This is a genomic window from Bacillus sp. N6 (assembly GCF_052805735.1).
On sequence record NZ_CM127843.1, the window covers coordinates 3,958,651 to 4,015,135 of the forward strand.

The 56,485-nt window shown below is 35.1% G+C and carries 69 protein-coding genes and 2 riboswitches (2 of these 71 running past the window's edge); of the genes, 22 read left to right on the forward strand and 47 right to left on the reverse strand.

All coding sequences use genetic code 11. From position 1 onward, the window contains the following. Positions 1-931: the 3' portion of an alpha-glycosidase gene (locus ACUXVC_RS20205; protein WP_000471774.1), read on the forward strand. The gene continues 830 nt to the left of window position 1, outside the view; 931 of the gene's 1,761 nt are visible here — the last part of the coding sequence; the start codon falls outside the window, past its left edge; its stop codon occupies positions 929-931. A gap of 40 nt (positions 932-971) precedes the next feature. Here ACUXVC_RS20205 and malL read toward each other — a convergent pair whose 3' ends face one another. Beyond that, positions 972-2,648, reverse strand: coding sequence for an oligo-1,6-glucosidase (malL, locus tag ACUXVC_RS20210; protein ID WP_071729761.1), 1,677 nt, complete (start codon positions 2,646-2,648; stop codon positions 972-974). A 255-nt stretch (positions 2,649-2,903) separates the two neighbouring features. Between malL and ACUXVC_RS20215 the strand changes: the two genes are divergently transcribed. Next, positions 2,904-4,004 (forward strand): ABC transporter ATP-binding protein, encoded by a 1,101-nt coding sequence (locus ACUXVC_RS20215; RefSeq protein ID WP_000818934.1) that lies wholly within the window; start codon positions 2,904-2,906, stop codon positions 4,002-4,004. 64 nt (positions 4,005-4,068) lie between these two features. Here the strand turns inward: ACUXVC_RS20215 and ACUXVC_RS20220 are convergent, their stop codons facing one another. The 3 genes from ACUXVC_RS20220 to ACUXVC_RS20230 form a co-directional block, all read right to left on the reverse strand. Beyond that, on the reverse strand, positions 4,069-4,578 hold the full coding sequence (locus tag ACUXVC_RS20220; protein WP_000218413.1) for an SDR family NAD(P)-dependent oxidoreductase: 510 nt from the start codon (positions 4,576-4,578) through the stop codon (positions 4,069-4,071). A 71-nt stretch (positions 4,579-4,649) separates the two neighbouring features. Continuing rightward, on the reverse strand, positions 4,650-4,739 hold the full coding sequence (locus tag ACUXVC_RS20225) for a hypothetical protein (protein ID WP_000145638.1): 90 nt from the start codon (positions 4,737-4,739) through the stop codon (positions 4,650-4,652). A 215-nt stretch (positions 4,740-4,954) separates the two neighbouring features. Continuing rightward, on the reverse strand, positions 4,955-5,410 hold the full coding sequence (locus ACUXVC_RS20230; protein WP_000769080.1) for an RDD family protein: 456 nt from the start codon (positions 5,408-5,410) through the stop codon (positions 4,955-4,957). A gap of 131 nt (positions 5,411-5,541) precedes the next feature. On the opposite strand from ACUXVC_RS20230, the gene ACUXVC_RS20235 reads away from it, so the two are divergent. Further along, positions 5,542-5,973, forward strand: coding sequence for a DUF3997 domain-containing protein (locus tag ACUXVC_RS20235; RefSeq protein ID WP_000758789.1), 432 nt, complete (start codon positions 5,542-5,544; stop codon positions 5,971-5,973). Between the two features lie 44 nt (positions 5,974-6,017). On the opposite strand, the gene ACUXVC_RS20240 is transcribed toward ACUXVC_RS20235, so the two are convergent. Next, on the reverse strand, positions 6,018-6,782 hold the full coding sequence (locus ACUXVC_RS20240) for a hypothetical protein (RefSeq protein ID WP_446025830.1): 765 nt from the start codon (positions 6,780-6,782) through the stop codon (positions 6,018-6,020). Between the two features lie 37 nt (positions 6,783-6,819). Continuing rightward, on the reverse strand, positions 6,820-7,548 hold the full coding sequence (locus ACUXVC_RS20245) for a DUF4184 family protein (RefSeq protein ID WP_340782777.1): 729 nt from the start codon (positions 7,546-7,548) through the stop codon (positions 6,820-6,822). A 216-nt stretch (positions 7,549-7,764) separates the two neighbouring features. On the opposite strand from ACUXVC_RS20245, the gene ACUXVC_RS20250 reads away from it, so the two are divergent. After that, positions 7,765-8,517, forward strand: a complete 753-nt coding sequence (locus ACUXVC_RS20250; protein ID WP_053563718.1) for an AAA family ATPase — start codon at positions 7,765-7,767, stop codon at positions 8,515-8,517. Between the two features lie 29 nt (positions 8,518-8,546). Here the strand turns inward: ACUXVC_RS20250 and ACUXVC_RS20255 are convergent, their stop codons facing one another. The 3 genes from ACUXVC_RS20255 to ACUXVC_RS20265 form a co-directional block, all read right to left on the reverse strand. Continuing rightward, complete coding sequence (locus tag ACUXVC_RS20255; RefSeq protein ID WP_000552075.1) at positions 8,547-9,722, reverse strand: acetyl-CoA C-acetyltransferase; 1,176 nt, start codon at positions 9,720-9,722, stop codon at positions 8,547-8,549. A 139-nt stretch (positions 9,723-9,861) separates the two neighbouring features. Further along, on the reverse strand, positions 9,862-10,311 hold the full coding sequence (locus ACUXVC_RS20260; protein ID WP_000540529.1) for an NUDIX hydrolase: 450 nt from the start codon (positions 10,309-10,311) through the stop codon (positions 9,862-9,864). 108 nt (positions 10,312-10,419) lie between these two features. Next, positions 10,420-10,713, reverse strand: a complete 294-nt coding sequence (locus ACUXVC_RS20265; RefSeq protein ID WP_000288330.1) for a DUF3928 family protein — start codon at positions 10,711-10,713, stop codon at positions 10,420-10,422. A 175-nt stretch (positions 10,714-10,888) separates the two neighbouring features. Here ACUXVC_RS20265 and ACUXVC_RS20270 point away from each other — a divergent pair, with 175 nt between their 5' ends. Continuing rightward, complete coding sequence (locus tag ACUXVC_RS20270) at positions 10,889-11,506, forward strand: ImmA/IrrE family metallo-endopeptidase (RefSeq protein ID WP_000371605.1); 618 nt, start codon at positions 10,889-10,891, stop codon at positions 11,504-11,506. Between the two features lie 15 nt (positions 11,507-11,521). Here the strand turns inward: ACUXVC_RS20270 and ACUXVC_RS20275 are convergent, their stop codons facing one another. From ACUXVC_RS20275 to ACUXVC_RS20290, 4 genes are read right to left on the reverse strand one after another with little or no spacing between them, the layout of a single operon-like run. Beyond that, positions 11,522-11,746: a DNA-binding protein gene (locus ACUXVC_RS20275; protein WP_423747909.1), complete on the reverse strand. Its 225-nt coding sequence runs from the start codon at positions 11,744-11,746 to the stop codon at positions 11,522-11,524. 44 nt (positions 11,747-11,790) lie between these two features. Beyond that, the gene (locus ACUXVC_RS20280) at positions 11,791-12,576 is read right to left on the reverse strand and encodes a DUF1129 domain-containing protein (RefSeq protein ID WP_446025831.1); all 786 of its coding nucleotides are present in this window, start codon (positions 12,574-12,576) and stop codon (positions 11,791-11,793) included. A 13-nt stretch (positions 12,577-12,589) separates the two neighbouring features. Next, positions 12,590-13,357, reverse strand: coding sequence for a DUF1129 domain-containing protein (locus tag ACUXVC_RS20285; RefSeq protein WP_095690258.1), 768 nt, complete (start codon positions 13,355-13,357; stop codon positions 12,590-12,592). Then, entirely contained in the window at positions 13,357-13,689 is a 333-nt protein-coding gene (locus ACUXVC_RS20290) for a PadR family transcriptional regulator (protein WP_000107977.1), read from the reverse strand. Before ACUXVC_RS20290 ends, ACUXVC_RS20285 begins: the two co-directional genes overlap by 1 nt. 165 nt (positions 13,690-13,854) lie before the next feature. Here ACUXVC_RS20290 and ACUXVC_RS20295 point away from each other — a divergent pair, with 165 nt between their 5' ends. Next, complete coding sequence (locus tag ACUXVC_RS20295; protein WP_095690257.1) at positions 13,855-14,631, forward strand: 3-hydroxybutyrate dehydrogenase; 777 nt, start codon at positions 13,855-13,857, stop codon at positions 14,629-14,631. A gap of 30 nt (positions 14,632-14,661) precedes the next feature. On the opposite strand, the gene ACUXVC_RS20300 is transcribed toward ACUXVC_RS20295, so the two are convergent. The 4 genes from ACUXVC_RS20300 to ACUXVC_RS20315 all read right to left on the reverse strand — a co-directional run bounded on the left by ACUXVC_RS20300 (position 14,662) and on the right by ACUXVC_RS20315 (position 18,297). Beyond that, complete coding sequence (locus ACUXVC_RS20300; protein ID WP_000393338.1) at positions 14,662-14,823, reverse strand: YvrJ family protein; 162 nt, start codon at positions 14,821-14,823, stop codon at positions 14,662-14,664. A gap of 67 nt (positions 14,824-14,890) precedes the next feature. Beyond that, positions 14,891-15,952: an S-methyl-5-thioribose-1-phosphate isomerase gene (gene mtnA, locus ACUXVC_RS20305; RefSeq protein WP_340782767.1), complete on the reverse strand. Its 1,062-nt coding sequence runs from the start codon at positions 15,950-15,952 to the stop codon at positions 14,891-14,893. Further along, positions 15,949-17,130, reverse strand: a complete 1,182-nt coding sequence (gene mtnK / locus ACUXVC_RS20310; RefSeq protein ID WP_053563714.1) for an S-methyl-5-thioribose kinase — start codon at positions 17,128-17,130, stop codon at positions 15,949-15,951. The genes mtnA and mtnK overlap by 4 nt, the downstream gene beginning before the upstream one ends. Before the next feature lie 90 nt (positions 17,131-17,220). After that, positions 17,221-17,362: riboswitch (SAM riboswitch) on the reverse strand. Positions 17,363-17,433: 71 nt separating this feature from the next. Further along, the gene (locus ACUXVC_RS20315; RefSeq protein WP_016512349.1) at positions 17,434-18,297 is read right to left on the reverse strand and encodes a carbon-nitrogen family hydrolase; all 864 of its coding nucleotides are present in this window, start codon (positions 18,295-18,297) and stop codon (positions 17,434-17,436) included. Between the two features lie 14 nt (positions 18,298-18,311). On the opposite strand from ACUXVC_RS20315, the gene ACUXVC_RS20320 reads away from it, so the two are divergent. The 6 genes from ACUXVC_RS20320 (at position 18,312) to ACUXVC_RS20345 (ending at position 23,304) form a co-directional block, all read left to right on the forward strand. Then, positions 18,312-19,490: a pyridoxal phosphate-dependent aminotransferase gene (locus ACUXVC_RS20320; protein ID WP_095690255.1), complete on the forward strand. Its 1,179-nt coding sequence runs from the start codon at positions 18,312-18,314 to the stop codon at positions 19,488-19,490. Between the two features lie 64 nt (positions 19,491-19,554). Further along, positions 19,555-19,660: riboswitch (SAM riboswitch) on the forward strand. Between the two features lie 65 nt (positions 19,661-19,725). Continuing rightward, positions 19,726-20,970: a 2,3-diketo-5-methylthiopentyl-1-phosphate enolase gene (mtnW, locus tag ACUXVC_RS20325; protein ID WP_071729747.1), complete on the forward strand. Its 1,245-nt coding sequence runs from the start codon at positions 19,726-19,728 to the stop codon at positions 20,968-20,970. After that, positions 20,967-21,626, forward strand: coding sequence for a 2-hydroxy-3-keto-5-methylthiopentenyl-1-phosphate phosphatase (gene mtnX / locus ACUXVC_RS20330; RefSeq protein WP_000027487.1), 660 nt, complete (start codon positions 20,967-20,969; stop codon positions 21,624-21,626). The genes mtnW and mtnX overlap by 4 nt, the downstream gene beginning before the upstream one ends. Next, positions 21,623-22,261: a methylthioribulose 1-phosphate dehydratase gene (locus ACUXVC_RS20335; protein ID WP_000811341.1), complete on the forward strand. Its 639-nt coding sequence runs from the start codon at positions 21,623-21,625 to the stop codon at positions 22,259-22,261. Before mtnX ends, ACUXVC_RS20335 begins: the two co-directional genes overlap by 4 nt. Continuing rightward, positions 22,239-22,751: a 1,2-dihydroxy-3-keto-5-methylthiopentene dioxygenase gene (locus ACUXVC_RS20340; protein ID WP_000057317.1), complete on the forward strand. Its 513-nt coding sequence runs from the start codon at positions 22,239-22,241 to the stop codon at positions 22,749-22,751. Before ACUXVC_RS20335 ends, ACUXVC_RS20340 begins: the two co-directional genes overlap by 23 nt. A gap of 277 nt (positions 22,752-23,028) precedes the next feature. Then, positions 23,029-23,304 (forward strand): hypothetical protein, encoded by a 276-nt coding sequence (locus ACUXVC_RS20345; protein ID WP_000054659.1) that lies wholly within the window; start codon positions 23,029-23,031, stop codon positions 23,302-23,304. A gap of 35 nt (positions 23,305-23,339) precedes the next feature. Here ACUXVC_RS20345 and ACUXVC_RS20350 read toward each other — a convergent pair whose 3' ends face one another. The 4 genes from ACUXVC_RS20350 to ACUXVC_RS20365 all read right to left on the reverse strand — a co-directional run bounded on the left by ACUXVC_RS20350 (position 23,340) and on the right by ACUXVC_RS20365 (position 27,080). Next, positions 23,340-23,672, reverse strand: a complete 333-nt coding sequence (locus ACUXVC_RS20350; RefSeq protein ID WP_147801996.1) for a DUF3909 family protein — start codon at positions 23,670-23,672, stop codon at positions 23,340-23,342. Between the two features lie 5 nt (positions 23,673-23,677). After that, the gene (locus ACUXVC_RS20355; protein ID WP_446025832.1) at positions 23,678-24,556 is read right to left on the reverse strand and encodes an NAD(P)-dependent oxidoreductase; all 879 of its coding nucleotides are present in this window, start codon (positions 24,554-24,556) and stop codon (positions 23,678-23,680) included. A gap of 4 nt (positions 24,557-24,560) precedes the next feature. Beyond that, positions 24,561-25,697, reverse strand: a complete 1,137-nt coding sequence (locus ACUXVC_RS20360; protein ID WP_141240990.1) for a serine hydrolase — start codon at positions 25,695-25,697, stop codon at positions 24,561-24,563. Between the two features lie 90 nt (positions 25,698-25,787). Beyond that, the gene (locus ACUXVC_RS20365) at positions 25,788-27,080 is read right to left on the reverse strand and encodes a GGDEF domain-containing protein (protein ID WP_016512346.1); all 1,293 of its coding nucleotides are present in this window, start codon (positions 27,078-27,080) and stop codon (positions 25,788-25,790) included. Positions 27,081-27,407: 327 nt separating this feature from the next. On the opposite strand from ACUXVC_RS20365, the gene ACUXVC_RS20370 reads away from it, so the two are divergent. The 3 genes from ACUXVC_RS20370 to ACUXVC_RS20380 all read left to right on the forward strand — a co-directional run bounded on the left by ACUXVC_RS20370 (position 27,408) and on the right by ACUXVC_RS20380 (position 29,040). Continuing rightward, entirely contained in the window at positions 27,408-28,025 is a 618-nt protein-coding gene (locus tag ACUXVC_RS20370) for a nitroreductase family protein (protein WP_000180387.1), read from the forward strand. Positions 28,026-28,259: 234 nt separating this feature from the next. Beyond that, complete coding sequence (locus tag ACUXVC_RS20375; protein ID WP_000100485.1) at positions 28,260-28,478, forward strand: hypothetical protein; 219 nt, start codon at positions 28,260-28,262, stop codon at positions 28,476-28,478. Positions 28,479-28,674: 196 nt separating this feature from the next. Beyond that, entirely contained in the window at positions 28,675-29,040 is a 366-nt protein-coding gene (locus ACUXVC_RS20380) for a DUF3915 domain-containing protein (protein WP_023522951.1), read from the forward strand. Positions 29,041-29,137: 97 nt separating this feature from the next. Here the strand turns inward: ACUXVC_RS20380 and ptsP are convergent, their stop codons facing one another. From ptsP to glcT, 4 genes are all read right to left on the reverse strand, one after another. Beyond that, positions 29,138-30,850 (reverse strand): phosphoenolpyruvate--protein phosphotransferase, encoded by a 1,713-nt coding sequence (gene ptsP, locus ACUXVC_RS20385; protein ID WP_000174216.1) that lies wholly within the window; start codon positions 30,848-30,850, stop codon positions 29,138-29,140. After that, positions 30,850-31,113: a phosphocarrier protein HPr gene (gene ptsH, locus ACUXVC_RS20390; RefSeq protein WP_000411080.1), complete on the reverse strand. Its 264-nt coding sequence runs from the start codon at positions 31,111-31,113 to the stop codon at positions 30,850-30,852. Before ptsH ends, ptsP begins: the two co-directional genes overlap by 1 nt. 135 nt (positions 31,114-31,248) lie before the next feature. Further along, positions 31,249-33,312, reverse strand: a complete 2,064-nt coding sequence (gene ptsG, locus ACUXVC_RS20395) for a PTS glucose transporter subunit IIABC (RefSeq protein WP_446025833.1) — start codon at positions 33,310-33,312, stop codon at positions 31,249-31,251. Positions 33,313-33,651: 339 nt separating this feature from the next. After that, complete coding sequence (glcT, locus tag ACUXVC_RS20400) at positions 33,652-34,500, reverse strand: glucose PTS transporter transcription antiterminator GlcT (RefSeq protein ID WP_001067322.1); 849 nt, start codon at positions 34,498-34,500, stop codon at positions 33,652-33,654. A gap of 165 nt (positions 34,501-34,665) precedes the next feature. Here glcT and ACUXVC_RS20405 point away from each other — a divergent pair, with 165 nt between their 5' ends. Further along, a complete protein-coding gene (locus ACUXVC_RS20405; RefSeq protein WP_000594249.1) occupies positions 34,666-35,472 on the forward strand; it encodes a Cof-type HAD-IIB family hydrolase in 807 nt (268 codons plus the stop codon). 73 nt (positions 35,473-35,545) lie between these two features. On the opposite strand, the gene ACUXVC_RS20410 is transcribed toward ACUXVC_RS20405, so the two are convergent. The 6 genes from ACUXVC_RS20410 to scpA all read right to left on the reverse strand — a co-directional run bounded on the left by ACUXVC_RS20410 (position 35,546) and on the right by scpA (position 40,810). Further along, the gene (locus ACUXVC_RS20410) at positions 35,546-36,277 is read right to left on the reverse strand and encodes a GntR family transcriptional regulator (protein ID WP_014894892.1); all 732 of its coding nucleotides are present in this window, start codon (positions 36,275-36,277) and stop codon (positions 35,546-35,548) included. Further along, positions 36,207-36,995 (reverse strand): glucosamine-6-phosphate deaminase, encoded by a 789-nt coding sequence (gene nagB, locus ACUXVC_RS20415; RefSeq protein WP_001024208.1) that lies wholly within the window; start codon positions 36,993-36,995, stop codon positions 36,207-36,209. The genes ACUXVC_RS20410 and nagB overlap by 71 nt, the downstream gene beginning before the upstream one ends. 4 nt (positions 36,996-36,999) lie before the next feature. Beyond that, positions 37,000-38,142, reverse strand: a complete 1,143-nt coding sequence (gene nagA, locus ACUXVC_RS20420; protein ID WP_001987227.1) for an N-acetylglucosamine-6-phosphate deacetylase — start codon at positions 38,140-38,142, stop codon at positions 37,000-37,002. 211 nt (positions 38,143-38,353) lie between these two features. Then, entirely contained in the window at positions 38,354-39,256 is a 903-nt protein-coding gene (locus ACUXVC_RS20425; RefSeq protein WP_168410241.1) for a ComEC/Rec2 family competence protein, read from the reverse strand. 79 nt (positions 39,257-39,335) lie between these two features. Next, on the reverse strand, positions 39,336-39,908 hold the full coding sequence (gene scpB / locus ACUXVC_RS20430; RefSeq protein ID WP_000375171.1) for a segregation/condensation protein ScpB: 573 nt from the start codon (positions 39,906-39,908) through the stop codon (positions 39,336-39,338). 158 nt (positions 39,909-40,066) lie between these two features. Continuing rightward, on the reverse strand, positions 40,067-40,810 hold the full coding sequence (gene scpA / locus ACUXVC_RS20435) for a segregation/condensation protein A (protein WP_001199751.1): 744 nt from the start codon (positions 40,808-40,810) through the stop codon (positions 40,067-40,069). A 169-nt stretch (positions 40,811-40,979) separates the two neighbouring features. Here scpA and ACUXVC_RS20440 point away from each other — a divergent pair, with 169 nt between their 5' ends. Together ACUXVC_RS20440 and ACUXVC_RS20445 are read left to right on the forward strand one after the other, a co-directional pair. Beyond that, on the forward strand, positions 40,980-41,075 hold the full coding sequence (locus tag ACUXVC_RS20440; RefSeq protein WP_000510194.1) for a YjcZ family sporulation protein: 96 nt from the start codon (positions 40,980-40,982) through the stop codon (positions 41,073-41,075). Between the two features lie 99 nt (positions 41,076-41,174). Then, on the forward strand, positions 41,175-41,693 hold the full coding sequence (locus ACUXVC_RS20445) for a DUF309 domain-containing protein (protein WP_000283610.1): 519 nt from the start codon (positions 41,175-41,177) through the stop codon (positions 41,691-41,693). A gap of 20 nt (positions 41,694-41,713) precedes the next feature. Here the strand turns inward: ACUXVC_RS20445 and ribT are convergent, their stop codons facing one another. Together ribT and ACUXVC_RS20455 are read right to left on the reverse strand one after the other, a co-directional pair. After that, complete coding sequence (gene ribT, locus ACUXVC_RS20450) at positions 41,714-42,082, reverse strand: GNAT family N-acetyltransferase RibT (protein WP_025118450.1); 369 nt, start codon at positions 42,080-42,082, stop codon at positions 41,714-41,716. A 458-nt stretch (positions 42,083-42,540) separates the two neighbouring features. Continuing rightward, positions 42,541-42,978: a peptidylprolyl isomerase gene (locus ACUXVC_RS20455; RefSeq protein ID WP_000853790.1), complete on the reverse strand. Its 438-nt coding sequence runs from the start codon at positions 42,976-42,978 to the stop codon at positions 42,541-42,543. A gap of 187 nt (positions 42,979-43,165) precedes the next feature. Between ACUXVC_RS20455 and ACUXVC_RS20460 the strand changes: the two genes are divergently transcribed. After that, positions 43,166-44,032 carry a DUF1002 domain-containing protein gene (locus ACUXVC_RS20460; protein ID WP_000850506.1) on the forward strand — a complete coding sequence of 289 codons (867 nt, stop codon included), beginning with the start codon at positions 43,166-43,168 and terminating at the stop codon, positions 44,030-44,032. A 31-nt stretch (positions 44,033-44,063) separates the two neighbouring features. Here ACUXVC_RS20460 and ACUXVC_RS20465 read toward each other — a convergent pair whose 3' ends face one another. From ACUXVC_RS20465 to dacF, 14 genes are all read right to left on the reverse strand, one after another. Further along, positions 44,064-44,867, reverse strand: coding sequence for a Cof-type HAD-IIB family hydrolase (locus ACUXVC_RS20465; RefSeq protein WP_003271593.1), 804 nt, complete (start codon positions 44,865-44,867; stop codon positions 44,064-44,066). A gap of 97 nt (positions 44,868-44,964) precedes the next feature. Beyond that, positions 44,965-46,437 carry a spore germination protein SpoVAF gene (gene spoVAF, locus ACUXVC_RS20470; protein ID WP_000165595.1) on the reverse strand — a complete coding sequence of 491 codons (1,473 nt, stop codon included), beginning with the start codon at positions 46,435-46,437 and terminating at the stop codon, positions 44,965-44,967. Then, a complete protein-coding gene (locus ACUXVC_RS20475; protein WP_001254416.1) occupies positions 46,424-46,993 on the reverse strand; it encodes a stage V sporulation protein AE in 570 nt (189 codons plus the stop codon). Before ACUXVC_RS20475 ends, spoVAF begins: the two co-directional genes overlap by 14 nt. Before the next feature lie 5 nt (positions 46,994-46,998). Continuing rightward, positions 46,999-47,349 carry a stage V sporulation protein AE gene (gene spoVAE, locus ACUXVC_RS20480; protein WP_000345907.1) on the reverse strand — a complete coding sequence of 117 codons (351 nt, stop codon included), beginning with the start codon at positions 47,347-47,349 and terminating at the stop codon, positions 46,999-47,001. A 3-nt stretch (positions 47,350-47,352) separates the two neighbouring features. Continuing rightward, the gene (gene spoVAD / locus ACUXVC_RS20485) at positions 47,353-48,369 is read right to left on the reverse strand and encodes a stage V sporulation protein AD (RefSeq protein ID WP_001241140.1); all 1,017 of its coding nucleotides are present in this window, start codon (positions 48,367-48,369) and stop codon (positions 47,353-47,355) included. A 13-nt stretch (positions 48,370-48,382) separates the two neighbouring features. After that, the gene (gene spoVAC, locus ACUXVC_RS20490; RefSeq protein WP_000203808.1) at positions 48,383-48,841 is read right to left on the reverse strand and encodes a stage V sporulation protein AC; all 459 of its coding nucleotides are present in this window, start codon (positions 48,839-48,841) and stop codon (positions 48,383-48,385) included. 14 nt (positions 48,842-48,855) lie between these two features. Continuing rightward, on the reverse strand, positions 48,856-49,272 hold the full coding sequence (gene spoVAB / locus ACUXVC_RS20495) for a stage V sporulation protein SpoVAB (RefSeq protein ID WP_000572936.1): 417 nt from the start codon (positions 49,270-49,272) through the stop codon (positions 48,856-48,858). Beyond that, positions 49,265-49,885 carry a stage V sporulation protein AA gene (locus ACUXVC_RS20500; RefSeq protein WP_053563708.1) on the reverse strand — a complete coding sequence of 207 codons (621 nt, stop codon included), beginning with the start codon at positions 49,883-49,885 and terminating at the stop codon, positions 49,265-49,267. Before ACUXVC_RS20500 ends, spoVAB begins: the two co-directional genes overlap by 8 nt. Before the next feature lie 115 nt (positions 49,886-50,000). Next, positions 50,001-50,099, reverse strand: coding sequence for a methionine/alanine import family NSS transporter small subunit (locus tag ACUXVC_RS20505; RefSeq protein WP_000016826.1), 99 nt, complete (start codon positions 50,097-50,099; stop codon positions 50,001-50,003). Continuing rightward, positions 50,099-51,625: a sodium-dependent transporter gene (locus ACUXVC_RS20510; RefSeq protein WP_029443184.1), complete on the reverse strand. Its 1,527-nt coding sequence runs from the start codon at positions 51,623-51,625 to the stop codon at positions 50,099-50,101. Before ACUXVC_RS20510 ends, ACUXVC_RS20505 begins: the two co-directional genes overlap by 1 nt. A 135-nt stretch (positions 51,626-51,760) precedes the next feature. Further along, entirely contained in the window at positions 51,761-52,519 is a 759-nt protein-coding gene (sigF, locus tag ACUXVC_RS20515; RefSeq protein WP_000350729.1) for an RNA polymerase sporulation sigma factor SigF, read from the reverse strand. 12 nt (positions 52,520-52,531) lie between these two features. After that, entirely contained in the window at positions 52,532-52,972 is a 441-nt protein-coding gene (spoIIAB, locus tag ACUXVC_RS20520) for an anti-sigma F factor (protein ID WP_001243398.1), read from the reverse strand. After that, positions 52,973-53,323, reverse strand: coding sequence for an anti-sigma F factor antagonist (gene spoIIAA, locus ACUXVC_RS20525; RefSeq protein WP_000059135.1), 351 nt, complete (start codon positions 53,321-53,323; stop codon positions 52,973-52,975). Between the two features lie 169 nt (positions 53,324-53,492). Next, on the reverse strand, positions 53,493-54,683 hold the full coding sequence (gene dacF, locus ACUXVC_RS20530; protein ID WP_000831997.1) for a serine-type D-Ala-D-Ala carboxypeptidase DacF: 1,191 nt from the start codon (positions 54,681-54,683) through the stop codon (positions 53,493-53,495). A gap of 166 nt (positions 54,684-54,849) precedes the next feature. On the opposite strand from dacF, the gene ACUXVC_RS20535 reads away from it, so the two are divergent. The 3 genes in view from ACUXVC_RS20535 to ACUXVC_RS20545 are tightly spaced (each overlapping or abutting the next) and all read left to right on the forward strand, a layout consistent with a single transcriptional unit that may run on beyond the window. Then, complete coding sequence (locus ACUXVC_RS20535) at positions 54,850-55,269, forward strand: GntR family transcriptional regulator (RefSeq protein WP_000548040.1); 420 nt, start codon at positions 54,850-54,852, stop codon at positions 55,267-55,269. Next, positions 55,235-56,116, forward strand: a complete 882-nt coding sequence (locus ACUXVC_RS20540) for an ABC transporter ATP-binding protein (RefSeq protein WP_144465507.1) — start codon at positions 55,235-55,237, stop codon at positions 56,114-56,116. Before ACUXVC_RS20535 ends, ACUXVC_RS20540 begins: the two co-directional genes overlap by 35 nt. Next, positions 56,106-56,485 carry the beginning of an ABC transporter permease subunit gene (locus ACUXVC_RS20545; RefSeq protein ID WP_048655586.1) on the forward strand. It continues 709 nt past the right edge of the window, so 380 of the gene's 1,089 nt are visible here — the first part of the coding sequence; the start codon lies at positions 56,106-56,108; its stop codon lies beyond the right edge, outside the window. The genes ACUXVC_RS20540 and ACUXVC_RS20545 overlap by 11 nt, the downstream gene beginning before the upstream one ends.

Consider the following 56,485-nt stretch of genomic DNA (forward strand, 5'->3'; position numbering starts at 1 on the left):
AATTATAACCGATCCACTTCCCAATTATGATACTTTCGCCTTTACACCGTATATGCCTAAATTAAATACAGCTCATCCAGATGTAAAAGAATACTTACTTGAAGTAGGACGTTATTGGGTACGAGAATTCAATATAGATGGCTGGCGCCTTGATGTCGCAAATGAAGTCGATCACAACTTTTGGAGAGAATTCCGAACTGAAATAAAGACATTAAATCCTGAAGTATATATTTTGGGAGAAATTTGGCACGATGCCCTTCCGTGGCTACAAGGCGATCAATTTGATGCTGTCATGAGCTACCCTGTTACAAACGCTCTACTTTCTTACTTTGCTAACGATTCCATTAAAGCAAGTGAATTTATGAAGCAAATTACAGAATCTCTACATTCCTACTCTATGAATGTAAATGAAGCAGCCTTTCATTTATTAGATAGCCATGATACTCCAAGAATTTTAACAACATGCAATGGAGATAAAAATAAGTTGAAATTGCTCTATGTATTCCATCTTTCTTTCATCGGCTCTCCATGTATTTATTACGGAGATGAAATCGGCATGGATGGTGGTATGGACCCCGATTGCCGTAAATGTATGATTTGGGATACTAAAGAACAAGATCATGCATTATTTACACATATACAAACATTGATTTCATTACGAAAACAACATGCAGCTTTTGGAGGACATGGTACTTTTCAATTCATCGAAGCAAATGATGAACATAATTATATTTCTTATACGAAAACATATGAGGATGAAACTATCTTTTTCGTTTTAAACCCTACTAATAGTGAAGTTACAGTTTCACTCCCTCTTCATGTTACTGGTAAGAAAATAATTAACATTTATACAAATGAAGAATTTTCAGCAGAAGCAAGTGTATTACAAGTTACACTTCCTCCATATGGATTCTCCATATTAAAATGGTAACCCAAAAAATCCTTATGCCAAGGTGGCATAAGGATTTTTCTTATTTCAATTTGAATACCATCGCTTCATACGGACGTAATGTAATGTTATCTATCAATCCGATTTCTACATCGTAATTGTGTATGAATAATTCTGATTCACTATAACTAATATCCTCAGGCATTTCAAATACACTTTCATCCGCAGTAAAGTTTGCAATAACAAGTAGTTTTTCGTCTCCATATGTTCTTACATAAGCAAAAATAGAAGGATTATTCTCTAATATTAAATCATATGATCCATATACAACTATTTCATTATTTTTGCGTAGCTCAATTAATTTCTTATAGTAATAAAAAATTGAACCTTCATCTTGGATTGCTTGTTTCACATTAATCTCTTTATAGTTAGGATTTACAGTAATCCAAGGCTCACCCGTTGTAAATCCAGCGTGATTCTGATCATCCCACTGCATCGGAGTTCTAGCATTATCACGACCCTTTATATAAATAGATTCCATTACTTTTTCTATATCTTCACCATGGTCTATCACTTTTTCTTTATACATATTTAACGTTTCAATATCTCGATATTCATCAATTGATTGGAATCGAACGTTCGTCATTCCGATTTCTTCACCTTGATAAATATATGGCGTTCCCTTCATCATATGAAGAACTGTCGCTAACATTTTCGCAGATTCAATGCGATACATTCCATCGTTACCAAAACGAGATACAACGCGAGGCTGATCATGGTTATTCCAATAAAGGCTATTCCATCCGGTATGCTCTAATGCTTTTTGCCACTTTGTTAAATTCTCTTTTAAAGTAAGAAGTGAGCATGGTTTTACATCCCACTTTCCACCTTCTCCTGAATCTAAATCCATATGTTCAAATTGGAATACCATTTGCAACTCTTTTCGTTCTTCTCCAGTATACAATTTAGCTTCTTCTGTCGTTACACCAGGCATTTCACCAACCGTCATAATATCATAATTCGATAATACTTCCTCATTCATTTCATGCAAATATTTATGAATGTTTGGACCGTTCATAAAATGTTTATGACCTGAAACATAACCATCTTCATCTGTTTCAACTGTTGGTAACCCTTCTTCTTTAGAAATAAAATTGATAACATCCATGCGGAATCCATCAATTCCTTTTTCTAACCAAAACTTCATCATCTCATAAACATCTTGTCTTACCTTTTCATTATCCCAGTTTAAATCCGGTTGTTTTTTAGAAAACAGATGTAAATAATATTCATCCGTCATTTCATCATACTTCCATGCAGATCCACTAAAAGCAGCTCCCCAGTTGTTTGGTTCTTTCCCTTCTTTTCCAGGACGCCATATATAGTAATCTCTATATTTATTATCTTTTGATTTACGTGATTCAATAAACCAATTATGTTCATCAGATGTATGATTAACAACTAAATCCATCATCAATTTCATATTACGTTCATGCATTTCATGTAATAGTTCATCCCAATCTTCCATTGTTCCGAACTCGTTCATAATTTTACAATAATCGCTTATATCATAACCATTATCATCATTTGGAGATTCATAGACTGGTGATAACCAAATCACATCAATCCCTAACTCTTTTAAGTAATCTAGCTTTGAAATAATCCCTTGAAGATCTCCTATACCATCACCATTACTATCCATAAAGCTACGAGGATAAATTTGATATACTACACTTTCTTTCCACCATTGTTTTTCCATTATGCTACCCCATTTCATTCATTTTTCTCTTTTTCAAGGCGCAAACGTTTTCATTAATGAATGATAACAGATTCTATCTCAATTTAAAATAGCGCTTACAATTTTTATTGTTCTTTTTCTAAGAAAACATATGAAAACCACTAATAAATCTCCAATAAATGAAAACGTTTTATTTTTTTATTTATTTTTTGAATCTATTCGTTTATAATGAACTCAAAGAAAACGTTTGCATAATTATTTCTAGGGGGAAATACCATGGCAGAACTTAAATTAGAAAACATTTATAAGATATATGATAATAACGTAACAGCTGTAACTGATTTTAATTTACACATTCAAGATAAAGAATTTATTGTATTTGTCGGTCCTTCTGGATGCGGAAAGTCTACAACGTTACGAATGGTAGCTGGACTCGAAGATATTTCAAAAGGCGAGTTTTCAATTGATGGTAAACTAATGAATGATGTTCCTCCAAAAGATCGAGATATCGCAATGGTATTCCAAAACTACGCTCTTTATCCACATATGAGTGTATATGATAATATGGCATTTGGATTAAAACTTCGAAAAATACCAAAAGATGAAATCGATCGTCGTGTAAAAGATGCAGCAAAAATTTTAGGACTTGAACAATATTTAGATAGAAAACCGAAAGCATTATCAGGTGGACAGCGCCAACGTGTTGCGTTAGGTAGAGCAATCGTTCGAGATGCAAAAGTTTTCTTAATGGACGAGCCATTATCAAACTTAGATGCTAAACTCCGTGTTGCAATGCGCTCAGAAATTTCTAAGCTACATCATCGCCTTGGAACAACAACAATTTATGTAACACATGACCAAACAGAAGCAATGACTATGGCTTCGCGTCTTGTCGTTATGAAGGATGGAAAGATTCAACAAATTGGAACACCAAAAGAAGTATATGAAACACCAGAAAACATTTTCGTGGGTGGATTTATCGGGTCACCAGCGATGAACTTCTTCCGTGGTAAATTGACTGAAACCGATTTCGTTATAGACAATACTATAAAAATCAAAGTATCTGAAGGAAAAATGAAGATGCTACGTGAACAAGGCTATGTAAATAAGGAAATTGTTTTAGGTATTCGCCCGGAGGACATTCATGATGAACTACTATTTTTAGAAGCTTCACAATCTACTACTTTCACAACAAAAATTGAAGTTGCTGAATTGTTAGGTGCTGAATCTATTTTATATATGAAACTTGGAAATCAAGATTTTGCAGCACGTGTTGATGCAAGACATATATTCTCACCTGGAGACCAAATTAAATTGGCATTTGATTTAAATAAAGCGCATTTCTTTGACAGCCAAACAGAACAACGTATTCGCTAAAAAAATTTCCTTCTATATAACATACAAAAAAACCGTCCACATATATTGAGGGCGGTTTTCATTATTATACTAGGGCTTCTACTGTATGAAATGATTGTCCTTTCGTGCCAATAATACCGAAAATCGGTAAATCACTAAGCACCACTTCTTCTTGCTGTTTCATAAAAGATGACGTTAATTGTTTTATCTCTATCCAAACGTCATTAATACAAAGTACATTGGAATCGTTCTCTTGTTGACGAGAAAAAATAGAATCTATTTTATATAAACCAGCATTTTGAAAAAGCATGTCAATGCGACTGAATGCATTCAAAGTAATGCTAATAACGCGTTGCCAATCTCCTTGCTTTTCCATATCATAGAATACAAAAAGGGCTTCTCCGCCTAGATTCGTAATTTCCTCCACTGTTGCTTGTCCACTTTCTTGATCAATGTCCGTCACAATTACTTTTGCGCCTTGTTTAGCCAACAAAAGAGCTGTATTACGTCCAATACCGATGCCACCGCCAGTTACGATAGCAACTTTTCCTGCAAGCTTCATTTTCATTACCCCTTCTATAAGTCTTACCGTCATTCAGTATACTCCTTTATGAGATTATTCTGCAAGCAAGAAAAATTGCTATTCAATTTGTAAACGTTTACTTTTTATCCTTCTTTTTTCTTACTCTTACGCTGATCAAGAACTAGACCGATAAAAATGAGAATGCCCCAAAAAATTATGCTACCTCCTGTCATCTCAACTTCCCCCTTATTATATAAAGTAAAACTTTAATCAGCCCCAAATGGTGAGATAAAGATATTATTTTTAATTATTATACCATTATCTTAATTTTCAATCTATTATAAATAGAAATGACACATTTTAGCTTTTCCTTACTGTAAATATTCACAATATACTTATAAAATAAAAAAAGACCCTTTTATATATAAAAGGGTCTTTTTTTATTTTATTATACAAGACTTATTATTTTCGTCTTTGTAATTAAGTCCTGAAAACCGCAATTGTCTTTGCGGAACAACATCATATATACGTTACATATTAATGGAATTCCTAATAGCAATACGTTCGGTAATAACACTACAAAAAATCTTATAATTAATGTTTGCAACGTTAGCTTTTCACTCTTCAATGAAATTAATTTTATTCTCGTTACCTTTTTGCCAAGTGTAACACCGTTCCAAATAAAGGGTAATACAATAAAATATATCGCCATTAATATGAAAACTACTGCGAAATCATATCTAAAATCACCTAAGCTTATATTAAAGCGCTTAAACATAGCACTATAGTTTCCGGTCATAATAGCTACTACTGCACCATACATAACCGAGATTAAAAACATGTCAATTAGGGAAGCACCTATGCGATTCATTACAAGCGCTGGACGATGCATCTTTAACTTCATTTTATGTCGACTCCTTCATATCCTTCTTTACCCGTCTCATCGTACCACTTCTAAAAAACATTGTAAACTAGCGTTTCTCTTACTTTTCTTGTACAATTTGTTACAATAGCATTATAAAGGAGGTTCCCATATTGAAAAAATGGATAATCCTATTCGTCGCCTTCCTATTAACTGGTTGTGCAGGAAACACAAGTCACTTAACTTATACGGTTAACGATGAATACGAACTCATACGTACTTCTGGAAATGCATTTGAACTTTTCCCCTCGCAAGATGCTGTATATGCCACACAATACATCCCTGCAAAAATTACAGACATTGCTTGGGATGATAAATACATTATTGCAAAACAAACTGAGGAAAAATCAGATCCAAATAACCCTGACGCAGCAATTGCAAATAAAAAAAGTGAACATTATTGGATTATTGACGTAAAGCACAATAAACGTTTCGGTCCCTACAATGAAAAGCAATTTAACGAACAAAAAGATGCGTTTAAAATTAAGGTGCCTTTTCAAAATGTAGATTCATACATAAAAGAAATAAAAAAACAGTCAGCATAATATTTGAGTGCTGACTGTTTTTCTTACATTATTTTAAAAACACCTTACTCCGAAAGTGAGATATTAAACGTTTGTGACTCTTTTACAACATCTTGTGTTTCTGAATCTCCTGCAAGTAAATCATCAGTTGTAAACTGAATATCCTTTACTTTGTCTTTTCCATCGTCAAGTATTAAACCAATAATACCATCTCTTGTTTCACCAGGCTTATAGTCTTCTCTTGACACATTTTTTGTACCAACTAACGTATCTTCATCATATAAAAAGTTTTGAGTCGCTACTTTAAAATGTTGCTTACCATTAATCATAACATCATTCATAGAGAAAAATTGCATATTTTTATTCCCGCTATTCTCCACTTTATATGTAATCTCAACGTAACGAATTGTATTACTAATCTCTGTTCCACTTAGCGATGCATATAATTCTGCATCTTCTTGGCTTACTTTATCCCCTAGTCTACGTTTTACTTCTTCAGGAGTTAGTGCCGTGTATACTTTCAATGTATTTTTTGCTTTTTCACTCATCTGTGATAAAGAGATTACTTTCACATCTTGTACGTGAATTTTCATTGGCGCTACTTCAAATGTTTGATTCACAGAGTGCATCTGCTCTAACTTGAAAGTACCCCATCCTGTTTCTTTCACTTTTTGTCCTACTTTTTTCAGCTCACGCCCACCATATTCTTTCGTTTCAGGAATAGATTCTTTTTTCTTCGGTTCAGCTTTCTTTTCTTCTTGATGGAAGCAACCACTTAACATAAGAAGAAAACTACATAAAACAAAAATACTTTTCAATGCTTTCATCATTTCATTTCTCCTAACACTATCATTCATGAATATAAAATTAGTCCCTTGCTTTGTAAACTATAGAAACAATGAAAAGTCCACAAAATGAACTTGTCAGTCCAGATACTATTATACCTCCAATTTGGAAAATATGAAAATAGGGATCTAGGAACGCATGCACGATAAATATAATAGTTGCCACAACAATTACTGAAATCCAATACTTTCTTTTTTCCGAAGCTAAAATAAGGTCTTTACCCATTTCATTTCTATATTTCCATAAAACGTATACTAATAATAGAAAACCAATACATGTACTTCCATGTTGCATATATTTATAAACAGGGATACCGTACCATTCTCTTTGCAATAATGGTATTTTCATAACAAAATAGCCTGTCTTATGAGTGAATGCATCCCAAACAACATGCGTTAACATACCGAATAATGCTGAATAACAAAATATAAAAAGATCCTTCCATGTATGAATCCTCCACCCCTTATCTACTACATATGTATAATACCCAGCAAATGTTTTAGGTAAATGTGTTATAAAAGGCTTTTTTAAAATGTAATGATATATACATGCTAATAAGAAGACAAGTGGTAAATTTAAATATAAGAACCCAAGCCACGTATGCCCAATAACACCATACGGTCTAAAGTGTAAAAAATATTCAAAGTCAGGCGCCATACTACCTAATATAAGAGCCGTTACTGACATATATTTAGAATGCTTTTTCGCAAAAGGAAGAACTGCTGCTGGATGTGCAAATGTAAACGGCATACTTTAACTCCTTCTCACATTTTCAGTAGAATACCATATATCATAACGAGAGAATGGATCTTCATGCAATATTTATTTTCACATTGGAATATGATAGTTTAAATGATATAATCCACATAAAATATTCAGAAAATAAGGAAGGGATTCAGGTGTCATTAACACTTGTATTTGCTGCTTTTTTAGAATTAAAATCCGTTATGAATTGAGGTTTATATATTGATTGACGTACCCTTTTTACAAAATGTCACATTAAAAAAAGAAAATATCCCTAGTTTTTCCGCATATCCTTACTGCTTACCCGCTATTCGAACATTACAATCACTAGCTTTCCATCCAAATGTAACATTCATTATTGGAGAAAACGGAACAGGTAAATCAACATTACTTGAAGGAATTGCAATTGCGTTAGGTTTTAATGCAGAAGGTGGAACGAAGAACTTCCGTTTTAGCACAAACGATTCCCATTCACCTTTACATGAATACCTTCGAATTTCAAAAAGTTTCAATACACCAAACGACGGTTTCTTTCTTCGCGCTGAATCTTTTTATAACGTTGCTTCTTATATTGATGAAATGGATGCTGATCCAGAAGCACGCGGAAATCCAGTTATTGATTCATATGGTGGTGTCTCACTTCACAAACAATCACACGGTGAATCATTCTTTTCCTTATTTATGAATCGTTTTTCAGGACAAGGTTTATACATTTTAGATGAGCCTGAGGCCGCTCTATCACCAATGAGACAACTTTCCATGCTCATTCGAATGCATGAACTAGCGGAACAAGGTTCACAATTTGTTATTGCGACGCATTCTCCTATTTTAATGGCTTACCCTGAATCTACTATATACTCTTTAACACAAGAGGGGATTCACGAATCCACATTAGAAGAAACCGAGCATTACCAAACAACGAAACTTTTCTTTGAAAATCGTGATCGATTATTTCATCATCTATTTGAGTCATAAAAAAAGAAGCAGCAATAGCTGCTTCTTTTTTATAGTGCTTCTATAAATAAGGCAACCCCGATACCGCCACCGACGCATAAAGAGGCAATTCCTTTTTCTAACCCACGTCTTTTTAATTCGTGAATTAAACTTACCGTAATACGAGCCCCTGTACAACCAATTGGATGCCCAAGTCCTACGCCACTACCGTTTACGTTCACTTTTTCACGGTCTAAACCTAACTCTTTCTCTACAGCTAAATATTGAGCCGCGAAAGCTTCATTAATTTCAAGTAAATCTGCATCTTCTAATGACCAATCCACTTTTTCTAAACCTTTACGAATTGCTGGTGCTGGTCCAATACCCATAATTTTCGGGTCTACTCCAGCTACTGAATATCCAACAATTCTAGCTAACGGTTGTAAGCCTTTTTCTTTTGCTTTTTCTTCGCTCATTAATACTAGAACTGCACTTCCGTCATTCAGGCCAGATGCATTACCTGCAGTTACAGACCCATCTTTACGGAATGCTGGTTTTAACCCTGCTAATTTTTCCGCTGTAATATCTGCACGTGGATGCTCATCCTTCGAAAATACTACTTCTTTTCTACGTTCTTTTATTGTAATAGGAACAATTTGATCGTCAAAGTGTCCAGACTCGATTGCCTTCAGTGCCAATGTATGACTGCGAAGAGCAACTTCATCTTGTTCCTCTCTTGTAATTTCATATTGTTCAACTAAATTTTCCGCTGTTTCACCCATCATAATATGGTGAATCGGATCTTCTAACACTTCCCACACCGTATCACGAATTTCTCCGTGCTGTAGACGTTGTCCCCAGCGGTGCTGTTTCAATGCATAAGGGCTCGAACTCATCGCTTCTACTCCACCTGCAACAACAACATCACTTACACCTAATTGGATTTGCATTGCAGCTGACATAATTGCTTGCATACCTGAAGAACATTGACGTTGGATTGTATATCCCGTAACTGTGTCAGGAAATCCTGCCGCTAATGCAGCTGTTCTCGCCGTATTTGCTTCATCAGTTCTTTGAATACAATGACCTAAAATTACTTCATCAACTTCATGTGGTTCTACCCCGCCTCGTTTTACAGCTTCCTGAAGTACAGGAACAGCTAATTCTACTGGCGTTACATTTTTTAGCGCTCCTCCAAAAGTTCCAATTGGCGAACGAACTGCAGCTGTAATAACAACATTATGCATTTTGTACTTGCCCCTCTCTTATGTACCCTAGTAAGTTTTTAGGTGAAATTCCATAAGATGTATATCTATAACTATCATACTATAAACATACTAAAAAATCAAAATATTTCATATAATAAAAATAGAAGGAATTAACCTTCTATTCTGTCAGTGCATATAAAAACTTTTGCAAAATTTTCTCTGTCGTTTCATTCAATTTTGGCAACTTATCTACTGGAAAATATTGAAGTTTCAACCCTTCATGATCGAGCTTTAATTCCCCGCTCACATGATGTGCCTGATACAGATGAATGACATTGAAAATTTCATCGCCATTCGGATAACGGAAATATACTTCTTTTCCTGATAGAACACCAAGAAATTGCATTATTTTTGCAGTTAATCCCGTTTCCTCAAATAACTCTCTACGTGCCGTTTCTTCTGTCGTTTCACCCAGTTCCATCGCCCCGCCAGGTACACCCCAATCATATGTATCTGAACGATATTGAAGCAATACTTCTTGATTATCATTTAATATAATGATTGCTGATCCTACGAGAATAAGCGGTCTTGTACCAACGACTTTTCGTAACTCTTCAATATACCCCATATGTAAATTCCCCTTTCCCTAACCTCCCTTATCATAACAAAATTTCTCTCTTTTTGTTCATGTAATTTTAAAGAAAAAAAGGAAGCTTTCGCCTCCGTTTTTTCATCTTTATTTCTTAAAACTTTCATATTTTACAGCTTCAAAAGCTTCCTCAATTTCATCATTACGATAATGGACATATGTAAAACGCCCCAATTCTACTAATCTTGCTATTTCCTGTAACGCTTTATGCTGCTCATATGTTTCTTTCAGCTTAATATGTACATAAAACTTCATTAAAGGATGTTCATATAAAGGTTCTCCCACCTCTACATATACATCTTCAACCCCTTGTACAACTCTTACATAACTCGCAAATTGATAAAGTGCTTCTCTGTCTGAAACGATTTTTAATGTATACATATATTCTCCCCCTTTCCTTTACTATATCAAAAAGACGACCATACCATGTTATAGAACTATGAAATTTTTTCGACTTGTCATCTATATATTCAATAAAGAAGGCGTTTATCCATACATGACATCTTTTTCCCACATATATTATAGGAAGAACTTTTTTTCATTTGAGGTGTTCCTTATGGATCCATACGTCAATATATGTATTTGCATTACTCCCGGCGCCGATATTTCTGATGACCGCATCGCAAAAGATTTAGCTGTTGCAGAATCAATTTGGCACCCCATTACATTTCAAATTCAAGAAGTAATTGTATTAAATGAACTTTTCCGTTTTTTTGACCGTGAAATCAGTTATAAAAATTCCATTCAAAGTCAAGAAAAGTTGGCATCCTTTTTCCAAACATGTGTAAATGAAGCTCCTGAATGCGACCTTTATATTTGTTATATTGGCAGTGATTATTTCAAAGAAACAGCAGTAATTGCCTGCGCTTATTCTTTAGCAAAACAACAGCAACTTACTGGCTATATCGTTTTAACAAATTCGGCTGCCCCTATGAAAAATATATATACGCTCGCTCACGAAATCGGTCATATTTTATTTACAAGACGTATTCATGGAAAACTTACTCATGCAGATCCTCATTCTCCAACCGGTTCGGAGCACCACCCTTCTCCAACAAATCTTATGTATCCAATAGTCCCTCGTCCAGAAAACGTTCATATTCATTCCTTATTAACAGCAGAACAAAAAGCGCTCTCTTTACAAAGCTCTTTATTACAAAGAAAAAAACAGTAACCCTCATGTTACTGTTTAAAACAACTTATTCCAATCAACAAACCAAATCCCGGCTGCTAGAAATAAAAATAGACAACTAAATATAAATGTAATCCCTCTAAAAATCCCTATATAATATTTCTTTGGAAATAATTTTTGGTATATCCAGAGCAGCCGCTTTCCTATTAAACCGAAAAACATAATATATCCTGATGTGTAATCTAATATATTAATAAAATAGTCAACATATATCCTTTTTATAAAAGAGTTATTGTTAGGTTAACCTTAAAAAACTACTACTCAATTTACCTATAAATAATACTGTCTCTCTTTTTATTCGTATACTTTCCTTTTTCTAATTTTATATGAATTTTCAAAAGCATATAAATAACAATGAAAAGAATTATTTGTTGTACATACATTCCAATAATACTTGATAAATCTATCATTACGCATACATATTCCAATGCAATTGGAACTAGTAAATACGCCAAAGTAAACCAACCACCAAATTTAATATTTACAATAGCTGCAAATAGAACTACTATTCCAACAAGAATGAAGCTTTCTGTCGCAGTAAATTTAATAAATGTTGTACCATAAAAATTATTTAATAATGCAATACTGAAAATTGATAAAAACCATATCGCACCACTTATATACATAATTAAAAATTCAGTTCTTTTACGCTTAAATGAGGCTGTTCTCATGCCCCATATTAATACACTAATTCCTACAAAAATCATAATTGGATATCCGATTAATTCAATTAAAGAATAAGACAAACGATGGTCGACTTCACTAAAAAATGCACTCTTCATCATCGTGAATGCTAATAAATTTATAATGAAATAAAGCAATAATTTATAATTCCCTTTTTTATCAACTTCCATCTCTTTGGCAAGTTGATTTGCATACTCTTTTGGAGCATGACCGAATATATCATTTACACTCTTCCCTCTCTTTTCTCCTTCTATTAAATGAACTTCCGCATCTTCTATAAAGAAAATAATATCAGCTTCTCTAATGCCCTTTGTTCGTAAATACCCTTGAGTATCATCTAAAAACTTTTGCCCTTCATTCGATAGCACTTTTATCACCCCCTTATTTAACCATTTCTCTTCTATTCGTCTTCATCATAATTTCAAAGAAAATTAAAATAAACAAACTTCCGTATAAACATATAATTTGAAATAACATTGGCATGAGATCTTCAGATGTAAATGTTTTAAACAGTAACATAATAGAAAGTGGAATGATTAAATATAAGTTTTTAAACCATCCTTCAAAATATATATTTATCGCTACTGTGATGATAAAAATCCCACCAGCTACTATATAACTTTGGACTTCGGTGAATGTGAGCATTTTTGTAGGATATATCACATCTAATATCGTAACAGCTCCTAATAAAAACAATGGAGCAATCATAACTAAAGACCACATGGAAAACCATGTTTTTGTAAAGCTTGTGACGAAGGTCATTTTGCGAAGTAGAAAATTAGGACCTATAACAACTAAAATCAATGAAAAACTGTAACCGATACACTGAATAAGTGAAATCTGTAACATTCCATTATTCACTATTAAGATAGAAGCAATAATCCAAAAAGATACGATATTCATTACTGTAAAACCAATTTGCTTCCACGTTTCCTGTCTATCTCTTTCCATCACTTTTACAAGTTCATTTGCATATTCTTTCGGTGAGCTTCCGAAAATATCTTCTACACTCTTCCCCTCACTCTCACCTTCTATTAAATGAAGTTCTGCGTCTTCTAAAAAGTTTTCAATATCACTTTCTTTCACACTCTTTGCCGTCAAAAATAATCTCATATCTAACAAAAACTTTCGTGCTTCACTTGATAACATTATTTTCTCCTTCCCTTCCCTTCAAGTAGACGTTCTACACTACTTTGCATCGCTTCCCAGCGATCCATAAATTCATCAAGTGCTTCCTCGCCTTTTTCTGTTAATGTGTAATATTTTCTCTTTGGACCAGATGGAGATTCCTTCATTACGCTTGTTATTAGTCCTTCTTTTTGCATTCGTATTAATAACGGATAAATACTTCCCTCACTCGCCATTGTAAAACCATACTTTGCTAGCTTCTCACTCATTTCATAACCGTATATTTCGCCTTCAGAAATAATAGCAAGTAAGCATCCTTCTAAGATCCCTTTCAGCATTTGACTTGTCGACATAATTCAAACCCTCCTACTATCTTGTTTTACAAAATAGTATAGCAAAGACTATTTTGCAAAACAAGATAGCTACCGATATTTTTTCCAAATGTTTGCAGGATTTTCATTATAACCTCTCTAAATAGAGCACTATGAAAACTTTATTATGAAGGGATGTTTTTCATCATGGTTACAAATCGAGTTGTCTTTTTAACAGGTGCTGCGAGTGGTATTGGATATGAACTGGGAAGTGCTTTTGCAAAAGAAGGTGCAAAAGTTGTGATTACTGATCGTCTTGAAGAACGTGCGAAAGAAGCTGCTGAGCAATTACAAAGTGAAGGTTTTCAAGCTATCGGTTTAAAATGTGACGTTACATCTGAAGAGGAAATTACAGCATCAATTTCTCAAACAGTTAGTCATTTCGGTTCATTAGATATATTAATTAACAACGCAGGAATGCAACACGTTTCACCCATTGAAGACTTTCCAACGGAAAAGTTTGAGCTACTAATTCAAATTATGCAAATTGCTCCGTTTATCGCAATTAAGCATGCCTTTCCGATTATGAAACAACAAAAATATGGTCGTATTATTAATGTCGCTTCTATTAACGGCCTTGTCGGGTTTGCTGGAAAAGCTGCCTACAATAGTGCAAAACATGGCGTAATTGGATTAACAAAAGTTGCCGCTTTAGAAGGTGCTACGCATGGTATTACTGTTAATGCCCTTTGCCCTGGTTATGTCGATACCCCTCTTGTACGTAATCAACTACAAGACTTAGCTACTACACGAAATGTACCACTTGAAAATGTTTTAGAAGATGTTATTTATCCACTTGTCCCACAAAAGCGCTTATTACAAGTACAAGAAATCGCTGATTATGCTATGTTTTTAGCGAGTGAAAAAGCTAAAGGTATTACTGGTCAAGCTGTCGTTATCGATGGTGGCTATACTGCTCAATAAAAAATAAAGTTTGCTCAAGAAGAGCAAACTTTATTTTTTATTGCGAGGATCTTCGTACTTTAGTAATTGCCGCGGGAGCTTCTCAATTGCAACAATTACCCCCTCTAATTTACTTTCAATACGGTGGAGTAAATATAATGTTACAACAATTGGAAACCCTACATTACCTATCATCTTGATCCACTCTTCCATCCTCTTCTCCTCCTTTCATTATATAAGTAAGAGAAAACAATGCATTTAGGCATAAAAAAACAAGCTATTATGTATTAGCCTGTTTTTCAAATAATGATGCAATTTCTCGTTTATAATCCCCGCTTATAATACCTTTCTCAGTAATAATTCCTGTAATTAATTCGTTCGGTGTTACGTCAAATGCAGGGTTATAAACATTCGTTCCAATTGGTGCTACTTGTTTTCCAAAGATTTTCGTAACTTCTGTTTCATCTCTTTCTTCAATAATTATTTCGGCTCCAGTTTCTTTCCTAACATCAAATGTTGACAGTGGTGCAGCAACATAAAATGGGATATCAAAGTGCTTTGCTAAAATAGCTAAATTCATTGTCCCTATTTTATTTGCCGTATCTCCATTTGCGACAACTCGATCCGCCCCTACAATAATTGCATTTATTTCTTTCGTTTGAATAGCATGAGCTGCAGTATTATCTGTAATAAGGGTCACATCAATATTTGCTTGCTTCAATTCCCAGGTCGTTAAGCGACCACCTTGTAAAACTGGTCTCGTTTCACACGCATATGCATGTAAACGCACACCTTTCTCTTTTCCAATATAAAAGGGAGCTAATGCAGTTCCATATCTGGCAGTTGCGATACTTCCAGCGTTACAGATTGTTAAAATATTATCGCCATCTTTAAAACATGTTAACGCATATTCCCCAATATTTCGGCACACCTCTTCATCTTCCTGCTGAATGCGAAGCGCTTCTTCTTCTAATGTTTTTTGTGCTTCTTTTATTGTAGTAATCTCTCGAATAGATTCTCTCATACGATCAATTGCCCAAAATAAATTTACTGCTGTCGGGCGTGACGTTCCTAAATAATTACAATCTCTATTAAACTTCTTTTGAAATTCTTCAATATGTACAGTTTTATATTTTTTTGATGCAAGCGCCAAGCCAAATGCAGCTACAATTCCAATTGCAGGCGCTCCTCGTACTTCTAACATTACGATGCTTTTCCAAACCTCTTCAATAGTCGTCAATGTTTTGTATTCTGTGCTATGCGGCAATTTCGTTTGATTTAATACCGCAATTGCATCACCTTTCCAGCTTACAGATCTCGGAACAGTAACAATTGTACTCACGCTTTTACGCCCCCTGAAACTGTCTGTTGAAATAATGTTCGAAACAGTTGAATATCAGCACTTTTAGATTCATATTTTATTAGTTCTTTACCTAAGGATAGCGCTTGTTTCTTAGCTTGAATTCTTGTTTCTTTATTTTCTATTTCATCTAAATCTGCTACATGAGCTAAACCAATTGTTCTACGAATCAGTTCACATCCGGCAAATCCAACTGCATCAGTAAAGATATTTTGCAAAATAATTGGTAACCATTGTTTTTCTTTCGTATATGCTTCTACACCTTCTCCAATCCATAACTTTGTAAAAGTTTCTACAAAATAACTCCACGTCTTTTCTATATGGAAAAATAGTACACTTCTTTTCTCTTCTTCTCTAGATAAAGCATTTAATAATAGATTTGCAATAAATTGACCTATGTCAAATCCAAATGGGCCATATGTCGCAAATTCTGGATCAATCACTTTCGTTTCAGAAGGTGACGAAAAAATACTACCAGTATGTAAATCACCATGAATAAGAGTTTCTTTTCTTGTTAAGAACTTATATTTATATTGTGCTACTTTTAGTTTTAAAGTTTTATCACTCCAAAGTTCATCAACCACGAGCTGTAAATCTGGCTCATAATCATTTGTATCATAATGTCCAAACGGATCTGTAAACACTAATTCCTCTGTAATTTTACAAAGGTCCGGATTTACAAAGGTACCTTCTAGTACCCTCTTCTCTTCTGACTGTAAACCAAAATCTGAAGTGTAAAATAAAACATGTGCTAGAAAACGGCCGATATGCTGGGATAAAAGCGGATATTCTTCTCCGTCTATTAATCCTTTTCTTGTAATTGTTAGTCTTGATAAGTCTTCTATTACCGTTATCGCTAACTCTTCATCATGACTGTACACTACTGGAACATAATCCGGTACATACTGCGCAAAAATTTGTAATGCCTTGCTTTCAATCGTTGCTCTTTTTATAGACAATGGCCAGCTTTCACCAACTACTTTCGCATAAGGCAGTGCTTGTTTTATTATAATTGATTTCTCTCCATCATCTAATTTGAACACGTAATTTAAGTTTCCGTCTCCAATTTCATGACAAACGACATTTGCCTTCGCTTCAAAATAGCCATGATCTTTCGCATATTGTACAGCTGTTATTTCTGTTAATGAATAATATCCCATCGTCTTCTCCCCCTTTTTAAATTCAGAGGTTTTTCTAACATAGAAAAACCTCTTTCCACTAAGAAAGAGGTTTGAAGTTTATCTTCTCCCCTCTTATCTGCCAGAAAGTTTTACTTTCTGCTGGAATTAGCACCGTGCCTTTTGGCGTAATAAACGCCCCATTTCACAATGGTATTACGGTCGGTTGCTGGGCTTCATCGGGCCAAATCCCTCCACCTGCTCTTGATAAGAGTTGTATAATTTTTTGAATTTTTAACTTTATGTTGAAGACTATACCAAGAATAAAAATCACTTGTCAACATTTTATTTGTATAATTCTGGACGGCGATCCGCAAAAACTGGAATTCCTTTACGTACTTCTTTAATTTTCTCGAATTCAAGCTCTCCAAATAAAATTGATTCCTCTTCATTCGCCTCTACTACAACTTCACCCCAAGGGTCCACAATTAAAGAATGACCCGCAAATACATTATTTGGATCCTTTCCTGCTCTATTACATGCAACAACATAACACTGATTTTCAACTGCTCTTGCTTGCAATAGCAAACGCCAATGTGCTAAACGAACTAATGGCCATTCAGCTACAACAAATAATACTTTTGCCCCTTTAGCAGTATGGACACGCATCCACTCTGGAAAACGAATATCATAACAAATTGTTCCAGCGCATTCAACATCATCCAGCTTAAATTCGCCCGTACCATTACCGGCTATTAAATATTTATGTTCATCCATAAGCTGAAATAAATGTACTTTACTATATTCGTTGACTAGCTGTCCTTCATTATTTACAACATACATCGTATTTGTAACGCCTTGCTCTGTTTGCTTTGCTATAGAACCACCAACAATATGTACATCATATTGCTTCGCCCATTCTATTAACTTTTCTTTCGTTTCCACTCCATCCCTATCTGCAATTTCAGAAAGTCTCGTTAAATCATATCCTGTTGTCCATAGTTCTGGTAAGACGATAACATCTGGCCTTTCCTTCATAGCTTCGCTTATTTTATTTTTAGCATTCTCAATATTTTTTTCTACATCTCCAAAAACAATATCCATTTGAATACATGCGACTTTCATTTTTTCAGCCCCATTCTTATTTTTTTCTTTACAAAATACTGGAAAGATTATATCATTTGTCACTAGAATTGTAACAACTTTCAAAAGAGGTGGAAAGTATGAAATTATTTCAACCTTCTGAGATAGTAACATCATTGCCAACACAATTTTTCGCTTCACTTGTTGCAAAAGTTAACAAAGTCGTTGCAGCTGGTCACGATGTTATTAATCTAGGTCAAGGTAATCCAGATCAACCAACACCGCAGCATATCGTAAAAGCTTTACAAGATGCTGCCGAAAAGACCATTCATCATAAATATCCGCCATTTCGCGGACATGAAAGCTTAAAGGAAGCCGTGACTACATTCTATAAACGTGAATACGGCGTCGAATTAAACCCAAAAACTGAAGTTGCTATTTTGTTTGGTGGGAAGGCTGGACTAGTAGAATTACCAATTTGTTTTACAAATCCTGGTGATACAATTCTCGTTCCGGATCCAGGCTATCCAGATTATTTATCTGGGGTTGCCTTAGCAAAGGCACACTTTGAAACCATGCCGCTTATTGCAGAAAATCATTTTTTACCGGATTATAAAAAAATTGACGACTCTATCGCTGAACGGGCAAAGTTAATGTTTTTAAACTATCCAAATAACCCTACAGGTGCTACTGCATCAAAAGATTTTTTTGATACAACCATTCATTTTGCTAATAAACATAATATATTAGTTGTTCACGATTTCGCTTACGGTGCTATCGGATTTGATGGTCAAAAACCTGTTAGTTTCTTGCAAGCAGATGGTGCGAAAGATATAGGAATTGAAATTTACACGTTATCAAAAACTTTCAATATGGCTGGCTGGCGTATTGCTTTTGCAGTTGGAAATGAAAGTGTCATCGAAACCATTAACCTATTGCAAGATCATATGTATGTTAGTATTTTTGGTGCAATTCAAGATGCTGCTCGCGAAGCACTATTAAGTTCACAGTCTTGTGTAGTAGATCTTGTAAATAGTTACGAATCTCGGAGAAACGCTCTTATTTCAGCTTGTCACTCAATTGGTTGGAATGTAGACATTCCAACCGGATCATTCTTTGCATGGCTTCCTGTTCCAAAAGGATATACCTCTGAGCAATTTGCTGATATTTTACTAGAAAAAGCACATGTTGCAGTTGCTCCTGGTGTTGGATTTGGTGAACATGGCGAAGGGTATGTCCGTGTTGGTCTCTTGCATACAGAAGATAGATTACGAGAAGCCATTAATCGAATTGATAAATTAAATTTTTTCAAAAAGTAATTGACAACATGAAAAATATCTGACAAAATTCAGTTATCTTAAAAATTTAAACATTTCTAAATACTTCTTATCAAGAGCAGGTGGAGGGACGAGCCCGACGAAACCCGGCAACCGATCTACAATCGTAGACACGGTGCTAATTCTCGCAGCATTATGCTGACAGATAAGGAGCTGGTTGTAAAAAAAACCTCTCCTTAGCTGAGAGGTTTTTTTATTTAACTAGGAGGTTATAACAATGAGCGGAATAATAGCGACGTATTTGATCCATGACGGTTCACATAACTTAGAAAAAAAAGCTGAGCAAATTGCACTTGGTTTAACAATTGGCTCTTGGACTCATTTGCCACACTTATTACAAGAACAATTAAAACAGCATAAAGGCAATGTCATTCATGTTGAGGAATTAGCTGAACATGAACATACGAATTCGTATTTACGTAAAAAAGTAAAACGCGGAATTATTAAAATCGAATATCCGTTATTAAACTTCAGTCCAGATTTACCAGCAATTTTAACGACTACATTTGGAAAGCTATCCCTTGATGGCGAAGTAAAATTAATTGACTTAACTTTTTCAGACGAGTTAAAAAAACATTTTCCTGGTCCAAAATTCGGGATAGATGGTATTCGAAACCTTTTACAAGTGCATGATCGTCCCCTTTTAATGAGTATTTTTAAAGGAATGATTGGACGAAATATTGGGTATTTAAAAACGCAATTACGTGATCAAGCAAGTGGTGGTGTAGATATAGTAAAAGATGATGAAATATTATTTGAAAATGCATTAACACCACTTACGAAACGCATTGTATCTGGAAAAGAAGTTTTACAATCCGTATATGAAACATACGGACATAAAACGTTATATGCCGTAAATTTAACAGGACGAACTTTTGATTTAAAAGAAAATGCGAAACGTGCAGTGCAAGCTGGAGCTGATATTCTATTATTTAACGTATTTGCTTACGGACTAGATGTACTACAATCACTTGCAGAAGATGATGAAATCCCAGTTCCTATTATGGCACACCCTGCTGTAAGTGGTGCTTATTCAGCATCTAAGTTATATGGAATTTCATCTCCATTATTACTCGGAAAGCTACTACGCTATGCTGGGGCTGACTTTTCATTATTCCCATCTCCATACGGAAGTGTTGCGCTAGAAAAAGAGGAAGCTCTTGCTATCTCAAAATATTTAACTGAAGACGATGCATTTTTCAAGAAGAGCTTTTCTGTTCCATCTGCTGGTATTCACCCTGGTTTCGTTCCCTTTATTGTACGAGATTTCGGTAAAGATGTTGTTATTAATGCTGGCGGCGGGATACATGGACATCCAAATGGAGCGCAAGGCGGTGGTAAAGCTTTCCGTACTGCAATTGATGCTACTTTGCAAAATAAACCACTCCATGAAGTAGATGACATAAATTTGCATAGTGCACTACAAATATGGGGAAATCCCTCTCATGAGGTGAAATTATGAGTATTCAAGTATTTTGTGATTTCGATGGCACGATTACAAATAATGATAACATTATGTCCATTATGGAAAAATTCGCACCACCAGAAGCTGAAGAAGTAAAGAATAGAATTTTATCACAAGAGCTATCTATTCAAGAAGGTGTTTCTCAATTATTTCGATTAATACCTACTCATCTGCACGATGAAATTATTCAATTTTTAATAGAAACTGCTGAAATTCGTAATGGTTTTCATGAATTTATACAATTTGTAAATGAAAATAACATTTCTTTTTACGTTATATCAGGTGGAATGGATTTCTTCGTCTATCCACTCTTACAAGGACTCATTCCAAAAGAGCAAATTTACTGTAATGAAACAGATTTTTCAAATGAATACATTACGGTGAATTGGCCTCATCCTTGTGATCATCATTGTCAAAATCATTGCGGATTATGTAAATCATCACTCATCCGAAAATTAAGTGATACGAATGACTTCCATATTGTGATTGGAGATTCAATTACTGATTTACAAGCTGCGAAACAAGCAGATAAAGTATTTGCTCGTGACTTCCTTATTACAAAGTGTGAAGAGAATTATATTGCTTATACACCGTTTGAAACATTCCATGATATTCAAAATGAATTAAAACATTTGTTGGAGGTGAAATCATGAAACAACTTTTTCGTCAATGGTATGACTTAAGCGAGATAAAAAAAGAATTAACAACTCGAAATTGGTTCCCAGCAACAAGTGGTAATATTTCTATAAAAGTTAGTCATGAGCCACTTACTTTTCTCATTACAGCAAGCGGTAAAGATAAAACAAAAACCACTCCAGATGATTTTCTATTAGTAGATCATGTAGGAGTTCCCGTTTTAGAGACTGAATTACGCCCTTCAGCAGAAACAATATTGCATACACATATTTATAACAATACGAATGCCGGGTGCGTACTTCATGTTCATACAACTGATAATAATGTCATCACAAATTTATATAGTGATGCAGTTACCCTTCAAAATCAAGAAATTATTAAAGCTCTCGATATTTGGGAAGAAGGTGCAACAATTCACATTCCTATTATCGAAAACCATGCCCATATCCCAACGCTTGGAGAAAACTTCCGAAAGCATATACAAGGTGATTCGGGAGCGGTATTAATTCGTAACCACGGTATTACCGTATGGGGCCGAGATAGCTTTGATGCAAAGAAGAGATTAGAAGCTTATGAGTTTTTATTCCAATTTCATATAAAACTATTATCAATTCAAGGAGGCGTTTCTAATGGCGCAAATTCGTATTCATGAAGTAAATACTCGTATTGAAAATGAAGTGGAAGTATCTAAATTTCTACAAGAGGAAGGCGTTTTATATGAGAAATGGAATATTTCTAAACTTCCTACTCATTTAAATGAAAATTATTCTTTAACAGATGAAAACAAAGCTGAAATATTAGCTGTTTTCTCAAAAGAAATCGCTGATGTTTCAGCACGTCGAGGTTATAAAGCACATGATGTAATTTCACTTTCAAATAGCACACCTAACCTTGACGAATTATTAATTAATTTCCAAAAAGAACATCATCATACAGACGACGAAGTCCGCTTTATCGTCAGTGGTCATGGCATTTTCGCTATTGAAGGCAAAGATGGGAAATTCTTTGATGTTGAACTTGAGCCAGGCGATCTAATATCTGTTCCAGAAAATGCAAGACATTATTTTACCTTGCAAGATGATCGTCAAGTTGTAGCTATTCGTATTTTTGTGACAACTGAAGGCTGGGTTCCAATCTATTAAGGTAGTTAGTTGAATAAAAGGACTTGGATCCCCTTTTCCAAACTTTTATTCACTCTACATATATACATCCTCCTATGGAACAGGCTTATTTCACTTTTGAAATAAGCCTGATTTTTTATTTACTCAAAAGTACCATTTCATCACAAATTTAACGCCTTGATTTTTCAAGTGTATTTTTTGAACATTTATTGAAATTTTTCTGAAAATTCTGTTTTACATGTGATATACTACAATTAACTAAGAAGGAAAATAATATCGCAAACAGAGGGGGATAATCATGAGCTTACTTATCGCACTTATACTTGGAGTTACATGTGGAGCATTTCCTGTTATTTTAGGAGCTATTATGGAAGAGTTAGAAATTGGTGTTTTAGGATTTGTCGCATCTTGTGTAAGCGCTTTATTATTTGGTTTATTCGGCGCTATTCCTGTTTCAATTCTGTGTGCTTTTTATATAATACGCCATGCTCGTACAAAACAATTTGGTCCTAATCACATCGCACAAATTATCCCATTCCCGGTTGAACGATGTCGCCGCGCTTCTAACTTATAATGACTAAATAAATAAAAGTCCTCAAATGAGGACTTTTATTTATTTTCTTCTAGAAATTGAAACAATTCTTGTAGATGTAGGGCATCTTCACCATAGCTAACAGATACATGAAATATACCGTCAATCTCAGCTTGCATATAAAGATCCACTCCATCACAATCATATTTCAATGCCAAATAAAACTCCATTTCTTCTAACATCTTTTTAGAGGTTCGAATTACATAATGCCCCTTCTCATCTCTTCCATATTCAAAGTCTGGTTCAAAATCATATTTTTGTTTAAAAGCTTCTTTTTGTTTTTCATTAATTTGCATACAAGTAGCTCGCTGTACAGTATCAATCATCTCATCAAACTTTTGAAGGTCCACCTCGTTTACCCCCTTATATATTTTTTATATAATACTTGTGTTCCACTATTTTCTTCGCCATCCTTAATTAACTCTTCATACAATTCTTTCGCCAAACTTAAGCCTGGGACTGGTAATTGTAATTTTTCTGCTTCCTCTAAAGCAATTTTCATATCTTTCATAAAATGCTTTACATAAAATCCTGGCTCAAAGTCTCCTTTTAACATTCGAGGAGCTAAATTACTTAATGACCAACTACCTGCTGCCCCTGTTGAAATACTCTCTAACACTTTATCTGGATTCAATCCAGCCTTCTTCGCGTAAGCAACAGCCTCACATACTCCAATCATATTAGAAGCAATCGCAATTTGATTGCACATTTTTGTATGTTGTCCACTCCCAGCTGATCCTTGTAATTGAATGTTTGTTCCTAACTTTTCAAGTAAAGGTAAGCATCTATCATATATTTCTTTCTCTCCACCTACCATAATTGCGAGTTTTGCTTCTTTCGCACCAACATCTCCTCCTGAGACAGGTGCATCTAACGTATATATATTTTTGCTTTTTGCAACTTCATTAATACGTTTTGCTAAAGTAGGTGTAGATGTCGTAAAGTCAATTGCTATCGTACCTTCTTTTGCATGTTCTATAATTCCTTCTATACCAAAATACACTTCTTCTACATCATGTGGATATCCAACCATTGTCATTACAATATCAACTTGCTTCACTAACTCTTTTGGCGTATCACACCATTGTGCACCATCTTGCACTAAAGAATCTGTTTTTGCTTTCGTTCTATTATATACATATACTTTATGACCATCTTGCATTAAGTGATAAACCATACTTTTTCCCATTACGCCAATACCAATGAAACCTATTGATAAAGTTTTATGTTCCATTTTCTCATCCCCTTTGTTCTAATAAATCATTTACCATCTTTCGGAACTCTTTATTAAAGTCATCATCCATACTATTTTTTACATTTGAAAATAACATAACAAAAATTCCTTTTTCTTTATTAAAATTATTGAAAGTGTTCCAACCAGATAATACACCATGATTATGAAAATAATCTGGATATATATAAAAACTAAATGCATATTTCCGTTCTGCTGAAGGCGAAAACATTGCTTGTATACTTTGTTCAGAAAGAAGTTTTCCATTTATAATTGCTTCGTCTAACTTCTTCATATCTCCAACTGTCGTATACATCTCACCACAACCATATAGCCAATCCATGCCTAACTTCTGCGCTGGTACAAGCTCTTGATTTTTTTTCACATAACCCTTTGTAAAATTTTTATCTCCAGGTACCATATTTCCCATACCGGATTCATGCATATCTGCTTTTACAAATATGTTTTCTTTTATGTAATCTCCTAAAGGTTTTTTCGAGATATGTTCTATTATATAAGCAAGAACCATATAATTATAATCTGTATATCTCCAACCTGTTCCTGCAGGAAATTCTAAATTTTGACGTCCAATCCAATTAATTAACTGTAAACGGGAAGCAGCATTCACATTTCCTTTCGCATGTTCAGGTAAACCAGAGGTATGGGTTAATAAATGATATAGTGTAATATTTTTATTCTCCGGAAATGAAGGAATATATTTATTTACATTATCTTGAATATTCAATTTACCTTGTTCTTGCAACTGTAAAATAGATGTGGCAACAACTGTTTTCGTAATAGAACCAATACGATATTTTGTTTGAGGCGTATTTTCTATTTTATTTTGAACATCAGCATACCCATATCCTTTATTCAATATAACACGCTCTTTATCTGTTACCAAAACTGTTCCATTAAATTGCTTTCCGACTAAATATTGATCTAATTTTTGAGATATGCTAGCATAATCAATTTGTTGCTCTTCTTTTTCTTCTATATTCCCTTGTACTTCTGATTCAATAGTAGGATTCACTTTAGTTGTTAATACAGTGTTTTCCTTTATATTGGGGCTAACAAGAAAATAGTATACTCCGCCGCCAACTATAGCAGACAGTGAAACCATCACCATTACTTTTTTTATCATATTGATCCTCCATAATTCCTTCGCTAAAAATTGTCCCCCTATTCTATTATCAAACAATAAAAAAAAATCGCAACAATTTGTTGCGAAAAATTACATTTTTTCTTTTCTATACACACATACTTGATTCTTCCCATTTTTTTTCGCTTCATATAATGCAATGTCCGCTCGTTGCATTAATTCTTCTCTTGTAGTTCCTTGTTCATATAACGCAACTCCAAAGCTAGCTGTTAGCTTCGAAATTCCAGTGAATTGCTTTGTTTCAATGAAGAATCGTAATGACTCCGCAACTTGAAATGCTTCCTTTTCTACTGTATTTGTCACTAATATAATGAATTCTTCTCCTCCCCATCTTGCAAATACATGTTGTTGCTCCACTTTAGATTTCATAAGCTCTGCAAGTTGTATTAATGCCAAATCACCAAAATCATGACCATATGTGTCATTAACCGTTTTAAAATTATCTATATCAAATAAAATGATAGCTATTTTCTCATCACTACGTATTACCTTTTCCCACTCTACCTCTAGTATTTGTTGAAACTTTAAACGATTATAAATCTCTGTCAATGAATCTACCATAGCAAGTCTTTCTTGCTCTTGATAGATTTCATCTAATTCTGTAATTTCCGTGCACTTTACAATAAATCTTGATAAATCTTCTGGCAATGGTGTCGCACGTAATAAAAAAGTGGATACTACCCCTTCATAATTTAGCATCTTAATTCTTCTACCACTTGATAAAGTATCGTCTAACCATGTTATATCATGCGTCGTCGAATAGTATCCACTTTCTCTAATAAAATGTTCAGCAAATACTAAATGTTGCTCACGATAGGCAAACAGATTTTCATATCCAAAAAAAGCTAAAAAATTTGTATTACAATCAACAATCTCATCATCTTCTACTATAAATAATAGATCATTTTGAAAATCAAACATCGTTTGAAGCAATTCCTGCTGCAAACCGACTTGCCTTACTAAAGAAAGTTGATACAAACTCTTATTCACTTCCTCTAACACTGCTTGCGGAGTTACAGGAGCTATTACAATATTACGTATTCCTAATGCAAGTACATCTGTGAATTCTTTTGTTATTTGTTGATCCCAAATGACAATGAATGTACTGTACGGAGTATACATATTCTTTATATATTTTATTTGAGAATAATCTGTTACATACGTAATGATAATGTGTGGTTTCGTTCTTTGAAATAATAGTTCGCCCTCTTCAAAACTATTTGCTATAAACATACATTTTGGATGGATATTTTCTACCGTTTGTTGATGCTTACATCCATTTTCTATATAAAGGACATTTAACTGCAGATCTTGTAACACATTTTGGAAAACCGTATTCTCTAATAAAAAATGTAGTATGTTCATCACTAGTCTTCACTCACTTCATATATCTTGTTCTACTGAATTCCTCACAAACTTTTTTAAAAGACTGTTCTCCAATAAACTTTAATTTGTGAGAGATACATATTAACAAGCTAATTGAGAATGTTATCTTCGCTTTTCACTCTATAAATTCCTTTTTTAGTGTATGATTGTAGGAATTGTATCGTTTGTATGAATGCCCTAGCTTATTTTTAAAACTTGACAATTAAAATAAAGATATTATATTCTTAAATTCGATAACTTACAAAATGTAAGTAGTGTATATTATTTTTTTGAAAATAATTCGATATACAATTTGGAGGATATACAATGACAAACGACAACTTTTTTAACGTTCTATATGAACGCACATCTACACGTGCATTCAACCCAAATAAAGAAATCTCATCTACAGAATTACATGAGATTTTAAAAGCCGCAGCACAAGCACCTTCCGCTTGGAACTTGCAACATTGGAAATTCCTCGTTTTTCAAGGTGAAGATGTACAAAAACGATTACACCCAATAGCTTATAACCAACAACAAATTCTTGATGCTTCTGCAGTAGTTGCTATTTTAGGTGATTTAGAAGCTTATAAAAATGTTGAGCCAGTATATGGTCCAATTGTAGAACAAGGATTTATGAAAGAAGAAGCAAAAGAACGCTTAGCTAAAAATATTGAATCTGCATATGCTCGTGAACAATTCCCAAGAGATGCTGCCTTTTCAAATGCATCTTTAGCAGCAATGCAACTTATGCTTGCAGCTAAAGCAACTGGTTGGGATACTTGTGCTATTGGTGGCTTCAATCCACAAGCACTGACAGACGAATTTAACGTTTCATCTCGTTACGTTCCAATTATGCTTATTACAATTGGGGAATCAACTTTAAAAGGACACCCTGCACCTCGTATGAGCGTAGAGCAAGTGAGTGAGTGGGCAAAATAATAAAAAACGAAGGTAACTACATTGCCTTCGTTTTTTTATTCCCTGTCATACTTTTGTAATATTACTACAAATCATTCGACATTTATACTTATGGAAAAGTATATTCTATTCCCTCATCATAAATAAACTTGACGTTTTGTGTCGAATTTTGTTTAGGTGTTGAAATATACCCGTGTGTTTTTGTTACAATTGTGATACAATGATAACAAATAGATAACAAGAGAGGGATTTTCATTGAGTTCATACGGAAGCTTTATCGCACTTTTATGTTACATAGTAACTGTACTGCTTCTATATTTTATTGGTGATGCCGCAAACATCTCCATTTTACAATTCCCAAAAGAAGAAGCATTCCAATTAGAATCAGAAAAACATACTGCACGATCCATTGTACCACTACTCCTAGCTCTTCCTGTATATATCATCGTTTTATATAAAAGTAAAAAAGTGTAAAGGCTACCTATTTCATTTATTTCGGTGGTTTTTACATTTTTTTGTTATATTTCCCCTATTTTAAACATCATTCCATACTAAACACCCAGCTAGTCATTTAAAATGAGAAAATCCCCTAGAAAAAATTCCACTCTCTGTCCAGTCACTCACTACCGAACTTACATAGATTATAAGTGTGAAGGGGGTGATGAGGATTATGTTTGGATCATTTGGATGCTGTGATAACTTTAGAGACTGTCATCATCATGAAAGAGAGTGCAGACATCATGAGAAAGAGAAAGAGAGAGAAGTAGTTAGACCACAACAACCAGCTGTATGTAACGTACTTGCTAGCATTTCAGTTGGAACAGAACTTTCTCTTTTAAGCATTAGAGGTAATGGCACTTTCAACAATGTAATTTTTGAAGGTTTCGCTAACGGTGTTGCTCTTTTCTCTGCTTTGGCTCGTAATAACAAAGACAACAAAGATAACAATAAAGACGATAAGAACAATCAAAACCGAAATACTTTTACTGGTATTTTACGTGTATGCCCAACTGATATCGTTGCAATCGCTATCTAATTCTGTTCCTTATCCTCTATAGTAAGAAAATAAGATTTACTTTTCTCATAGAAAAAACCTGAGACCGATTTCAAATCGATTCAGGTTTTTTTATTGGTTATATGCTTTTAACTAGTTCAACAACTTCTTCAGCAGTTGACATCATTAATGCTTTTTCTGCTAATGTTTCCATTTCTGCTTTTGACAACTTGCTTAGTTGTGTTCTTGCAGGAAGAATAGATGTTGCACTCATACTGAACTCATCTAAACCTAATCCTAATAATAATGGGATAGCAAGTGAATCGCCTGCCATCTCACCACACATACCAGCCCATTTGCCTTCTTTATGAGCAGCATCGATAACCATTTTTACAAGACGTAAAATAGATGGGTTATATGGTTGGTATAAGTATGATACTTGTTCGTTCATACGGTCTGCAGCCATTGTGTATTGGATTAAATCATTTGTTCCGATAGAGAAGAAGTCAACTTCTTTCGCGAATTGATCTGCTAATACTGCTGAAGCTGGGATTTCAACCATCATACCAACTTCAATAGAATCAGAAACAGTTGTACCCGCTTCTACAAGTTTCGCTTTCTCTTCTAATAAAATTGCTTTTGCTTGACGGAACTCATCAAGAGTTGCAATCATTGGGAACATAATTTTTAAGTTACCGTATACGCTAGCACGAAGTAATGCACGAAGTTGTGTACGGAACACATCTTGCTCATCAAGACATAAGCGAATTGCACGGTATCCTAAGAATGGGTTCATTTCTTTTGGTAAATGTAAGTATGGAAGCTCTTTATCTCCACCGATGTCAAGTGTACGAACAACGACTGGTTGACCTTCTTTTACACCTTCAAGAACTGCTTTATACGCTTCGAACTGCTCTTCTTCTGTTGGAAGATTGTCACGACCCATGTATAAGAATTCTGTACGGTATAAGCCAACGCCTTCTCCGCCATTATCGATAATACCTTGTACATCATTTGGTGTTCCGATATTTGCAACAAGCTCAACATGATGTCCATCACTTGTTACAGTAGCTTGGTCTTTTAATTTTGCCCATTCAGTTTTTTGCTCTTCAAATTTCGCTTTCTTTTCTTCAAACGAACGAAGAGTTTCTTCTGATGGGTTTACAATTACTTCTCCATCTAAACCGTCAATGATAACGATATCGCCGTTTTGGATTTTCTCCATAACAACTTTCGTACCAACAACAGCTGGAATTTCCATAGAGCGAGCCATAATTGCAGAGTGAGATGTACGTCCACCGATATCAGTAGTGAAACCTTTTGCATACTTACGGTTTAACTGAGCTGTATCAGATGGTGTTAAATCTTCAGCAATAATGATTACCTCTTCAGAAATTGTACCAGGATTTGAGAAATTAATTCCTAGTAAATGTGCAAGAACGCGTTTTGTTACGTCACGAATGTCCGCAGCACGTTCTTTCATATATTCGTTATCCATGTTTTCAAACATAGAAATAAACATTGATGCAACTTCATCCATTGCAAATTCAGCATTTACTTTTTCGCTATTTACTTTATCTTTTACTGGGTTTACTAGTTCTGGATCATTTAACACTAATAAATGTGCTTCAAAGATCGCAGCTTTGTCAGCACCTAGCTCAGCAAATGCGTGGTCCTTAATAGCTTCTAATTCAGTTTTTGCTTTCTCAAGCGCAGCGTCTAAGCGTGCAATTTCTGCAGCTTCGTTTGTAATTGATTTCTTTTCGATGTTAAATTCAGGATTTTCAAGTCTGAAAGCCTTTGCAATAGCAATCCCACTTGATGCAGCGATCCCTTGAATGTTAAGAGTCATTATTCTCCTAATCCTTCGTTTTTCATAGTTTCTTCGATAGCTGCTAGTGCTTGAGCTGCATCATCACCATTTGCAGTGATTTTAATTTCTGCGTTTTGTTGAATGCCTAAAGACATAACGCCCATGATTGATTTTAAGTTAACGTTCTTTCCGTTATACTCTAAGTTAATGTCAGAACCGAATTTGCTTGCAGTGTTTACAAGTAGAGTTGCTGGACGAGCATGAATTCCTGAGTCGCTAGTTACTTTAAAGATTTTTTCCATGATAATTTATCTCCTTTAAATTACAGTTTTTTTTAGTTGTATAGACGTGAGTACTACATCATCTATTGTATATAATAGGCGATGTTCGGTCAACCACATCGCCTATTATAATTATAAACATTTTGCGTCAAATTCCTACTGAATGTCAATAATAGCGGTTTCGCCCTTCTTAACATTTCCATCTTTTTTCAATTCGACTTGTTGCCCTTGTTGTAAGTTTGTAAATACAATTGGTGTAATGATAGATGGTGCATTTCCTTTTACAAATGCAAGATCTACTTTTAATAATGGTTGGCCTTGCTTCACTTTATCACCTTGTGCTACAAGTGCCTCGAATCCTTCACCATTTAATTTTACAGTATCAATACCAAAGTGGATTAAAATTTCTTTTCCACCTTCAGATTGAATACCAATCGCATGTTTTGTAGGGAATACATTGACAATTTCACCGTTAACTGGAGAAACTACTGTTCCTTCAGTTGGCTCAATTGCAAATCCGTCTCCCATCATTTTTCCTGAGAATACTTGGTCAGGCACTTCTGTAATTGGTAAGATTTCCCCTTCAATTGGTGATACAATTGTTTCATTTTCATCAACTTTTTGAGGAGTTTCTTCCACTTTTACAGGTTCTTCTTTTTCAACATGAGGTGTACGACCTGACATTATATCATGAATTTGTGATTTTAATGTGTCAGATTTCGGTCCGAAAATAGCTTGAATATTATTTCCAACTTCAAGTACACCAGCTGCTCCAAGTTCTTTTAAGCGGTCTTTGTTTACATTCTTTTGTTCGTTAACTTGAACACGTAAACGAGTAATACAAGCATCTAAAGAAGCAATGTTTTCTTTACCACCAAGTGCTACTAATACTTCACGAGGAAGTTCGCCTGCTTCTGTTTTTCCTGCACCGTCATTCGCATTTGCCTCTTCACGACCAGGTGTTTTTAGATTCCATTTACGGATTGCAAAGCGGAATCCGAAGTAGTAAATAACTGCTAGTACAAGACCAACAATAATTACCCACCACCATGCTGTACGGCCTGGTAGTACACCGAATAATAAGAAGTCAATTAAACCACCAGAGAATGTCATACCAATTTTAACACCTAAAATTTGCATTGTCATAAATGATAGACCAGCAAATACAGCGTGAATTCCGAATAATACTGGCGCTACGAATAAGAATGAAAATTCAAGTGGCTCTGTAATACCTGTTAAGAAAGATGTTAATGCTGCAGAACCTAAAATACCTGCTGCTAATTTTTTATTTTCTGGACGTGCTTCATGGTACATTGCTAAAGCTGCTGCTGGAAGACCGAACATCATGAACGGATACTTACCAGTTGTAAATGTACCTGCTGTTAATTCTACACCGTCTTTCAACTGTGCCATAAAGATTTTTTGGTCACCACGGATTAATTCGCCAGCTGCATTTGTATACTGACCGAATTCGAACCAGAACGGTGAATAGAAAATGTGATGTAGTCCAAATGGAATTAATGAACGTTCAATTAAACCGAATATAAATGCTGCGATTGTTCTATTTGCATCAATCATTTGATGTGAGAACGTGTTTAAGCCACCTTGAATGTATGGCCAAACGAAGCACATGATAATACCTACTATTAAAGAGAATGTTGCAGTTGCGATCGGTACGAAACGCTTACCTGCAAAGAAACCTAAGTATGATGGTAATTCAATGTTGAAGTATTTATTATAGCAATATGCCGCTACTATACCGACGATAATACCACCAAATACCCCTGTTTGTAGCGTTGGAATACCTAATACGTTTGCATACGCTGGATCTGCAAATCCAATTTTTACTGGGTCTGCTCCAGAACTTGTTACTTTCACTAGCTTATCTACTTCTAAGAACACACTCATCGTTTTGTTCATAATTAAGTAGCCGACGAATGCTGCTAAACCAGCTACTCCATCTCCACCAGCTAAACCAATTGCTACCCCAACTGCGAATAATAATGCAAGGTTAGCGAAAATAATATCACCAGATTGTTCCATAATTTTTGCAACCATTACGAACCAATCTGCTTTTAAAGCAGGAATAACATTTGTTAACTGTGGATTTTGAAATGCATTACCAAATCCAAGTAAAATACCTGCCGCCGGTAAAATCGCTACTGGAAGCATTAACGCTTTTCCGACTTTTTGAAGAACACCAAAGATCTTCTTAAACATGGAAACCCTTCCTCTCTTATCTATATTGATACCTTCCGACAAACGCCAAAAAGACATGAGGAAAAAAAGATAGAACGATAGCTATACAAAGGGTAGTATATCCCTTTCTCTAGCTTACATTCCTTACTTTTCTCCACTCATGCCTGATCGAATCAGTAACACGTGTCAAAAATAGGTTTACGTATAAGTTCACTATAATTAAGGCAAACGTTTTCGTTACTCACCTTAATGTGTTTGTCGAAATTTGTATAACTTTGCAATAGTTATTATACATAACTATTGTAAGCGATTCAATCATTTTTTTTAACGTTTTCATTTTAGACAAAAATATATGACTTATTACACATGCTCTGCCTTTACTAAGCGTTGCAAGTGCATCGTTAAATAAATACTTTCAGCTTCATATACAGGTAGTTGCAACTCTTTTTGCATGACCTTGACTAGCTTCCAAGCTACGTTATAGCAAACTGGATACTCCGCCTTTAGTAAATCAGCAAAACTTTGCGATTCTTCTACTTTTTCTCCTTTTTTCACCCTCTCAATAGCATATTGAAGATGACGAATAAGGCGTAAATAATGAATGCTCTCTTGATCTAATGTAATTTCTAAGTTTGTCTCAATTAAAGATACAAGTTGTGCAATGAGACGGGAGTTTTGATTAACTGAAGATAAATCAGAATTTGTAAGCGAACTGTAAATGTGAAGTGCAATAAAACCAATTTCTCCTTCTGGCAATGTAATTTGCAAACGAGAATTTAAAAGTTCTACAACACCTTCCGCAATTTCATACTCCTCTGGATAGAGCATTTTTGTTTCAACTAAAAAAGGATTATCAATTGTAAGTCCTTGTTTTAACCTTTTAATTGCAAATGAAATATGATCTGTTAACGCAATATGAATATGTTCATTTAGTGGAGATTTCGCTTTTTCTTGAATGTACAGCATAATATCGTTCATCAATTCAATTAATTTTTCACTAACATGCGGCACTAATAATTTATATTGTTCACGATCACGTTCATTTTTTAAGACAAACATTTTTTCGATTTGTTCTTGCTCCAATACATCTTTCGCTTTTTTCCCAAATCCAATTCCTTTACCAATCACTACTACTTCCTCGTGTTCAGGATGGCTAGCAATGATGACATTATTATTTAAAACTTTTTTAATTTCTAGATAATTATTCATATAACACCACCCTCGTACTTAAATAGCCTACTTTTATGTTACAGAATATTCTTCTTTGTCGTCAATGTAAAACATCTGCCATTTAATAAAAATTCATTTTTTAGACATGTTTATATATGATGCGTATAATGTAAGAGCAACTGTACATAGAAAGGAGATAACAGCATGATTAAAATGTTTGTAAGTGATATCGATGGTACAATGATGCAACACGGAGGTCTTATTGATGAACAAGATGTTGCGGCACTACGCAGCCTCGCCGAGCAAAATGTTATTCTTTGCTTCGCTTCCGGAAGACTTGATAATGAAATTGCAGACTTAATGAAAGCTGTAAATACAAATTTTCATCGTATTAGTGTAAATGGTGTTTTTGTATATACACATGAAAATAAACAACTATTATCTGCAACTTTTGATTCCAGCATACTTCCCGATTTGTTAGCTATGACGAATGAAAATCCTTATTTCCGTTATGTAAGTGATGAGCATAATTATTACATTGAAGAGAAAACACCTTTTATTCAAGAACTTGAACAACAAGTAACAATGACTTCTGTTGAAGAACCAAACTTACTACAGAAGATTGATGATACAATTTTCCCAAATAAAATTTCTGTCGGTGGAACAAAGGAGAGCTTACAACTCCTTCAAAAAAAAATTGATGAAAAATTCCACGGGAAAGTTAGTACTTTCATCTCAGCAGAACAATGTTTAGATGTAATGCCACCGAATGTTAGTAAAGGCTCTGCCATTTCTGTTTTATTAAATGAGTTTGAAATAAAACCTGAGGAAATTGCTTGTATAGGGGATTCTTACAATGATATTCCTATGTTTTCTTTAACTCCTCACAGTTTTGCTATGTCGCAAGCAGATGATGCAGTAAAAAAACACGCTCACTATGTAGTAAATCACGTCAAAGATGCTGTTAACCACGTAATTGCTCATAATAAAAATACGACTCATTCCTTATAAGGATGAGTCGTATTTTTATTTCTTTACATGTTATCCATTTTCATTTCGACTGTACTTCACAAACTGAAATATACTATTTGTTACGTGCGATATTCGTAATAAATTTATAACGATCTCCACGATAAATACATTTCACGTACTCTAGCGGTATCTCACCTTCTGAATATGACCATTGACGCATTACAAGTACAGGCGCCTTTTTAGGAATATGCAGATGTTCAGCTTCATTTTCCGTCGCAACAGAAGCTTCAATTGACTGAGTAGCGCTAACAAGTTTAAAGCCCAGTTTTTTCTCTAAATGTTCATATAAAGATTGTTGCAATATCTCTTCGTTAATATCTTTTACAAGAGCTGGCGACAAATATGTCGTCTCAAAAGCAATCGGTTCATCATCAGCTAAGCGGATACGCCTCACTTCATAAACCGATTCCCCCTCCTGTATTCTCAACCGGTCTGCTATTTTAGCAGTAGCTGGAACTAGGCGGAAACTAAGTAATTGACTACTTGGATTCATTCCACGAGAAATCATATCTTCTGTGAATCCCGTCATTCCTTGCAATTTTTGTTCCACTTTCGGAAGTTGGACAAATGTTCCAATTCCACGCTTCCGATATAAATAGCCTTGTTCCACTAAATTATTAATCGCCTGTCTGATTGTCATACGACTCACTTCGAACTTATCACAAAGTTCATTCTCAGATGGGATTTTATCTCCCGGCTTCCATTCGCCGTCCTCAATTAGCTGTTTCACCCACTCTTGAATCTGATAATAGATCGGAAATGGTGAATACTTGTCGATGTTCATCAGCAATCGCCTCACTGCATAAAGATAGAGCTTCTTGATCTGCGATTACGGTTACATTCGGATGACGTTGTAAAACTGTAGCCGGACACTCTTCACTATATTCACCTTGCAATAATTCTTTAACAGCTTCTGCCTTTTTAGAACCCATAGCAACAAGTAGAACTTGTTTCGCTTTCATAATGCTTCCAATTCCCATTGTAATCGCATGAGTTGGCACATCTTCTTCTTTTTCGAAGAAGCGAAGGTTTGCTTGGCGTGTAGATTCTGTTAATTCAACAATGTTCGTTGGAGAATTAAACGGTGTTCCTGGCTCATTAAATCCGATGTGACCGTTTTCACCGATTCCAAGAATCTGTAGGTCAACTGGGTTAGCAGTTAGAATGCCCTCGTAACGTTTGCACTCTTCCTCTAAATCACTTGCCATCCCGTTTGGTACATAAGTTTGTTTAAATGGAAGATGATCAAACAACTGTTCTTGCATGAAATAGTGATAGCTGTTTTTATCTTCATGTGGTAAATTTACGTACTCATCTAAGTTTACAGTGGTTACACGGCTTGTATCAAGTTTATTTTTTCGCATTTCTGCATAAATACCTAATGGAGAGCTTCCTGTAGCCATTCCTAATGTTGGATTTTCTTTTGTTTTTACAACTTCTTCAATTAATTTATAACCTGCTTCTGCTAGTTCTTCTGGAGTTTTTACAACAAGAATATTCATTTAATTACTTCCCTTCCTTCATATGAATTCCTAAACGAACCGTATCATATACATGTAAATCTTCATTCATCACAACAAAGTCTGCATCTTTTCCTACTGCTAATGCACCTTTATTATTTAATCCAAACTCTTCTGCTTGGTTAACTGATGTCATCAGTACTGCATCTTCGATTGAACAACCTGTAAATTCAATTACATTTCGGAAAGCTTGATCCATTTTTAGAATACTACCAGCTAACGTTCCATCTTCTAATCGAGCACTACCATCTTTTACATGTACCGGCTGTCCGCCAAGCTCATATAATCCATCTTCAAGACCTTTTGCGCGCATTGCGTCAGTAATAACACTTACTTTTTTCGGTCCTTTTAACTTATATGCTAATTTCACCATATCAGGGTGAATATGAATACCATCTGTAATTACTTCAACCATTACATCTGGATTTAATAACACATGACCAACAACTCCTGGTTCACGGTGATGTAATCCACGCATTTGATTGTATAAATGTGTCGCATGTGTAATCTTTCTATTTTTTAGTTGCGCATCAATTGCATCTGTATGCCCCATTGTGCCCACTACACCAGTTTCAGCAAGATATTGTTCAAACTCTAATGCTCCCTCTTCTTCTGGTGCATATGTTACTAATTTAATTAAATTCCCACTTGCTTCTTGCCATTGTTTAAATTGCTCAATATTTGCAGGAACGATATGTTCAAGTGGTTGTGCACCTGCACGTTTCTTTGAAACATAAGGTCCTTCTAAGTGAATATATTCGAAATGCGCTCCTTTTTCTTTTGCTTCTTTCGCAGCAGTTAGCGCTGCTTCAATTGCCTCTGGAGCTTGTGTCATTGTTGTCGGGAAGTAAGTTGTAACCCCTTCTTTTAACATTTCTTTACCTAGAGTTACTAACCCATCGCTATTTGCATCCATCGCATCAATATCGTATCCACCATGAATATGAACATCGATCATACCTGGAATTACAATCTTCCCTGTAGCATCAAAAACAGTTTCATTTTCTTGTGGTACATATTGAGCCATCAAACCAATTTCTTTAATGGTTTCTGCGTAACGGATAAATCCGTTTTCCACTATTTCTTGACCTGTGTAAATTTTGGCATTGATGACAATTTGCGTTTTCATTTTCATCGATCCTTTCCCATGAAATACCTACTTGTTATTATTACCTTATTCGCCTAGTTCCATCTTAATATATGCACGAGTAGTTGTCTATACATTCTAATGAAATTTCCTTTTTATTCAACAAAAAAGGAAATTTCTTACGTCCCTTATAATTATAATATATATTATTCATTTTTCCAAAAAGGGACAGTATCCACCCCTAATATAGAAATCACTTCAACAATGGCATTAACCCGCTAGACTCTAACATAACATGTTCACCATCTGTTTCTATTTCTACTGTACGTTTATTCGTTCTATATACCATTATACCGTGCCTTTTTAAGCGTTTTACTACACTTTGATGAGGATGTCCATACGGATTACTACTCCCGTAAGACAGAATAGCAAACTGCGGTTCCACTTTTTTTATAAACGTTTCACTTGTTGAAGTATACGAGCCGTGATGCCCCACTTTTAAAATATCTGCATGTACATCAAATTGTTTTAATATTTCATGTTCTGTCCGTACATCCGCGTCACCCATTAATAAAAAATCCGCTTTTCCATATCGCACCTTTAAAACAATTGAGGATTCATTATTTTCATCTTTTGATTTCCCATTGTTTAATACTTGTATAGAAACATGTGGATCCAGCGGTATATATTGTCCTTCCTTTACTGAAACGAAAGGTATCCCTCTTTTTTTAATATTATTGCGATATGTATGATAAGTAAGAGAACTATATGTTTTTCCGCTATCTAATATAAGCGATACCGGCATTTGCTCTACAATTGGAATTAGCCCCCCTATATGATCCATATCAGGATGGGTACTGACAATTACATCTAAATGATTAATCCCTTTCTCAATTAATTTCTGAATAATAACCTCTCCTGCTTCATAAGGTCCTCCATCAATTAACATTGTTTGTCCGTTTGGCATTATGATAAGTGTTGCATCACCTTGCCCCACTTTTAAAAAGCTCACTTTCATTTTACTAAGATGTTGCCGATGCATATGTAAAGGAGACGTAGTATGAATAGACATCATATACCTTTTAGCTGATGCGCTATTTAAAGAAAAACATAATAAAACAGAAACTAATAATAGAATAATCCGCATACCTCTCATAACTCGTCTCCTTTTTTCATTTAGTATGGCACTGTAAATAATTGATATACAAAAAAAAGCTTAGCAAAATGCTAAGCTTTTATTTCGATATCTCTTGTAGGGAACCGAAGAATAAATCCGCTTCATTCATTTGTTCATTCTCTTCAGAAAGCGGCGGTAAATCATCTAATGTTTTCAATCCAAATGTGTCCAAAAATTCTTTTGTTGTTCCGTATAAAATAGGACGCCCTGGTCCTTCTGCTCTTCCCATTTCTTTTATAAGTAAATGTGAAACCAACGTTTGTAACGCCTTATCGGTTTTAACTCCTCTAATCTCTTCCATTTCAGTCCTTGTGATTGGTTGACGATATGCAACAATCGCTAACGTTTCAAGGGCAGCTTGTGAGAGTGAAGCAGCTGTTGGTGTATCTATTAATTTTTGATAATATGAAGCATGTTCTTTCTTTGTAGCAAAACGATATACTTTTGCATACTGTACAATTTGCAAACCACGGTTTGCACCTTCACATTCTTGTTGCATTTCTTCTAAAATATTAATTACTTCATTCATTTCAATTTCAAGAACTTTCGCTATTTGTTCTGGATAAATCCCTTCATCACCAGAAACAAATAAAAGGCCTTCAATAATTGACTTTTGTTCTTTCCTATCCATTTCACGAGCTCCTTCCTTCTATTTTCCCATAAAAATACACATCAAAAAACCGAATCACAATCAATGCGTTCGGTTCAATATTTCTTCTCTTGTTCCAAACGATACATTAAAACATAGCATGAGATAAAGTGTTTCTATCCCAATTTCATATACTTGCTCTATGCAGATTTATTAGAGCTTGATACGAAAATTTCATCAAAATTATGTTCTTGCTCAATTATGATTTGTTGATTTTTCATAAGTTCCAGAACTGCTAAAAATGTTACAACCATTATTTCACGTTCATCATCAACAAACAAATCATGAAAACTTTGGCGACCACCCTTTATTTTTAACTGCTTTAAAATATCAGTCATTCGCTGTTCAATTGGTATTTCTTGACGAGTAATACGTGTTGTTACAGGTTTTTTTGCCTTTTTACGGCGCATTAATTTTTGAAATGCCGCTAGCATATCATATAACGTAACATCAAGAGGCAAGCTTGTCTCTTCTTCTTGTTGCAACGATGTAAAGTCAATTGGTGGACGTGTATATAGCTGTGCTCTTTCTTGTTCTCTTTCTTTTAACTCAGTAGCAACTTGCTTATATTTCTTATATTCAATTAACCTCTCCATCAATTCTTGACGAGGATCATCTATAAAATCATCACCGTTATCAAGTACATCTTCTTCATGTTTCGGCAACAACATTTTACTTTTAATTTGTAATAACGTTGCGGCCATTACTAAATACTCACTTGCAACATCTAATTGCAGTTCTTTCATCGTATGCACATAAGATAAATATTGCTCTGTAATATCTGCTACAGGAATATTATATATATCAATTTCATAACGATGTATTAAATGTAACAATAGATCTAAAGGCCCTTCAAAAGCCTCTACTTTAAAATTATATTGCACAAAGCATCCCACCACATTTTTTCTATAACAACATAAGTATAGAGCATACTCATGTTCTATCCAACCTTTTTAAGAAATTTAATTAAAAATAGACCGATGCCTATGTCATCATGCCCACCACTTCATATGATAACAGTGTAGTAAGAACAATGTAGGAGGTCAAAAAACTATGGGTCACGTTGATTGTGGTTTTAGCGGTGGGTTCGCATTACTTGTTGTACTGTTTATTTTGCTAATTATTGTAGGAGCAGCTTGCTTCTGCTAATATGAACAATAACGGCTAGGGGGAAATCTCCTAGTCGTTTATTGTTCATATTTCTATGATACACTTATATGTATAACCGTTAGATAGGGGCGAGAAAACATGTATCCTACCGAATACATACAATTTTTAATTCATTTCCAAGGAGATTACGACTATTTTGAATGCCACGAAATACTAGAAGAGTACTGGAAGACAAAACCAAGAGGAAATCGTGATCATTACTTAGTTGGTCTCATTCAAATTGCAGTTTCTTTATACCACCAAAGACGTGCTAACTGGAATGGTTCCACAAAAATGATGAAAAGCGCAATCACAATTTTAGAAAAAAGCGGTGTGTCTTTACAACGTTTAGGAATTAATCAAGTACAACTTCTTTCCTTGCTCAATGAAAGATTGCAATCTATCCATAAAAAAGAACGTTTTGTACCTTTATTTTTACCCTTATCAGATCCATTGTTAGAGAAGCAGTGCATAGAGTTATGCAAAAAACAAAACCTCTCTTGGAAAGACTTGAATGCTATTCCAAGTGAATATATTATACACAAGCACACTTTGCGTGATCGCACAGAGGTCATTACTGAACGAAACGAACAATTACAAAAAAGAAAGCAGAGATAATAAACTACTTATCCCTGCTTTCACGAATGTATATTTTGTTCTAGCCCTTTACATTTTTCGCAAAAACTTGCTGTTTGCTCATTTCCGCAAATTGTAAACTCAAGAAATTTACTCTTTAACTCTTGAACCATCTTCGTTCCAATCCCCACATGACGGTGAGACGGATTTACACTTAAATGCTGAATTTCTAATACTTGATTCTCTTTTTTTACAATCCCCATTATTCCAACAAAATCTTCATTTTCTTTCCACAAATACAATTGCCAATCATCTTTTGCTTCATATTCTTTCATTGTCAATTGTAATGTTTTCAAATCTTTTTCAGTTGGCATAAACGAAAGAAGCCCCATTGCGATTTTTTCATAACTTTTTTTAAAACGAATTAACATAACCCTTATCCCTTCTCACAAAAGTTACAAACTAGTAATCCCCTCAATCACTCTTTTCATATCACATTCATTTTACAATATTTTCAACAGAGTGAGAAGAGTCTAAAACAACTTGATAATCATACAAAGCGAAAAGAAGAAAGTCAAATCTATGTTTCAGCACTATTCCTTTAATAAATAGAGTGAAAAAAAGAAAATTTTATATAGAATGAAAAGAAACATATCATTCAACATCACTTCATTCATAGTTACCCTAAAGCAGCACAATTCTAGCAAAATTAATATAACAAAAAGTATTTGTGGAAACATATAATGTAATGTATTCTATGTAATTTGTTAAAGGTTTGTTCTCACAAGCAATATATTTTAGCAACAATACTACTTGTATGATGCTGTAGAAGAAGTACTCAATCTCATTAAAAATAAAAAAGAGAGCAAAAGCTCTCTTTTCCCTTACCTTATTCTTCCCAAACTTTAACTTCTTTCATTACATCGCCTTGACGCATTTTTAATACTGTTTCAATACCGCTTGTTACTTTACCAAATACAGTATGAACGCCATCTAAATGTGGCTGTGGCTCATGAACAACAAAGAATTGGCTACCGCCTGTGTTACGGCCAGCGTGAGCCATAGAAAGTGATCCTACAAGGTGTCTATGAGGGTTTCCATCAGTTTCACATGGAATAGAGTAACCTGGACCACCAGCACCTGTACCTGTCGGGTCTCCACCTTGGCTTACGAAGCCAGGAATAACACGGTGGAATGTAACACCGTCATAAAATCCTTGCTCTGCTAATTTTTTAAAGTTTTCTACTGTTTTTGGCGCTTCTTCTGGGAAAAATTCCAATTCGATTTTTTCACCGTTTTCCATTAATATGTATCCTAAAGTTTTCATATGTATATGTCTCCTTTCAACTATCTCAGCACTATATTACCACATTCATGACTAGAAACAAAAAGAATCCGACAATCTAGATACTTCTTTTTTGAAATGTGGAAAAAGCTAGGTGACAAATAAGAAATATATACTATAATAACTTTGTTGCCCGAAAATTTTAGAAAGAGAAAGGGAGCGGTTTTTCGTGAAAACGAAATTATTAGCTCTGCTATTAGCTGTAACGGTATTTATAATGCCAACAGCTTCATTTGCAGACATCATCGAGGGAGAATCAATTGTTACACTAGGAGAGAACTTATCCGAACAACAAAAACAAGATCTGTTAAAAGAAATGAAAGCACCGAAAGATGCTACAATTATCACTGTATCTAATGCGGAAGAACATAAATTTCTAGAAGGCATTGTTCCAAAAGCACAAATTGGTACGAGAGCAATTTCTTCTTCTATGATTACATACACAAAACCAGGATCTGGTCTTATTGTACGATCAAAGAACATTAACTGGGTAACAGATGCAATGTACACTAACGCTTTGATTACAGCAGGTGTAAAAGATGCAGAAATTCAAATTACTGCACCTTTTAAAGTTTCAGGAACTGCAGCTTTAACTGGATTAATGAAAGCATATGAAACTGCGTCCAATAAACCAATTCCGGAAGAAGTTAAAAAAGTAGCGAATGAAGAAATGGTACAAACAGCCCAGCTTGGTGATAAAATTGGTGAAGAAAAAGCAGTTCAACTTGTTGCAAAAATTAAAGAAGAAATTGCAAAAGAACAGCCAAAAACAACAGAAGATTTACGTTCATTAATTAAAAAAATTGCTGATCAACTCGGCATTACATTAACAGATGAACAGTTAGATAACCTAGTAGCGTTATTTGATAAAATGAAGAATCTTAATATCGATTGGAATCAAGTTGGTAGTCAATTAAACAAAGCAAAAGAACACGTTTCTGCCTTTTTAGGATCTGAAGAAGGACAAAGTTTTCTAGATAAAGTGAAAGATTTCTTCTCAAGTATCATTGATTTTGTTAAATCTTTATTCAAGTAAAAAAGAAGCCCGCCAGTGACGGGCTTCTTTTTTATACAAGTAACGGTAATTTCATAACAGCCTCTTCAACCGAACGCACTATATGATTTGCTTTCTCCTTTACATATGGATGGGCATGATGAAGAGTAAATGAATGCGGGGTTACTTCAAACATAGAAATATCATTGAAGGAATCTCCAATACAAGCAACTTCATTTGCTTCAATTTGCAAATGGTCCATTAGTCGCTTTAGAGCACTCCCCTTACTCACGCCTCTTGGCATAATATCAACATAGCGTTTACCTGATATAAAAACTTCCGCTTCGCCTTGAAACATATCTCGTAGCTCTTGATCTAACGTCACAATTTTCTCTTCTTCTCCAAAAACAAACAATTTTGCAGGGTGTACAGTCTTACCAAACTCTTCTTCTAACGCTTCAATTTCAGCGATATGCACGCCCATATACGCTTCAAAATTATGGTGATGTTCATTTTTCCTTTTTGTATATCGTTGCTCATTTGCACAAACAATATCCGCTAGTCCTTTTTTATGTATATATCGATATATTTCCTGGGCAACCGTATTTTCAAAACTCGATTCATGAAATAAATTCCCATCTGGAAGTAACATTGTCGCTCCATTTAAGCCAGTTGTGTAATATGGGAATGAAAACCTTTTTACAACTTCATCAATTCTGTGTGTAAAGCGGCCAGAGGCAAAACAAATATTTGTCCCTTTCTCAGCTAACCAACACAGCGCACGTTCATCTTCTTTTTGCATATGATTCACATCGTAAACGAGCGTGTCATCTAAATCACTTACAAATAATTTAATCATGTCCTCTTCCCCTTCCATACACAATATCTACTCTAAGTGTACACAAAAAATGTTTGATTTTTGTTAAAAAACAATAAATTTTTACTAAAAAAAATAAACGGGTGTATAATCCCGTTTATTTTTGTCTTTTTACATTTTGAGGTCTTACAATACTTGGTCGTACTTTTAAACTAGACATCGTTGGACGGAGTAAAATTTTTGTTAACGCGCCCCAATCAAATGGTAAAAACGGCCATAAATAAGGTGTTTGTAAACTTTTTATAGACGTCAAAAATAAAATTAATATCGTCATACCAATTACAAATCCCATCTCATGGAAGAGACCTGTTAAAATAATAACAAACAATTTCCCAACCTTATTCCCTAATCCTAATTCATAACTCGGTGTTGCATATGCACCAATCATCGAAACCGCTACATACAAAATTACTTCTGGCACAAACAAACCTACATCAATTGCAATTTGACCAATTAATATGGCGGAAATCAACCCTGCTGCAGACGATAATGGGGTTGGAGTATGAATAGCAGCCATCCTTAAAAACTCAAGTCCGACCTCTGCCATTAACACCTGTAATAGGATTGGTAAATGCGTCATCTTAGTCGGTCCAATAAAAGCAAGATTTGCTGGTAAAAGAGTTGGATCAAATACAAACACTAACCAAAATGGTAATAAAAATAACGAGAATATAACACCTAAAAAGCGCACCCAGCGTAAAAATGTACCGACAGCTGGATTTTGTCTAAACTCTTCTGCATGCTGTAAATGGTGAAAATATGTTGTCGGTGTAATCATAGCACTTGGCGATGTGTCAACAAGTACTAACACATGTCCTTCTAGTAGATGATTTGCTGCTACATCTGGCCTTTCTGTATATCGAATAAGCGGGAATGGGTTATAGCTTTGCTTTACAACAAATTCTTCTACTGTTTTATCCGCCATCGTAATTCCATCTACATCAATGTTATTTAATTCTTGTTTTATAATCTTTACTAAATCTGGATTTGCAACATCTTGAACGTATGTAATACAAATATCCGTTTGTGATCTATCTCCTACTCGAACCATTTCATTTCGAAGTCGTGGATCTCGAATTCTCCTACGAATTAACGCTGTATTTACAACGATATTTTCAACAAATCCATCCCTCGCACCGCGTACTACCTTTTCGGTATCTGGTTCTGTCGGTGTTCGCCCTGGATAACTACGAACATCAATCGCGAACGCTTCCGTTTCACCTTCCACAAATATCACAATGAGCCCTGATAATACTTGGAGCATTACCTCATCCATCGTTTTCACTTTGCTTACTTGTTGATGGATTAAGCGATTCTCTAAAAGCTTCACTGTATCTTCTTCTACATCCCTTATCTCATTTGTATCCACCGCTTCTTCTAAAATAGGGATAATATAATTTGTATCACAAAGTCCGTTTACAAATAACACACCGATTTCTTTATTCAAAATTTGAAATTTACGAATGCCAACATCGTATGTAACGCCTAGTCCAACTGTCTGCTTTAAATAATTTTCATTATCACTTATGAAAGTTGATATAGGGATATCCACTTTTTTAGGCTTCGTCATAAAAACCACTCCTTTCCAAAATTAATTGAATCGCTTTTCTAGTAATAGGTGATCCCCTCTCCCATTCATCATTCCCGCACATCTTACCAATGTCACCGACTCCAACGATGACAGGAACATTCAAGTCATCTAAACAATAAATTGTATCTCCGCTAATTCTGCCAATTTCACCATCTGGAAGTCCAAATTTATCAACACCGTATTCGGTTAAATTTCCGTTCCGATCTACACTTACATCTACACGTGCCCATTCCCAATGATGCGTATTAGACGCTACCGCTAAAATACCGAGCACATCAATTTGTTTATGGGTAGCTACATATTTTAAAGCCTTTTCACCAGATCCTTCTCCAATAAATCCACTGTCATCAAACATGACAAATACAGGGTCATATGGCGTTTGCATAATAAGCTCAACAACTTTTTTCCCTGTCAATTTGGTTGGATTACTTTGTGATGCTGAAATACACCTTCCCCCAAATTCCTTTGTTAAAAGCTCAATTGTCCGCTTTGCATATTCATCTCCATCTGTGACCAAAACAACCCTTCGTCTCATTTGATTTATCCTTTCGGTTTACATATAAGTGCTATAAAAAACGAAAACAATATCGCTGCGGAAATGCCCGCAGACGTTAAACTAAACATGCCAATACCAATTCCTAAATATCCATGTTTTTCTGCTGCATGCATTGCTCCGTGCAATAGTGAATGTCCAAAACTTGTAATAGGGACTGTTGCTCCAGCACCTGCAAACTTTATTAGTTTATCGTACAATCCAAATCCATCTAAAATTGCTCCGATGACTACAAAAGTTGCCATTAAATGAGCTGGTGTTAACTTTGCGAAATCTAACAATAGTTGCCCAATTACACAAATAGCTCCACCTACAAGAAATGCATATATAAAATCCACAATTCACTCTCCTTTAACTCTCTCAAATACGACACCATGTGCAATTGTTGGAATCGTTTCTTTCTGTTGCATCATTATGGGGCTTAATAATGCGCCAGTGGCAACGACAAAAATTCGTTGTAAATTCCCTTTTTGCATCTCGTGTAATAAATGGCCATATGTGACAACTGCTGAACAAGCGCAACCACTACCACCTGCAAACACTTCTTCTTGACTTGATTCATAAATCATTAATCCGCAATCATTGTATATATGTCCAAGATCGTAACCTTCCTCAAGTAAAAGTTGTTTTGCAATCGGTGTCCCAACAGCTGATAAATCACCCGTAACAATCAAATCATAGTCATCGGCACTTCTTCTTAAATCTTCAAAATGCTGTTGAATTGTATGAGCTGCTGCTGGAGCCATCGCTGCCCCCATATCCAAAGGATTTGTGATTCCTAAATCTTGCACTTTTCCGATTGTAGCCGCCGTAATTTTAATTGCACTTTTTTCATTGCTAATTAATATAGATCCTGCACCAGTCACAGTTGAATTTGCTGTCCCTGGTTTTTGCCCACCGTACTCTGTTGGATAGCGAAATTGTCTTTCAGCCGTTGCATTATGACTACTTACTGTAGCTAAGACACGATTTGCAAATCCACCGTCTATAAAAGCTGAGCCAACTGCTAAAGTTTCCATAGACGTCGCACAGGCGCTAAACATTCCTAAAAAAGGAATGCCCCACTGACGCGCAACATAATTTGCTGTCACTGTTTGATTTAATAAATCTCCCGCTAAAAAGAAATCAATTTGCGATGTTTTTATATTCCCTTTTTGCACTGCTTGTTGAATTGAGTCTGACATTAATCTTCGTTCGGCGAGCTCCCAATTTTCCTCTCCACAATGCAAGTCATCATATGAAATATCAAAATCTTTTCCAAGAGGGCCTTCAGCTTCTTTCGGACCGACAGCAGTACCCGTTGCATTCACATATATGTCGTTTTGAAATACCCACGTTTGTTTTCCGGTCAACCTCATACTAGCCCCTCCTTTAAGACATAAAAATTTTAAAGGTATACCTTATTAACCCAATGATATATGCACCAACAACCCCAAATACAATCACACTTCCTGCCAGTTTAAACATATTTGTCGCAATCCCTAGAACAATCCCTTCACTCTTATGTTCTAAAGCAGCGCTTGCCATAGAATTTGCAAATCCTGTTACCGGTACCGCTGATCCTGCTCCAGCAAATTGACCGATTTTATCATATACACCACACCCTGTTAAAATCGCGGATAATAAAACAAGGGTTGCAACAGTTGGGTTTCCTGCCTCTTGTTCACTGAAGTGAAAATAATGTATATAAAATTTCATCAATACTTCTCCAACTGTGCAAATGAGTCCACCTACAAGAAATGCTTTGATACAATTTAGTAAATAGTTTGGCTTTGGATGATACTCCTTCACTTTATTTATGTAATCATCCTTCAATTTCTGACTTGTCATTTATATACTGCCTCCTACTTTACGAAATAAATCCAGTGAAACAACGATCCTATTACTTTCCCAAGTACAAGAGCAACGAGTAAAACAATAATCTTCCCCTCTACCCCTACTCGTTTCGCTAAAATAGGCAGAACATTTAACACCTCTGTTAATGCCGCAGCAAGCATTCCGATGAATGTGCCACAAAATATCCCTAATATAACGAGCCAATACTGCGACGTTTGAAATGTAATGTTTTTCAAACTGCACCAAGCCCCTGTTAAAGTACCTGCAATGACTGCCCACTCAAAATATTGAATATGCTTTCCACTTCTCGTTAATTGGGCTAAACGGGGGATTATACCAAGTACAGCTAAAAATGCGACATATCCGCTACCTACCGCAATCCCTCCAGCTAAACCAATTAAAATAACAAATCCAGACTCAATCATCGGCAAGTTGTTTCATATTATCCTTGTTTTCATTAACGATTACATACTGATCAAGTGACTGTTGGTATTGAAACATCTCAACTTCTAACGGACTCGGCTCTTCATTAATTCGCTTTTGAAATACATGATTAAAGAATAGAACCATCCCTAAACCAAGACCTACAGAATAAGGAATTTGAAATAAAAGTGGTTGTGCATTAAATTCTCCAGTAATCATGTAATATAACCGTTGATGTACTTGTTGCATACTTACATCCTCATGGAAATAAATGATTGCAAGAGCTGCTCCAATGAAAAGTAAAAGCCATACAAGCCCGAAAAAAATTGGGTGTGCCTTCTTTTTTTCGTATATAATTTCAACAAGAGTTTGTCCGGAACCGAGCAAATTAATTTGTACGTGAGATGCTTTCTGTTGAATAATCTCAATTACTTTCATAACATCAATTACAACATGCGTCTTATCATGCGCTGTTATTTTGTAAACTATCTCATTTTGTAACAACTCAACTACGGAAGAATCTCCGGCAAGTTGAGCAACATCACCCAGCTTTACTTCATAAGTAGGAGAAACTTTTAAACGATTGCGCATTTTAATATAAATCGTTTGTTCCAACTTTCATTCACCTCTTCACTCTTCCTCGTAGTTGTAGTATGGTTATTGAATTTTTTTCTAATACAATTTTTTCATAAAAAAACATCTGCACCATTTTGGTACAGATGTTTTTTACTTATGCCTTTTTCTTAAATAAGTTTGCAATACTTAATGCAAGCCCTCCCCAAATGACTACTATTCCAATAACCATCATCATAATCGCTGATCCACTCATTATGAAACACCTCGATCTTTCCATTCTTTTTCAAGCTTGGCAGAATCCGAATGAATTTGTGCATCCCATTTTTTCAGGCCAATGATTATTGCAACTATGAGGAATGCTGCTGCTATCGACCAACCATACGTTACAACAAACTCAGTCGGATAATCTCCGTAGTTCTTTTTAATATTTTGGATTGTACCATCAATTAGCATATACCCTAACATAAGCGGAGTAATAACGAGTAAACTCACTCTCCAAAACGTTCCTAATTTAATATCAGATACAAAGTTTGCATGATTTTGATAAACTGGTAAACGGCGTAAAATGAGCCCTATCGTAACTACTTCCGCAAGTGCAATTGTAATTAATCCGAAATTATTAGCGAAATAGTCGACAACATCTAAGAACATAAGTCCACCACGTGTTGCAAAAACAAGAGAAACTAACACGAGAAGGGTTCCCATAATTCCAATAGTTTTTTCCCGACTTAAACTGAATTTTTCAGATACAGCGGCAAAGCATACTTCCGCGAGTGAAATAAGTGATGTAATTCCAGCAACCGTTAACGATAAGAAAAATAAAACACCAAACAACGGTGACATCGGCAATTCATTAATAATTTGGGGAAATACTACGAACGCAAGCCCAACGCCAGCACTTGCTACTTTATCAACCGGTACTCCCATATTATTTGCCATAAATCCAAGAGCTGCAAAGACCCCAATACCTGCTAATAATTCAAATCCTGAATTTGCAAATCCAGTAATAAAGGCATTATTTGTTGTATCCGAGTTTTTCGGTAAATAACTAGAATACGTAATCATAATTCCAAATGCTAAAGATAAACTAAAGAATATTTGACCATAAGCTGCAAGCCATACTTTCCCATCAAAAATACGACTCCAATCTGGTTTAAAGAATGCATCTAGTCCTTGCATAGCACCTTCCATCGTCACTGCACGAACGACGATAATAAGGAACATAACAACTAATAAAGGAATAAATATACGATTAACAACTTCGATTCCTTTTTTAACTCCTTTAAATGCAACGCCAAGCACAATAATCCAAACGAGAGCTAACGGAATTAATACTTCCGGTACAAGTCCTCCAAATTGTCCTGGCTTATCTGCAACATGTAAGTACTCTTTAAATAAAAATGATTGCGTGTCTTTTCCCCACGCTCCAGTAATTGCAAAGTATGTATAGGATATAGACCAAGCAATAATTACTGCATAATATGTTGAAACGATAAATGTTACGCACATTTGCCACCATCCAATAAATTCGGCACGCGGGTTAATACGGAAAAATGTAAGTGGTGCTGAACCACGATGACGATGACCAAGGGCAAACTCAAACGCTAACAATGAAATACCAGTCGTTAATAATGCAAATAAGTATGGTAAAAAGAATGCTCCTCCTCCATTTTCATACGCTGTATAAGGAAAACGCCATATGTTTCCTAATCCAACGGCAGATCCGACCGCTGCGAAAATAAATCCAGCTCTCGTTCCCCATTGTTGCCTCGTTTCCATATTTCCTTCCCCCTTTATGACAAGTTCATACTTGGATTATATTTTAAATTGACTAAATTATCAATAAATTCTGTTAATTTTTGCGAAAATTAACATCTCTCTCCTATTAACGGCACAAAAAAATCGAATAGACAATTATTCGTCTATTCGATCTTTCATCTGTTTTAATATTTTCTTTTCAAGTCTTGAAACTTGTACTTGCGAAATGCCTATGCGCTCGGCTACTTCTGACTGTGTTTGATCTTTATAGTAACGCAAGTATACAATTAAGCGCTCTCGTTCATCTAGTTCTCTAATCGCTTCTTTTAAAGCAATTTTATCGAACCATTTCGTTTCAGATTGATCTGCAATTTGATCTAAAATAGTAATTGGATCTCCATCGTTTTCATATACAGTTTCATGTATAGATGAAGGGGCCCGGCTCGCTTCTTGTGCTAGAACAACTTCCTCTGGCGTTAGTTCTAGTGCCTCTGCCACTTCATTAATCGTTGGAGCCCTTCCGAATTCTTTCGAAAGCTCATCTCTCATCTTTCGAATTTTGTTTCCTGTTTCTTTTAAAGACCTACTAACTTTCACTGATCCATCATCGCGTAAGAAACGTTGTATTTCACCAATAATCATTGGAACTGCATATGTTGAAAATTTCACGTCGAAAGATAAATCAAATTTATCTACCGATTTCAAGAGCCCAATACATCCAATTTGAAATAGGTCGTCTGGTTCGTATCCTCGATTAAGAAACCGCTGTACAACCGACCAAACGAGGCGCATATTACTTTGAACGATTGTATCTCTCGCTTGTTGATCTCCATCTTGACTTTTTTGAATTAACGCTTTTAGCTCGTGGTCCTTTAACTGAGGTTTCTTCTTCTCATTTTTGACCTCTATGTCCATAGGCTATTCTCCTTAATTGCATAGAGCGTTACTATTTGATAAGTATTTTGTCAAATGGATTGTTGTCCCGAAAGATTCGTTTGAAATAACTTCTACTTCATCCATAAAATTTTCCATGATAGTAAATCCCATTCCGGAACGCTCTAATTCAGGTTTAGTTGTAAAAAGGGGTTGTCTCGCTTCATCTAAGTTAAAGATTCCAATCCCTTCATCTCGAATCGTGAGTTTCACCATTGCTTCTTCCAAAATTACAGAAATATAAACAATACCTTCTGCATTTCCTTCGTATCCATGAATAATTGCATTTGTAACCGCTTCTGACACAACTGTTTTAATCTCCGTTAATTCTTCCATCGTTGGATCTAGTTGTGCAATGAAAGCCGCCACTGTAACGCGAGCGAATGATTCATTTTGACTTAATGCTGAAAATTGAAGGTTCATTTCATTTCTCATCTATGCCACCCCCAACGTCGCGAGCGCGTGCGCTTCACTTTCTTCTAAGCGAACGATTTTGAATAAGCCCGACATTTCAAATAAACGCTTAACAGGCGGTGAAATTGCACAAACAACCATTTCTCCACCTAATCCCTTTACGTGTTTATATCGGCCTAATATAACACCTAGACCAGAACTATCCATAAACGATAAGTTCTCTAGGCTCAAAACAATATGATGAACACCATGTGTCTCAATCATATCTGTTACTTTCGTTCGCAACTCTTCAGCCGTATGATGATCTAATTCACCCTCTAGTCTCACACATAGGACGTCACGTTTTACTTCTAATTGCATGGAAAGACTCACACGATTTCCTCCTTATGCTCAAACTTTACTTATTCACATACATAAAGATTTTCGTGATATAAAATAAGAATCCTTCCTGCTGACAAAAGAAGAACTATTTCGTCATAAAGTGAAACCTTTCAGCATTATTCACTTACATACGAATAGAAAAGCGGCAAAATATTTGCCGCTATTTTGATGTTGAAAACATCCCAAAACTTCTTTTAAATAACTCCCACCAGCTCGCTGCAGCAACATCTTCTTTTGCTATAATTGTTTGTTTTAATAAAACATCTTTATCTTTTTTTATAACAAGGGTGCCAAGCGCGTCACCTTTTTTAATCGGTGCTTTTACTTTCTTTTCAGCAATTACTTCTTGTTTTACCTTGTCCATATTCTCGCCCTTCTTCATAAGAAGAGAAACATTATCTGACGCAACTAAATCTACTTTTTCTTTTTTCCCTTTTCCTACTTGAACTGTCTTAATTTTTTCGCCGCGCGTATATAATTTCTTTGTCATATATTGTCCAAATGCATAGTCAAGAAGCTTTGTCACTTGGTTGTTCCGTTCTTTTGATGTTGGTGCTCCCATGACAACTGAAATGACACGCATACCATTTTTTTCAGCCGATGCTGTTAAACAATATTTCGCTTCTGTCGTAAAACCTGTTTTTACTCCATCTACGCCAGGATAAAAACGTACTAGTTTATTCGTATTAACGAGCCAAAACTTTTTATCCGTATCTTCACGTAAATAATCTTCGTACTTACCTGTGTATTTACGAATAAGTGGATACTTCATCAATTCTCTCGCCATTATAGCCATATCATTCGCTGTCGAATAATGGTCTTTGGCCGGAAGACCTGTTGGATTTTGAAAATGTGTATTTTTCAGCCCTAAATCTTTCGCCTTTTTGTTCATCATATTTACAAATCCTTCTTCTGAACCTGCGATGTGCTCGGCTACTGCAACAGATGCGTCATTTCCAGATGCAATTGCAATACCCTTTAACATCTCATTTACAGTCATCTCTTCCCCAGGTTCTAAAAAGATTTGCGATCCACCCATTGAAGCTGCATGTTCGCTTGCTCTAACTTTATCGGTCAGTTTTAGTTTTCCTTTTTCAACTTGTTCCATAATTAAAAGCATTGTCATAATCTTTGTCATACTAGCAGGTGGTAATTTTTCATTTGGGTTTTTATCAAATAAAACTTTACCTGTATCTTGCTCAATTACGATTGCTGACGACGCTTGTTCCGCTAACTTCGGCGTTGTTTCTTCTGTTTTCTCCTGCTTCGTTTTTTCAGATTGCGCAAAACTCACTGAAGTTCCAGAAAGCAATAACATGAAACAAACAAGTATTCCAAAAACTCGCTTCATGACTAACCCTCCATTCTATATCAGACCTATTTTTTCCAATTCTCCTTTTTTTAATACCAATTTTTTCTATTATTTTCAGTTGACAAATACATTCGCCCCCTATATTGTATTAAGTGTATTACGCATAGTAGTACACTTAATACATATGAGGAAGGAGACATTGCTCTTGCATATTCAACTTGACCCAAGAAGCAACACTCCGATATGGGAACAAATTGTTCAAAATATAAAAGAACTCGTATTGAAAAACATGTTGGCTCCAAGTGATAAACTTCCTTCTGTACGCGAACTCGCTTCTTTACTCGTTATAAATCCAAATACAGTGAGTAAAGCGTATCAAGAGTTAGAGAGACAAGGAATTATTGAAACGTTACGAGGAAAAGGAACATTTGTATCCCAATCGATTACCCCAACATTAGACGAAAGGAAAATCGCTATGGTTGAAAAGCAATTTCATCAATTACTATTAGAAGCCTCTTATCTTGGTGTTACGAAAGATAAAATTCATGATTGGATAGATTCATACTATAAAGAGATTGGAGGAAATACGGATGCTGAAAGTGACAAGCTTGAAGAAAACAATTGATAATCAAACAATTTTAGACGATGTTTCTTTCACATTACAAAAAGGTAGTATCATCGGGTTACTTGGAAGAAACGGCGCGGGAAAAACAACTTTATTACGAACGATGGTCGGCATTTTAGACCCGGACGAGGGAACTGTTACATATGAGGATATCGACATCCATAAAAATCCTGAAACGAAACAAAAAATCGTATATGTTCCCGATTCTACTAACATACTGAACGGTTATACAGTAAAAGAAATCGTGAAGTTTTATAAATCAGTTTATACAGCATTTGATGAACCATATTTCTATGAACTACTAGAACATTTCAACTTACCAAATAAACGAATTCGTAGTTATTCAAAAGGAATGAAAGCACTGCTTGCCATCATTTTAGCTGTTGCTGCAAAAGCAGAATATATTATTTTAGATGAACCAACAAATGGACTTGATCCTATCGTTAAAAGACAGATTTTACAGTTTCTCGTTGGAGAAGTTGCAGAAAAAGAAATTACCATTTTCATCTCAACCCATCATTTAGATGAAGTGGAACAAATTGCAGATACAATCATTATGTTAAAAGGACATACTGTAGCATCTATTACGTCACTAGACGATGCAAAATCACAATTTGCAAAAATACAAGTAGCTTACGAGCGTGCATTACCTCAAAAACTAGAAAACTTAAGCAATATTAAAATATTAAATCAAACAGGAAAAGTGTATACGATTTTAATTGAGGGAAATGTGGCTACAACACTGGAGAAGTTTTATAAAGAACAACCACTGCTCATTGAGGAATTAGCCATGTCGCTCGAAGATATTTTTATCACAACGTTTGAGGAGGATTCACATGTTTCATAAAGCTTTATGGATAAGGCAATGGAAGCAAGGAAAATATATAATTCTATTATTTTGGTTAATTAGTTTATATCAACTACCTTATAAATATTATCAAGAAGCGCAAATGCAGCTAAAACAATCAAAAATGAAGTTTGATGACTATGCATATTACTACTCCTACTATTTTCACGCATCTGATGGTGCCGTCCTCTTTCAAGGAGTTACTCTTATTGCACTTGCTTGTCTTTTAATTGGGTGGGAACGTAACAATCAATCAACTGATTTTCTCTTCTCGATGCCTTTTAAACGAAAAGATATTTTTTTAACAAAATGGTGGCTTGGTGTTTTGAATATTATTACAGTGCAAATTGTTTGCTGGATTAGCATGTA

Bases quoted from the DNA above. Each gene is read 5' to 3' on its own strand.
- malL (WP_071729761.1), bottom strand. From the start codon at position 2,648: ATGGAAAAACAATGGTGGAAAGAAAGTGTAGTATATCAAATTTATCCT.
- ACUXVC_RS20215 (WP_000818934.1), top strand. From the start codon at position 2,904: ATGGCAGAACTTAAATTAGAAAACATTTATAAGATATATGATAATAAC.
- ACUXVC_RS20220 (WP_000218413.1), bottom strand. From the start codon at position 4,578: ATGACGGTAAGACTTATAGAAGGGGTAATGAAAATGAAGCTTGCAGGA.
- ACUXVC_RS20225 (WP_000145638.1), bottom strand. From the start codon at position 4,739: ATGACAGGAGGTAGCATAATTTTTTGGGGCATTCTCATTTTTATCGGT.
- ACUXVC_RS20230 (WP_000769080.1), bottom strand. From the start codon at position 5,410: ATGAAGTTAAAGATGCATCGTCCAGCGCTTGTAATGAATCGCATAGGT.
- ACUXVC_RS20240 (WP_446025830.1), bottom strand. From the start codon at position 6,782: ATGATGAAAGCATTGAAAAGTATTTTTGTTTTATGTAGTTTTCTTCTT.
- ACUXVC_RS20245 (WP_340782777.1), bottom strand. From the start codon at position 7,548: ATGCCGTTTACATTTGCACATCCAGCAGCAGTTCTTCCTTTTGCGAAA.
- ACUXVC_RS20255 (WP_000552075.1), bottom strand. From the start codon at position 9,722: ATGCATAATGTTGTTATTACAGCTGCAGTTCGTTCGCCAATTGGAACT.
- ACUXVC_RS20260 (WP_000540529.1), bottom strand. From the start codon at position 10,311: ATGGGGTATATTGAAGAGTTACGAAAAGTCGTTGGTACAAGACCGCTT.
- ACUXVC_RS20265 (WP_000288330.1), bottom strand. From the start codon at position 10,713: ATGTATACATTAAAAATCGTTTCAGACAGAGAAGCACTTTATCAATTT.
- ACUXVC_RS20270 (WP_000371605.1), top strand. From the start codon at position 10,889: ATGGATCCATACGTCAATATATGTATTTGCATTACTCCCGGCGCCGAT.
- ACUXVC_RS20285 (WP_095690258.1), bottom strand. From the start codon at position 13,357: ATGTTATCAAGTGAAGCACGAAAGTTTTTGTTAGATATGAGATTATTT.
- ACUXVC_RS20290 (WP_000107977.1), bottom strand. From the start codon at position 13,689: ATGTCGACAAGTCAAATGCTGAAAGGGATCTTAGAAGGATGCTTACTT.
- ACUXVC_RS20295 (WP_095690257.1), top strand. From the start codon at position 13,855: ATGGTTACAAATCGAGTTGTCTTTTTAACAGGTGCTGCGAGTGGTATT.
- ACUXVC_RS20300 (WP_000393338.1), bottom strand. From the start codon at position 14,823: ATGGAAGAGTGGATCAAGATGATAGGTAATGTAGGGTTTCCAATTGTT.
- mtnK (WP_053563714.1), bottom strand. From the start codon at position 17,130: ATGGGATATTATTCATTAACAGAAATAACAGCTGTACAATATGCGAAA.
- ACUXVC_RS20320 (WP_095690255.1), top strand. From the start codon at position 18,312: ATGAAATTATTTCAACCTTCTGAGATAGTAACATCATTGCCAACACAA.
- mtnW (WP_071729747.1), top strand. From the start codon at position 19,726: ATGAGCGGAATAATAGCGACGTATTTGATCCATGACGGTTCACATAAC.
- mtnX (WP_000027487.1), top strand. From the start codon at position 20,967: ATGAGTATTCAAGTATTTTGTGATTTCGATGGCACGATTACAAATAAT.
- ACUXVC_RS20335 (WP_000811341.1), top strand. From the start codon at position 21,623: ATGAAACAACTTTTTCGTCAATGGTATGACTTAAGCGAGATAAAAAAA.
- ACUXVC_RS20340 (WP_000057317.1), top strand. From the start codon at position 22,239: ATGGCGCAAATTCGTATTCATGAAGTAAATACTCGTATTGAAAATGAA.
- ACUXVC_RS20345 (WP_000054659.1), top strand. From the start codon at position 23,029: ATGAGCTTACTTATCGCACTTATACTTGGAGTTACATGTGGAGCATTT.
- ACUXVC_RS20355 (WP_446025832.1), bottom strand. From the start codon at position 24,556: ATGGAACATAAAACTTTATCAATAGGTTTCATTGGTATTGGCGTAATG.
- ACUXVC_RS20360 (WP_141240990.1), bottom strand. From the start codon at position 25,697: ATGATAAAAAAAGTAATGGTGATGGTTTCACTGTCTGCTATAGTTGGC.
- ACUXVC_RS20365 (WP_016512346.1), bottom strand. From the start codon at position 27,080: ATGAACATACTACATTTTTTATTAGAGAATACGGTTTTCCAAAATGTG.
- ACUXVC_RS20370 (WP_000180387.1), top strand. From the start codon at position 27,408: ATGACAAACGACAACTTTTTTAACGTTCTATATGAACGCACATCTACA.
- ACUXVC_RS20380 (WP_023522951.1), top strand. From the start codon at position 28,675: ATGTTTGGATCATTTGGATGCTGTGATAACTTTAGAGACTGTCATCAT.
- ptsP (WP_000174216.1), bottom strand. From the start codon at position 30,850: ATGACTCTTAACATTCAAGGGATCGCTGCATCAAGTGGGATTGCTATT.
- ptsH (WP_000411080.1), bottom strand. From the start codon at position 31,113: ATGGAAAAAATCTTTAAAGTAACTAGCGACTCAGGAATTCATGCTCGT.
- ptsG (WP_446025833.1), bottom strand. From the start codon at position 33,312: ATGTTTAAGAAGATCTTTGGTGTTCTTCAAAAAGTCGGAAAAGCGTTA.
- glcT (WP_001067322.1), bottom strand. From the start codon at position 34,500: ATGAATAATTATCTAGAAATTAAAAAAGTTTTAAATAATAATGTCATC.
- ACUXVC_RS20405 (WP_000594249.1), top strand. From the start codon at position 34,666: ATGATTAAAATGTTTGTAAGTGATATCGATGGTACAATGATGCAACAC.
- ACUXVC_RS20410 (WP_014894892.1), bottom strand. From the start codon at position 36,277: ATGAACATCGACAAGTATTCACCATTTCCGATCTATTATCAGATTCAA.
- nagB (WP_001024208.1), bottom strand. From the start codon at position 36,995: ATGAATATTCTTGTTGTAAAAACTCCAGAAGAACTAGCAGAAGCAGGT.
- nagA (WP_001987227.1), bottom strand. From the start codon at position 38,142: ATGAAAACGCAAATTGTCATCAATGCCAAAATTTACACAGGTCAAGAA.
- ACUXVC_RS20425 (WP_168410241.1), bottom strand. From the start codon at position 39,256: ATGAGAGGTATGCGGATTATTCTATTATTAGTTTCTGTTTTATTATGT.
- scpB (WP_000375171.1), bottom strand. From the start codon at position 39,908: ATGGATAGGAAAGAACAAAAGTCAATTATTGAAGGCCTTTTATTTGTT.
- ACUXVC_RS20440 (WP_000510194.1), top strand. From the start codon at position 40,980: ATGGGTCACGTTGATTGTGGTTTTAGCGGTGGGTTCGCATTACTTGTT.
- ACUXVC_RS20445 (WP_000283610.1), top strand. From the start codon at position 41,175: ATGTATCCTACCGAATACATACAATTTTTAATTCATTTCCAAGGAGAT.
- ribT (WP_025118450.1), bottom strand. From the start codon at position 42,082: ATGTTAATTCGTTTTAAAAAAAGTTATGAAAAAATCGCAATGGGGCTT.
- ACUXVC_RS20455 (WP_000853790.1), bottom strand. From the start codon at position 42,978: ATGAAAACTTTAGGATACATATTAATGGAAAACGGTGAAAAAATCGAA.
- ACUXVC_RS20465 (WP_003271593.1), bottom strand. From the start codon at position 44,867: ATGGAAGGGGAAGAGGACATGATTAAATTATTTGTAAGTGATTTAGAT.
- spoVAF (WP_000165595.1), bottom strand. From the start codon at position 46,437: ATGACGAAGCCTAAAAAAGTGGATATCCCTATATCAACTTTCATAAGT.
- ACUXVC_RS20475 (WP_001254416.1), bottom strand. From the start codon at position 46,993: ATGAGACGAAGGGTTGTTTTGGTCACAGATGGAGATGAATATGCAAAG.
- spoVAD (WP_001241140.1), bottom strand. From the start codon at position 48,369: ATGAGGTTGACCGGAAAACAAACGTGGGTATTTCAAAACGACATATAT.
- spoVAC (WP_000203808.1), bottom strand. From the start codon at position 48,841: ATGACAAGTCAGAAATTGAAGGATGATTACATAAATAAAGTGAAGGAG.
- spoVAB (WP_000572936.1), bottom strand. From the start codon at position 49,272: ATGATTGAGTCTGGATTTGTTATTTTAATTGGTTTAGCTGGAGGGATT.
- ACUXVC_RS20505 (WP_000016826.1), bottom strand. From the start codon at position 50,099: ATGAGTGGATCAGCGATTATGATGATGGTTATTGGAATAGTAGTCATT.
- ACUXVC_RS20510 (WP_029443184.1), bottom strand. From the start codon at position 51,625: ATGGAAACGAGGCAACAATGGGGAACGAGAGCTGGATTTATTTTCGCA.
- sigF (WP_000350729.1), bottom strand. From the start codon at position 52,519: ATGGACATAGAGGTCAAAAATGAGAAGAAGAAACCTCAGTTAAAGGAC.
- spoIIAB (WP_001243398.1), bottom strand. From the start codon at position 52,972: ATGAGAAATGAAATGAACCTTCAATTTTCAGCATTAAGTCAAAATGAA.
- dacF (WP_000831997.1), bottom strand. From the start codon at position 54,683: ATGAAGCGAGTTTTTGGAATACTTGTTTGTTTCATGTTATTGCTTTCT.
- ACUXVC_RS20540 (WP_144465507.1), top strand. From the start codon at position 55,235: ATGCTGAAAGTGACAAGCTTGAAGAAAACAATTGATAATCAAACAATT.